The organism is Echinicola strongylocentroti (genome assembly GCF_003260975.1).
Taxonomy (GTDB): Bacteria; Bacteroidota; Bacteroidia; order Cytophagales; family Cyclobacteriaceae; genus Echinicola; species Echinicola strongylocentroti.
Genome location: NZ_CP030041.1, coordinates 807,400 through 865,070 on the forward strand (window position 1 = coordinate 807,400; position 57,671 = coordinate 865,070).

The following is a 57,671-nucleotide window of genomic DNA, read 5'->3' on the forward strand; positions in this document are numbered from 1 at the left end:
AGCGGCTTTTTTTTATGGGTATCAAGATCAAAGTTCCTTAATACTAATATTACGAAACTTCACCACTGACCCATGTCCAAGGAAACCAATATGACCTTTGGTACGCCTAAGCCCTGGATGGTCCTTACCGTCCAAGGCACCCTCTTCATTGGCTTTTGCTATATTTCCTTTGAGAATGGTGCGTCCATTTAGGACCACCTTTACTTTATCTCCTTTAACAATTACCTCCTCACTGTTCCACTCTCCCACAGGCTTCTGAAAACCCCTCTTGGCAGGAATAACACCATAAACGGATCCATGGTACTGATACGCGTGCAAATCAGCGTATTTCTCGGCAGAATTGTCCAAAATCTGAAGTTCCATGCCCACATAAGCAGCATCACCTTCCAATGGCGCCCTTATCCCCAAGCCATTGTTGGCCCCTGGTGTAAGCAAAAACTCAAACTTTAAGTGAAAATCCTGATACTCCTCTTCTGTGTATAGGTTTCCCTTCCCTCCTCTGTCAGGCCTAATGACCAGCACACCATCTTCCACGATATAATCGGTCTTATTCCCCACCCAACCACTTAGGTCCTTTCCATTGAAAAGGCTTTTAAAAGTGCTCTTTGGGATAATACCAGCCGTTAAAATTAGTGCGCTGCAAATTAATCCTACGATCAGGTATCCTTTGCTGTGATTTGATTTACTGTTCATTGTTATTGGTTTATGTATAAAACATCAGGAACAATATTACCATAAAGTGCAATCATTACTAGCATAGCGAGCAATTATTCCAATGTAGGATCGAATGTACCTCCCCAGCCTTCATTTTGCTCCAAGCTTGGATTTCGATCCAGTACGGCTTTTTGAATAGGGAAGAAATAATAGGTCTCAGGCAAGACACTTTCTTTCACACCAGATCTCGGCACCTGTAAGACAGAATATTTAAAGTCCTCCTCTACCAATTCATAGTCATTAGCCAATGCCCTGGCCTCTACCAAAGGCATCTCAGCACCACCTTCTTCCACCGCAATGGATTCTACCCCATGTTTAGTAGTCCCGTCTAATCTGTCCAACAACCGGAGCCTTCTCAAATCCCAAAACCGGTGGCCTTCAAAACAAAGCTCAATATTACGCTCTGCCAAGATCACTTCGCGCAGCTCATCCCTATTGGTAGCCTGAATACCGAAATTGCCATCTGTACCCGCCTCGATTCCGGCCCTCTCGCGGATCTGGCGCAAGATCTCCATCGCAGTGGTCATATCACCCGTCTCATTAGCAGTCTCTGCATAGTTCAGCATCACCTCCGCAAAACGCATCAGCACATAATCAAGATCGTACTGCTGTACTTCGGCTTGGGTAAGGTCCAACAGGCTGTTTTTAAGGATAAAAAAGCCTGTATACCGGTCCAAATTAGTGGAGTTCGTTTGAGCTGCAGGGTTGACGCCAAAATCATCCAGCTCATGAGCTATACCCAATGCCGTATATTGGCGCTTATCGACTTTCCCAGACACTCCATACGGCTTTCCGGCCCATACGATGGACTTATCAAATCTTGGATCCCGGTTTTCCCAGTAATTTTGTAAAAATGCTTCATCGGACATATAGTATGCTCCGCTAGGATCATTGTATAATTTTCCATCTTTCATCGGAAACTCCTTGATGAACTCCCAGGTAGGACAGGCAGAAGCCGGCCCCCTGCTTTCGGATCCCGGACGGACACCATGATCCCAAGCAGCTGTTTTATTGGGGTAGCTATTGATCACTGAAAATACCACTTCACTGTTTCTTTCCTCCAGTGCCACATTACTATAATCATCCACCAACATGTACCCCTGCTCCATCATCGTTTCATACGCCAGCTTATTGGCCTCGTGAGCCTCCTGCCAGTAAGTATTATCAAAGGGATTGGAAGGATTGAACTGCGGTGAGGCTTTGTACAGAAGCACTTTTGCCTTAAAGGCCAAGGCAAAGTTTCCGTCTATTTTACCGTAGTCTGAACTGGAAGACGCTATGTGCGCTGGAAGCAGGTCGATCGCTTGGTCCAGGTCCTCCACCATGAAATCAAAGCACTCCGCAGAACTATTTCTCGCCACGTACAAATCATCCTCATATCGATCCTGTGGCACTTTGATATACGGGACACCTCCATGGTACATGACCATTTCGAAATAAGCATAGGCACGCATAAAAAGCGCTTGCCCCATCACCTCGTCTTTAATTTCCTGTGGCAATGTCCCCGTTTGCACATCTTGGATGGCCTGATTGATCAGCCGAACCTGCTCATAATCCCAGCTCTTGAAGTTTCCATTGGAGATGGTGATCTGATCCTCGTACCAAACGATTCCTGCTATTTGCTGACTGGTACGGTCGGCACCGGTATTCCAGTTTCCAAACATCCCGTACAAATTGGCCAAATAAGCATTGGCCAACCTCTCGTCATTCCACACTTGCTCGGGATCATAATTATTGATGTTCTCTATCTCCAGCACATCAGCGCATCCCGTCATCCATACCAGTATTGTCAGTGTATATATGATCTTCTTCATCGTATTGCTCATTAAAATTTAACATTCAAACCAACTGTAAGCGATTTCATGAGAGGGAAAGAATCATAGTTCTTCTGCTCGGGATCATGAAACTCCTTCATATCAGAAATAGAAAACAAATTGGTCCCATTAAAGAACACTTGGGCACTGGCCACGTTTACGCTATTCACCCAAGATTGAGGGAGATTATAGGCCACGTTGAGGTTTTTGAGCCTTAAATAGGCGCCATTTCTGATCCAAAAGGAAGTGGAGCCTGTTCCGGACTCATACCAGTTGTAGCCAACGGGTCGGGGGTATTGTGCGTCTGGATTATCGGGTGTCCATACGTCATCTGCCCAGATGGGGTAATAAGGACGAATGGTACCACCATGCTGCCTCATTCCGGCACCTTCTTGGTTACTGATGATCCTATCGTAGACACCTACTCCCTGAAAGTGCGCATTGACAGAAAAGTTGTTCCAATCGACATTAAACCCAAACCCATAATTTAACCTTGGCGCAGCATTATTGGAAAGCAACTGGAAATCGTTGCCATCGATTTTGCCGTCAGGCCCTTCCGAAAAACCATCTCCACGCACATCCTCAAAATACAATCCTCCCAAATAAGGATCACGACCATATTGCTTAAAGCCCGCTTCCATCAACTCATCCAACTGCTCTTGACTACGGATGATCCCCAAGGCCTTCAGGCCAAAAATCCGATCGGCAGGCTGCCCAATCTGGGATTCCGATGCTCGGTTACCGCCATCTTGGAAGATCGGGTTCTGATCGAGGACATCCCACTGGTCCCTTGAATACCCTAAGTTGCCGTAAAATGAATAATCCAGTTTTCCTTCCGCTGCCACGTCTCTCCACATAAGGGAAAGTTCGCCTCCCTTCCAGGAGCGGGCAGCATAGTTCTCTGGCGCGAGGGATTGGCCATAATTGTCCGGCAAGGTCACCAATCGGGAGCCAAGAATATTTTCTTCTTTCTTGTAAAAAACATCTAACGATCCCGAAAGTCTGGTATCGATCAGCTCAAAATCCACCCCAACATTATACGTCGTCGAGGTAGCCCAGGTCAAGTAAGGGTTCGGCGTATCCCCAGGTGCAATGCCTCGGTACAGGTCATCTCCAAAAATATAGCTGCCGCTATTTCCGTACGTTTGGAGATAAGAGAATGGGGTGATCCTATTGCCGTTTACATCCAGGTCATTTCCTGTCGTTCCCACGGAAGCACGTAATTTCAAATCACTTAACCAATCGGCTTTGTTCATAAATGGCTCGTCTATGATCCGCCAAGCTGCCGATACGGAAGGGAAAAAACCCCACCTCTTGTCATCGGGAAAGAGCGTATTGCCATCGTACCGAAAACTAAACTCCGCAATGTACTTCTCCGAAAAGTTATAGTTTACCCTTCCTATAAACGATTGACGGGCCACCGCATTTTCATTGATATAGCCATTGCCATCATTTTCGTAGCCTGATCCATACCGCATCTGGGCATCCGTAGAATACACAAAATCCTGGTCATAATCCGTCACAGGGTCCTCTGCTTTAGCATACGCACCATATAGCCCCCGTTCAGCCTGTTCAAAAACAGCCATCGCATCGATGCTATGCTTTCCAAAGACCTTGGAGTAATTCAAGAACCAATCAAACTGATAGCTCCATGCAGTATTGATGTCATAACTTAAAAACTCCTGGTTTTGGCTGAAGGTAAACACATTGGTTTTATTGGGATCTGGAGGCGCTGGAAGGAACCTGTTTCCATCTGGATCTGCCTGATTAAATACATAATTGGTCTGGAAGGTGAGGAACTTCTTACGCATGAAATCCTCCGCCAAATAATTCCCCACCACCTTGGTAGTAAGTCCCGGTACCAAATCTTCCAAATCAATGTCCAAAGTAAGGATATTGTTCAGCTGCCGCTTTCGTGTCTTGATATACCTATTGCCTACGATTTGGTCAATCACACTCCAGGCCAGCCAACTGCCCATGGGAGTCTGTACGGGATAGTCGGTCACATAATTGGCGGGTGTACCATCCTCTTCCAAATAATAAGGATATACCTTCGGCCAGTTAAAGGTCACCCGATACAAGTCCGACACATCATAATCATCATCTCCGGAAAATGGCCAGTAAAAGCGATCGTGGTTTTGCTGGTTAGCAGATATATTGACTCCTAATTTTATTCGGTCCGAAATCTGTGCCGTGACATTAGTCCTAAGATTAAACTTACCATGCTCAAGGCTTTTATAAGCCCCTTCCTCTCCCCGATAGCTCAAAAGGGAATAATAAGTCAGTTTATCACTTCCTCCAGCCACACTCAGGGAGTAGTTTTGGCTCCAAGGGTTTTGCCAGATGAAGTCGTTTACGTTATAGCTCCGGTCACTAAAGTAAGCAAACTCTTCTTCGCCGTTGGGCGGGGCTGTTCCCCTATATTCCGCTACCCTGTTTTGATAGATCAGCTCATCCGTGGCCGTAGTCTGGTCCGAAAGCAGTTCCATGGTAGGCGAAAAGAACGCATAGGAAGTCTGGAAATTGAACATGGGCTTTTGTTTCGTACCACTTTTGGTAGTTACCAGCACCACACCATTGCCCGCGCGGGAACCATAAATAGAAGCCGTAGCGGCATCTTTCAAAAAGCTGATTTGATCCACCTCTTGTGCTTCCAAAGCATCAAAAGCAGTCTTATCACGTACTATCCCATCGATCACATACAACGGATCACCAAAACTCCCTCTGATCCTGATAGAAGAAGTCGAGCCGGAAAGCCCCGAGGTCCCCGTCACATTCACCCCCGGAGCACGCCCTGCCAAGGTATTGGAAAGGTTATTGGTGGGTATCTGGGTGAGGTTATCGGTTTCCACTGCGGTGATGGCACCGGTAATATTTACCTTCTTCTGACGGCCATAGCCCACGACCACAAATTCTTCCAGTGACTTGGTGTCCTCTGCTAGCGTGATATCAATTACGCTTTTGCCTCCTATGGAAACGGTCTGTGTAGCGTATCCTATAAATGAAAAGATTAGCGACCCGCCTTCGGGTGCCATGATGGTGTAGTTACCGTCTATGTCCGTCACGGTCCCTGTGGTCGATCCCTGAACGGTGACGGTCACACCGGGAATGGGCAACCCACTTTCGTCCACGATGGTACCGGTAACTTTTACATCGGCTACATTCACTTCTTCCAGCGCCACAGTGGTGTCCACCCCCTTCTTTCCTACATAGATTACATTATTGATTCTTTTGAACTTCAGGTCGACGTCCATCGAGATTTGTCTCAGCACATTTCCCAGGGACACTTCTTCTTGGACTGAATGGTGGAGCTGACGCTTGCGCACGTCCCCCCGCCTATAGTTAAAACGGAAATCTGTTTCTTTCTCTATGAGCTTAAAAATCTCTTCTACCGAGACTTCGCTCCCATTGAGGGATACATATACCTCTTCCAGGCTGGTCTGTCCACTGGTCTCGCCAGCCAACAAACTGCTCAGGAAAAGGCACTGAATGAGCATACCGAAAAAGGCGTACTTTCCCACGGTCACAATTTTTTTTAGTAACTTTGATTTCATACTTAAGTTGTTTTATGGATAAATAATTGTCTGTGAAACAAGCGGATCATTGGGCTAGCTGGACGACCAAATACAGCTATGCCCGATGGTCTTTTTGTTTGTGGTAAAGGTGATTTTCTATTTCATTGGCAGTTATTTTTGCTTAATAGATAATTACATTATTGTTTTCTATCCGAAACTTGAACTCGAAAGTAAAGCCCAGTCCCTCTAGGATTTGTTCTAACGATTGCTGCTCAAATTTTCCTGTGAAATCTTTCCGGCTTGTAAAGCCCTTACGTATCTCAAACTCTACTCCAAACCACTTGGTCAATACTTCCACTACCTCCTTAAAACCCGCTGCCTTAAAACTGATGACGTTGTCCTTCCAGGCAAACATTTCGTCATATTGAACCCTGTTTTTTTTCATGCTTCCTTCGATGGAAGAATAGCTGACAGCTTCCATAGGCAGCAGTAAGTAACTTAGCTCCTCTCCACTATTTTGGGCTGACACTTTTACCTTTCCTGTCAATACCCCTACCTTGGTTTGGTCCGAATTGGTAAGCTCCTTTATCACAAAGGATGTCCCTAGCACCTTGGTCACTGTACGGGGAGTTTTGACGACAAAGGGCCTATTCTCATCCCTTTCCACATCAAAAAATGCCTCGCCTTCCAAGTAAACCTCCCGTACAGTATCCCCAAAGTGATTCGGGAAAATCAACTTACTGCCTGCGTTCAGGTGCACATGACTTCCATCTGCAAGGGTGAGCTTTAGTTTTTGACCGTATTCGGTGGTTTTGGTCACCATTTTTGGAGTCACCTGCTGTTTCTTCTCTCTCTCTTTCGGACTACCGTGTTGGAGAATAAAGAAAGAAACTGCGGCCACCATGCTGATCATCGCTGCCACCACATACCACATCTTTTTCTTTTTATCCTTAGCCCTACGATCTGTTCTCACCTGGGCAATATTTATATTTTTAAGTGCTTGCTCCTCTTTGCTAATTTGAGCTGCTATTTTTTCAAATAGCTTTTTGCTATCCACCATCTCCTCCGCTCCTGCCTCTGGTTCGAAATCATCCAGCTCAGCTTCCAATTGCTGCTTACCTGTTTCTGAATTTATCCAAACCAAGACCATATGCACCTCTTCTGGAGAACACTTTCCTGCAAAAAATTTCCTTAACAATGATGAATCCATTGACTATTCTTTCTTAGTAATACGCCATGCACTTGACTTCCCCCTAATGAAGATGACATTATTTTAAAAATTTCCCTTCACCAATGTTCATTAATAATATAATTTATTTTTCCTTAGTTTACTCAAAAAAATAACTTTCAATACCTATATTACAGTATATTTTAAAACTATAGCCACTTTCATTTACTATAAAATTAGGTAGAATTGATGGACACCCTTATCAATGATATAGCACTTAAAATCAAGGACAATGACAAAAATGCTTTTTATGAGCTCTATCAATTATTCCATGAAAGGATCTACCTTTTTTGTATCCATTATGGTCTAAAGGCCGTGGATGCAGAAGAAATCACACAGGATGTATTCGTAAAACTATGGACCGCTAGGCAGAAAATTGATCCTACAAAATGCCTTAAAGCCTATTTGTTTACCATTGCAAAAAATACCATGCTGGATATGTTCAAAAAACAAATCAGGCAAAAAGCTACCAGAACTTACCAAATGCAACTTATACTCCCGGTAAACACCACCCAAAACACCTTGGAATACAATGAATTGATGGGATTGGTAGAAAAAACCCTTACCTGCCTGCCCGAAAGGCGGAGGAGGGTATTCGAAATGTCCCGGTTACAGGGACTTTCCCATAAAGAAATTGCTGCCCAATTGGGCATCTCCACCAAAACGGTCGAAAATCACCTGACCCTGGCACTACAAAACTTCCGAGAGGTATTTCAAGATGCCCAAATTATGTCATTGGCCCTACTGACCCTTTCCCTATCCTATTCTTGAGCTCAAAAAACAACGATAAAATAAACCTTTTCCATTTTCCAAACATGCATTCTGACTGATAACCAAAACGGGAAATTGATTGGTAGTTTTTTGTCGTTTTCAAACCATTTGGGGGCAATTCCTCGTATTAAACTGTGGACAGGTGATAACAACCTGCCGTTTTAATCATTCACCCAAAACTACAATGAAATACTTCCTATTCTCCATAATTGCACTAATGACAGCATTTGGTTCTTTACGGGCGGCGCCTGACATGACTGCTTCATCCGATACAGCTACCTTTGCTGCGGGATGTTTCTGGTGCGTCGAGGCGCAGTTTTTACAACTTGAAGGCGTATCCAAGGTAGTCTCAGGCTATACGGGTGGTCATGTGGCCAACCCAACCTACAAGGCGGTATGCACGGGCAAAACCGGACATGCCGAAGCCATTTCTATCGTTTATGACCCTGAAGTGATCACGTACGATGAGCTATTGGAAGCGTTCTTTGTAGCGCATGACCCCACGCAACTAAACCGACAGGGAAATGATGTGGGCACCCAGTATAGAAGTGCGATATTCTACCATTCTGCCGCACAAAAAGAAAAGGCCGAATACTATATCAATAAACTCGATGAAGAAAACATCTATCCCAAAAAAATTGTTACGGAAGTAGCTCCCATGGAAAAATTCTATGTAGCGGAGGATTACCACCAGAATTATTACAACCTCAACAAAGAGCAAGGCTATTGCCGCTATGTCATTACTCCTAAGTTGGAAAAATTCCAAAAGGTGTTTAAAGATAAACTGAAGGAAGGAAAATAATATGAAACGAATACTGATGATCGGTGTCCTGCTGACAGCCATTATTGGGTGTAGCAAAGGCCAAAGTAACCAAACCCAAGGCACCCAAAAAGAGAAAGCCGACAACCCCTACTACTCCCGGACAGACACCACTTCACTGGATGTTTCGGACGCGGAATGGAAAAAAATCCTGCCGCCGTTCCTTTACGCAGTTGCAAGGGAAGCGGCAACAGAAAGGGCTTTTACGGGCCAATATTGGGACGCTGACACCAAAGGCACTTATTACTGCGCAGTATGTGGCAATAAATTGTTTCTCTCAGAGGCCAAATTTGAAAGTGACTGTGGATGGCCAAGCTTCTTTGAGGCTGTACGCAAAAACAGCGTGATCTACAAAGAAGACAACTCCCACGGCATGAACAGAATAGAAGTACTCTGTGGCAGGTGCGACTCCCACTTGGGACACATCTTTAACGATGGCCCACCTCCCACCCATAAGCGATTCTGTATGAATTCTATCTCCCTGGATTTTGAACCATTGGGGACGGTGGGGCTGAACTAGCGCTATGAATAATTACTTCTTTATAATCAGGCTGTCGATATCCCTCCTCTCGTTGTAACAGTCTTTTCTGGCCCATTTCGGAGACACCTGATTTCGACTATTGGGACAGCCTGATTTTATTGTTTTTCAACTGGCATTTTTGCATCTGTTTTTTCCAGCCAAACGGTTAACTTTTGCTTCAATTCATCCGCTAGCTCATTTCGTTCAGCGATAAGATTATATTTTTCAGATAAATCAGCAGAAAGATCATATAATTCATCCTCGGTACCATCATAATAGTGGATCAGCTTAAAGTCTCCCGACCGGATAATGGAATAAGGAACTACGTCCACTCCGCGATAGTGGGGAAAATGCCAGAACAGATCGCGGCTATACGTTTTTCCAGGGTGATTGATCATTTCCAGTAGGTTTACACCATCCCAGTTATCTTCAGCCACTTCGCCATCCACATAATTTAGAATCGTAGGAATAATATCCATGGTAATCATAGGAGATGCCGTTTCTTTTCCTTGGGGTATTTTACCAGGCCATCTCATGATGGTGGGCACCCTTATCCCTCCTTCGTAGGGGTATCCTTTTTGGGACCTCAGCGGTGTATTATTAGTGATAAGGTGGGATGGATTACCCATAAGCCCTCCATTGTCAGAAGTAAAAATCACTAGTGTATTTCCACTGATCCCTAAACTATCCAAGGTCGCCACTACTTTTCCCACATTTTCGTCGAGGCTTTTGACCATGGCTGCATAAACAGGGTTTTGCTGATCTCCTGGCTCTTTGGATTCATAATCACTGACCAAATCAGCTTTTCCCATTAATGGGGTATGCACGGTATAGCTGGCCCACTGTACGAAAAATGGCTTGTCTTTATTTTCTTGGATAAAACCCACCAATTCATCTCCTTCTCTATCAGTAAGGTACTCACCTTCTTTTCTCGGAGCCAAATTAGGAATGATATATTCCTCATTTCCATTGAATGGCTTATAGGGATCAAAGTAACTTGGCGGTTGTCCTAGATCACAGCCTCCTATATTCACATCGAACCCTTGATGTTCAGGAAAGTATTCATCAGGCCCCAAATGCCACTTACCAATATGAGCGGTCTTATAACCTCTGTCTTTTAAAAGCTCTGCAATCGTCACTTCTGACAATGGCATATAAAGGTAGTTTTTGGGTGTTTTCAAGGGTTTATCGCCATTTTCATCATAGCCTTGGGGATTTTGGCCATCCGGTGGTATGATTCCTCCTTGAAACCTAGCCCTAATCCAGTCCGTAATACCTGTCCTCGAAGGGTATTTACCAGTCATCATTGCAGCCCTAGTAGGCGAACAAATGGCTGCAGCAGCATACGAATTGGTAAATCTCAGTCCCTCACGTGCCAGTGCATCGATATGTGGGGTATCGTAAAAATCACTCCCAAACGCTCCCACATCCGTCCAGCCAAGGTCATCGACATGAATCAAAACGATATTGGGAAGGGAATCGCTAGCTCCAGTTTCCTCAGTTGTAGCTGATTGTTTGGAACATGACGATCCGACCATCAGCAATACGATAACAATAATATAGTTCTTCATAGTATTTTATAGTCAAAGGTGGGTGATATGCCCACCTTTGATTGATTATTTAGTAGCCAGGGTTTTGTTCTAAGTTTGGATTGGTATCTATTTGCTGTAGTGGAATGGGATAGAGAACTTGGTGTGGTTTGGCATCATAACCTCTGCCTTGGGCACTTAAAATAAATTTGCCATGACGGATCAAATCCTCTCTTCTCAGCCCTTCGCTGTAAAATTCCCTACCTCTTTCTTCAAGAATAAAATCCCTCAAAGCCTCTTTGGAAGGAAAATCGGACGGGGAAATTTCCCTGGCATTTACACGGTTACGAATTTCATTGATCAGGCCGATGCTTTCCTGGTTTGGCCCACTAACCTCATTTAACGCTTCTGCCCTTGACAAAAGCACATCTGCATACCGGATATACACAATATCGTTTCCATGGGATTCTCCTATGGCATCCGGATCCGGCCAATACTTAAAGCTCCTTACATTGTCCAAAGCTGTCCCGTCCTCTCGCTCTACAAGCTCTACGGGATCACCGGAAATGTTGGTATATTCCGTCACGAAAAGATCCCTCCTTAGGTCTTCTTCGCCAAAGGTTTTGTAGAAAGCGGTGTAGGTCCTGAACTGCGCACCATAATTGGCCCAAGAGTCCAAAACAGGATATCCAGGAGGAAATGCATGTGCCATATAGTTGTTTTGGTAGCCCGACTGTGGTAGGCATGGAGCCCTGAAAACGTATTCTTTGTTTTGCTCTCCATCCACAGAGAACAATTCTTCATAATCATCATACAATGCATAATACCCTAAATCAATCACTTCCTGAGCGGTAGCGGCTGCCATCTCCCAATTTTTGTCGTTCAGGTACAGCTTCATCAGGTATCCTAGTGCGGCTCCTTTGGTGGCCCTACCTATCAAGGTTTCTTCCGTAGGCAAGTTAGCTGCTGCAAATTCCAAATCAGCTATTACATAATTAAAAAATGCTTCTTTTGTAGCCCTCGGAGTGCTTTGGCCGATTTCCTCAATCTCTTCAGGGCTGGCACCTTCGGGAATTTCGATAATCGGTGTAGGGCCAAATAGGTTGTAGAGATAATAATATGCCGATGCACGGATAAACCTGGCTTCTCCAATAATGGCATTCAATTCTGCCTCAGGTAAGTCCGTCAGGTCATTGGCCACGATCAGTACCGTGTTGGCACTGGCTATGGCTGCGTACATTTTGTTCCATTGGCCATTTAGGATGCCATTGTTTACCGGCCAAGAAAACTGTATAAACGGAGCGGCCACTGCTTCTAGCCCCCCGCCAGTTTCGAATGAGACATCCGTACAAAACTCATTGAGCAAATAGGTATAGTTCCTATGATCATAGGAGATAATCCTCGACCTAGCATAAGCACCGGTAAGCAGTGCATCCACCCCTGATGGGTCCTGAAGGAAGCTATCAGGATCATACTGGGTATACACTTCTTCTTCCAAAAATCCCATGCACCCTGTAAAGCCCGCAAGCAATATAAGTGCTATCATTCGATTGATATATTTTCTATTTAGCGTTTTCATTAGTTGCGTTTTTTTAAAAGGTTACATTCACTCCGAACCGTACTGTTCTGCTGAGCGGGTAGCTATTATAACTCACCTTGGAAACATTACTTGCTCCCGAGGCACTGGCATCTGGGTCAAACCCTTCAAAATCGGTTATGGTCAATAAATTGTCCCCAGCCACATAAGCATTAACGTTGCTAAACACCTTGTTTCCTTTGAGTGGAAAATTATACCCCAATGTTACCGTCTTCAGTCGGAAAAACGATGCATCTTTTACTGTCATCGAATTGATCACAAAGTCCCCTCCATAGGCAGTAGGGTTTACACCACTTGGATACTCATTAGTGGGGTTTTCTGGTGTCCATCTGTTAAGAAGGTATTCGGAGATACGGTTTCTGTATTCGTTAGTGGGATATAATGATTCGGTTACATTGGCATCCAGTGTCTGTATCCCATTCACCCATTGCATAAAAACATCCAGTGACCAGTTTTTATAATTCAAGGTATTGCTAAACCCTAACGTAAAGTCAGGAAAAGGATCCCCCAGCACTACCCTATCCTCTAAATCTATCGCTCCATCATTGTTTTGGTCCTTGAACTTTATATGTCCAGGAGCTGCATTTGGCTGGGCAGAGTTTTCTATATCATCATCTAACTGGAAAATCCCTTCCGTCTCAAAACCGTAAAATGAGCGCATTGCCACTCCTTCACGAACTAGTAAAAAGTTATTAATGAAGGTCCCTATATTACCTGAAATGATTTCAGGAATAAAATCGGGCAACTCGGTCACCTCATTCTTCAACAGTGAAAAATTAAGCGTAGAACTCCATTTGAAATCATTGTTTTGGATATTGACTGAATTCAGCATAAAATCAATTCCTGAATTTTTGGCAGATCCGAAGTTCACCAAAATATTGGTAAAGCCTACCACCGACGGAATGGGCTTACTGAAAATCTGGTCTTTGGTCGTTCGGATATAATAATCGATGGACCCGTGTACCCGGTCATTGGCGAAACCAAAATCAAGGCCAAAATTAATCTCTTCGGTAGTTTCCCATTTTAAGTTTGGATTGGGCAACCGTGCCGGAACTACCCCTTGATAAATAGCATCTCCAAAAACGGCACTTCCACCAGCTACCAATGTCTGGATCGTACTGAAATTGGGCACTCCCTGATTCCCAAGCTGACCATACCCTAGCCGCAACTTTGCCGTACTCATCGTGTTGGCTATTGGCTTAAAGAAGGGTTCGTCAGTAATCCTCCAAGCAAAAGCCCCTGAAGGGAATATTCCGTACTTATTAGTGTCAGAAAACCTGGATGTACCATCTGCCCTGATGGAAGCTGTAAACAAATATTTACCTTTCAAATCATAATTTACACGCCCCAAAAAGCCATTGAGACGGTTCCTGTTTCGAGACGAGCTCACATCGTCTCCATTGTCTCCATCTCCACTTTGGAGTAAGTCAGCAAAGGTCACATCGGACAAGAAATCCCTTGAACTGGCATTGACCCCTACCGTTAGAAATTCTTCAAAAGTGGCCCCTGCCATTAAGTTCAAATGATGGTCTTCATTGAATTGCTTATCGTATTTCACCAAAAACTCGGCTAGCCACTGCACATAATCGGATGAATTTCTGGACCCGATCCCTCCATTGCTCCGACCGTTTAAGGTGGATCGATCTCTGTAATTGGAAGTCATTCCTGTGGCATTTGTCCCACCCAGTCTTACTGAACCAACTAAGCCTTTTATCGGCTCAAATTCCGTAGAAAATGTCCCATAAAACCGACTATCTAGGTTTTCCTGTGTTACACCATTGATCAGTGCCTGTGGATTGTCCAATGCGATAAAGTCATTGAGGTAATACCGGCCACTTCCATCAAGTCCTGCTGGTAAAGTAGGATCAAATTGAATGGCAGAATTAATGGGACCCGCATTTTCGTTTGCAGCATTTGAAAACAGAATGGCATTTTGAGTCGACCTAGTATAGTTGATATTGAACTTGAACCTCAAAAACTCCTTTGGCCTAAAGTCCAAATTGGTCCGTAAGTTCAGCTTTTTAAAGTTGGAGTTTTTCACTAACCCCTCTTGGTTAAAGTAGTTTAATCCAGCATAATAGGTGCTTTTCTCAGAACCTCCAGACATGCTGATTTGGTGGTTTTGCACTGGTGCGCGATCATTGAAAATCACATCCTGCCAGTTGGTTCCCTCTCCCATTTGTGAGACTTCGTCTTGTGTATAGATCGGGTCTCCTCCACCTTCTTCACGAATGGCATTTAATGTCTCCATGTATTGCCGGCCGTTGAGTACATCTATCCTTTTTGCCACCGACTGCACACCATAATAGGCATTGTATTTAAGGACAGGATCACCTTTTTTGCCACTCTTGGTGGTGATCAGCACCACTCCATTTGCAGCTCTGGTACCATAGATGGCAGCAGAGGATGCATCCTTGAGCACTTCAATAGAAGCGATATCATCTGGTGATAGGTCAGACGGATTGATTCCCGGGAGACCATCCACTACGATCAGCGCATCGTTATCTCCGTTGATTGATCCTGCCCCTCTTATTTGGATTTTTGTTTGGGCGCCGGGAGCAGAATTTGGTTGACTGATATTGACACCTGCTGCTCTACCATTGAGCAATTGTAGGGCATTGGAATTGGCCCCTTGGGTAAAATTATCTTCGCTCAAAGACACTACCGCCCCAGTGAGGTCACTCTTTTTTTGCACGCCATATCCCACGACCACCACCTCATTCAGTCCACTTAGGATTTCTTGCATGACCACATTGACCTCTGTCCGGTTTCCCACGGTTTCACGCGCTGTTTCATAGCCTATAAATGAAAACTCCAGCACAGCATCTCCATTTTCTACTTCTATCTGATAGCCTCCGTCAATGTCCGTAACGGTACCTTTTTGGGTGCCGATTATGCGTACATTGACCCCTGGAACTCCTGCAGGCTCTGCTGGTGAAGTTACTTTCCCCCTCACCATTATCGCTGCATCATCAGGAGATATGGGCCTCTGTTTCTTTGACGCCGTTGTTTTTATTTTTGGGGTAATGACAATACTGTTATCTATCTTCTGGTACTGCAAATCGGTGTTTTCCAATAGAAGATCCAAGGTCTTCTTGAGTGTCCTTCTTTCTGTAGAAATACTGACCTTATCGTATTCTTTTACATATTCCAATTTGTAAGAAAATCGATAAGGGGTATTGTCTTCTATTTTTTTAAAAGCCGCTATCAGTGGTTCATCCTCCAGCTCGATGGTTACAAACACATCATTCAGCCCCGGAATTTGATTACTAGCTTTGACAGGTTCGATGAGGAATACCGAAAGCATCAGCAACATCCAAAATGTCCAAATCTGCTTGTTTGAAACTGGCCAAACACTGTCTCGTTGGTCCATTTCGGGTACATAATTCGTCCCATGTAAAGTTAATTTCATAATTTTAGGTAGGTTTTTGTTAATAATATAATTGACAAATTCAACTCCATTTGGAGTCAGCTGTCCCGGCGGCATCCGGGGCGGCTTTTTCATTTAATTTTCGGTTATTTTTAAACTTAGAGGCACTTTTTTCCATCAAAATACACGGTACCGTCCTCTACTTTATAAGTGACTCCATTCAGCTTTGAGAGGACTTCAAGTACATGATCCAGGGATTCTTTTCCAGAGAACTTGGATGTAAACCGACAGGTTTTCAGTCGTTCATTCTCAAATTTGAATTGCTTACCAAAGTGCTTTTCTAAAATGACTACAGCATCCTGAAAGGTGGAGTTTTCGAATATCAAATCTCCATTTCGCCAAGAACATAATGATGAGGCATCCACTTCGCTAAATGCAAATGCATCATTTTCCAAACTATATGAAATCTGCTGATTTGGTGTGATTGTCGCCATTCCTTCCTGTCTTTTCCCCACTCCTACTTTTCCAGTCCTCACTGTTACCTGTATATTTTGATCCTCTTTATAAGCTCGAACGTTGAATGAGGTACCCAAAACACGTGTCGTAACGCTTCCTGTCTTGACAGTAAAAGGACGGCCCTTATCTTCTTCTACCTCAAAATAAGCCTCTCCCGTTATCTCCACATTTCTTATGGAAAAAGTTTCTAAATACCTTATCTCGGAAGCAGCATTAAGCCATACCTTACTTCCATCTGGCAAAACCACCGGCACTACCTCTCCTATTTCAGCACGCCTGTATTGCCATTTCTCCTGTTCTTCTTTGTTGATTTCATTCCAGAACCAACCACCTCCCAATAATGACAACACCAAAATAGCCGCAATACTGCTCCACACCTTCCATTGCTTATTCCTTTTTCTCTTCGTTACCCTAAGATGACTCGTTTTGGTTTGATTGATTCTTTCTAAAAGTACAGCTGTATCATAAGGAGGCTTGGATATCCCCTCTTGGCTCCACGTCTCGGACATATCCTTCCCTATCAATTCCGAAATCTCAGGATCTTCCAATGATTCAAACAATTCGTCCATCTCTTCCGAGGAACACTTACCTGCTACGTAACTGCGCCACAGGGATAAAAACCGTTCTTTCTTATTCAACTTTTTACTGGTTGCTTTTAGGTAGGACGTCTCTCAACCGACAAGAGGACTAGTGACCTGTCCATTTATTTTTAAAAAAATTTAAGTCCCCTCCTTTCTACCAAAATAATATCGCAAAAACCAACAATCCTAAAGCCACATTTCAGGCTAAACAAAAATACAGGGGGATGAATTGGTTATACAAAAATCATGTATCCACGATGTTACACTTACCAAATCAGAACAAATACAAATTCCTTTTCAGGGCTTTTTTCAACACTTTAAGCGCTTCCACCATGTGGTTTCGAACAGTGTTTTTGGATATATTTAACTTGTAAGCTATATCCTCGTAAGTGAGTCCCTGATTTCTGCTCATATCAAATACCAACCGCTGCTGGGCAGATAGGTTTTCCTTTATTTTGGACAGATACCCTGTATTATCATCTTCCATATGGGGATTGGAAGTAGGTATCAAATTCATTTTAATAGTCTCAGCCAATTTTTTATCCCTTGCTACCTTTCGAAGTACGTCAATGGATTTTCTCTTGACCATTGTAAAAAGATAACTATCAAAATTATCTATCTCTTTTAGCTTCCCCTTTTCTTGCCAGATTTTAATGAAAATTTCTTGCACCAGATCTTCCGAAAGTGCCTTGTCTTTTAAATAAGTCTTTGCAAAATGATAGATCCTTGTATGGTACATTTCAAATAAGATACTGAAGGCTTCTTCATCACCATCGGCAACTGCTAAAAAGAAATCCTCCCTGTTATTCGAAAGACAAAACATACTATTTCATTTACAAACAAACTAAACACGAAACAAAATAACAACTTTTTATTTCAAAACCATATTTTTTTATCCGTAATAATTTACTTCATCATTAACCTAGTCCAGCACCACCTCATCCACAAATACCCACGCCTTGTCTCCTGCTCCACGGTGCCATGGAGGCAGTTTGTTCAAGGGGATAAGCTGCAGCCTGATCTTCTGGTACCGTCCATCGGGCAATGCATAGATTTTTTGGTCCATTCTGCTTTTGCCAAGTCCAGTGGGCATCGTTGGCCTATCGGTAAGGAGGGTTTTCCATGAACCTCCACCTTCTGTTATTGCCGAAATCTTCACGTTGGCAGGTGGAAAAATATAGGCATCCTCTTGGTACAGTAGGCTGATCGCCAGATTATTCACTTCTTGACCACCCATCTCCATGATCAAGTCGAGTGGTTCGTCCTTGAAGCCCAACCAGCCTCCAGAAGTGTACGTTTCGCCGCCTTTTTCTTGGTCAAAGAGTGACTCCTTTCCTTTTCCTGCATACTTTTTTGCAGGACTGGTCTTTAACGTCACGCCTTCGGGAAGGACACCTACACTATAAAAAGTCCCTAAAGCCGACTCACTGCTCTTCCACCCTTCGGCCAGGGCAATTGCCTTGATCTGCCCCGTTTGGTTCATGGTGATGGGGCCTTCATAAAGGGGACTGGAAGCACTGTCCGGCTCCGAACCATCCAAGGTATACCGCAATTTCACAGAACCAATGGCGTGCTTCAAGGTGATTTGCTGTGGTCCTTCGGCAATGGGCTTATCCAAGAGTACTTCTGGTGGATTCAACTGATACACTGCTCCATCTCCCACAAATCCCCATTCCAAGATCACACCTGTCCACTCTTCCTTATAAACCGACGCAGCTTCTCTGCCCAAGCCGGTGTTCCAGAGATTTACCAACTCCAAGGAGGGGAAGCTATCAATTACTTCAAACATTTTCGGATCGAGGGAATTTCCCGCAAGGGACAACCGCTTTAAACTGGGCAGTGCAAGGCCTTCCAGTTGTTCTGCCGTGACACCGGTAAAATTAAGTTTGAGATCTTCCAAATGCTCAAAATCCTTTAACCATGTCAAGGGGACATTTTCCAGTGGCATTTGATTTAAATTGATGCTCACCACTTGCTGGCTGATGGTCGCTAGTTCCTTCAGGGATGCAGGGTCGAAGGCTCCCGCTCCAAAATAAGCCACCTCCAAAGCAGCTGCGCCCGGAAACAAAGGCGCCACCAACCTGTAGTGATTGTTCAGTGCTGCAATGTCCTTCGCATCTGCCTCTGGGAAATCATAAGGATTCTCCTTTTTTAGCTGTAAGCTGGCCAGCTCATAAAGCGGGTCTTCTTCTCCCTTATCCACCACCTTTTGCTCAAAATCGGCCCCACCTTTTACCCATAACCGCAAAATTTCCAGTTCTTCTGACGTCAGCTGTGCTTTGCCTTTTGGGGGCATGTGTTTTTTCTCCTCTTTTGGCAACATGATGCGGTGGACCAGCAAGGATTTTTCCCAGTTGGTGGTGTCAAACAAGGCCCCTGACTCCCCTCCTTTATTGATGAACGCTATTTCATCCAGCCTTAGCTCTCCTTTGCTTTTACTGGCCTGGTGGCAATTGAGGCATTTTTGCTCAAGTATGGGCATGACCAAATGCTGGAATACTTCGGCATCTTTCAGGCCCACTTGGGAGGTTTCTTCTGTACGGAGAGGAGCCATCAGGAAGTCGCTTCCATGGGTAAGGTCAGCCCCCAAATGTCCCGCCCCTATCAGTAGAAACAGCAATATCAACCCAATTGGCTTGACAGTTTTTGGCCACTGGTCCATCGTAAAGTACATCAGTATGCCCAAAAAATAAACCGCTACACCCAGCCATTTGTGCAAGGTCAAATTGTCCCCTTCATAGCCCTCTTCCTGGCTAAGCACCCAGCCACTGAGCACCGCTATTCCAGCAAAAAACAGCGCAAACAACAGTGCCCACTTGGTGATCTTTTTTTGATATGCTTCCGGCATGATCCCCGGCACAAGCATAAACGCCAAGGCTACCAACATCAACACGATAGGAAAATGCAGCACCAAGGGGTGGCTCCTCCCCAGTACTTGCAGCAAGGCCGGCACCATCAACCGGTCACCAGCCAAAAGAAAAATGAGAATAAAGCCAGTGAAAACGATCAACGCATTTTCGATCCAGCCCCGTAGCTTACTTTTTATGTTCATGAACGTTTATTTCATCTTTTTTGCAACATCGGATTACAAACCCCGAACATGTCTCATATCTCACATCTCAAGTCTCATATCTCCATACTCACATCTCAATCGCTCATACCAAAATATCCTTCACTACCTTGCCGTGCACATCGGTCAGGCGGTACCTTCTGCCGAGGTGCTTGTAGGTGAGACGCTCGTGGTCGATGCCCATCAAATGCAGGACAGTGGCCTGAAAATCGTGGACATGGACGGGGTCCTTGGTGATGTTATAGCCAAAATCATCCGTTTCGCCATAGACCATTCCAGACTTCACGCCACCACCGGCCATCCAAATGGAAAATGCCCTTGGGTGATGGTCACGGCCATAGTTGTCGGCAGACATTTTGCCTTGGCAGTAGTTGGTGCGGCCAAACTCCCCTCCCCAGATCACCAAGGTTTCGTCCAACAGTCCCCGCTGTTTCAAATCCGTAATCAAAGCAGCCGAAGCTTGATCGACATCTTTGGCCTGTCCGGCCATTTCATTGGGCAGATTGCCATGCTGGTCCCAGCCCTGATGATAGAGCTGCACGAAGCGGACTCCATTTTCAGAGAGCTTCCTCGCTAAGAGGCAGTTGGCAGCGTAGGTGCCTGGCACGAGACATTCCGGCCCGTATAGTTTCACCACGCTATCGGGTTCTTTGGACACATCGGTCACTTCCGGCACAGCGGTTTGCATCCGAAAGGCCATTTCATATTGCTGGATCTTCGCTTGGATCTCAGGATCGCCAAACTGCTCAAAATTCATCTGGTTAAGGGCAGCGATCTGGTCAAGCATGCGCCTCCTGTCAGTCCTTTTCATGCCATCAGGATCGCCAAGGTACAGCACCGGATCTTCCGAATTGGAAAACTGCACCCCTTGGTGGACGGCATCGAGGAAGCCATTGGACCAAAGCTTGGAGTAGACGCCTTGCCCGTTGCCTTTTCCTCTGCTGAGCAGCACACAAAATGCCGGGAGGTTGTTGTTTTCACTGCCCAGGCCATAGCTCATCCACGACCCCATGCTTGGCCTGTTGCCCACCTGCGCTCCTGTTTGGAAAAATGTCAAGGCCGGATCATGGTTGATGGCTTCGGTATGCATGGATTTGACGATACAGATATCATCCACCACTTTGGCAGTATGGGGAAACAGGTCACTTACCCAGGCCCTGGCTTCACCGTACTGCTGAAAACCATAATACGAGCCCACTAGCGGAAAAGTACTTTGGCCTGCGGTCATCCCGGTGAGCCGCTGGCCCTTGCGGATGCTTTCTGGCAGGTCCTCTCCCATTCGCTCCCTCAGCATGGGCTTATAATCAAACGACTCCAGCTGACTCGGGGCACCATTTTGAAATAGGTAAATGACCCGCTTCGCCTTTGGTGCAAAATGGGGCAAGGCCGCCATGATTTCTTCTTCAGCGGAAGATTTACCAGAAAAAAGGTCGGGGATCAACAGTGACCCCAAAGCCATACTTCCTACGCCCAAACTCAGCTTGGAAAGGAATTTTCTCCGGTTTTGATTTAGTCCATGCTCTAACAGTTCCTTTTCCATCTTATATTTTCGTAATCGTTTCTTCCAAATTATATAAGGTCACGATGACCTGCATCATGGCGGCTGCTTTGGCCGTCAATGCCGTTTCATTCAGGGGTTTTTCACCCACTTCAAGGGTAATGTCTATTTGCTCAGGCTGAGCTTCAAACCGGGCTTTTTCCTCCTCAAAATAGGCCATTAACAACGCCGATTCATTCGGTTTGGCATCCCGGCAAACCACCTTCTTGAAGGCCCAGTTGATTGCTTCTTCGGCTTCCATCCCTTGGCGCTCGATCGTTGTGGCCATGACACGGGATGCTTCCAGCACGAATGGATCATTCAACATCACCAACGCCTGCAAAGGTGTATTGGTGCGGCCACGGGTAACTTCGCAGCGGTCCCGGTTGCTGGCATCAAAAATGATGGACTTAGGCGGCGGCACAGTCAACTTGATAAAATGGTACAAGCCCCTGCGATAAAGGTCTTTTCCATTGTCCTGTTCATATTTTGCCAATGATCCCCTGCCGGAGGTCGCTGCTTCCCACAGTCCATCTGGCTGATAAGGTTTGATGCTCGGCCCACCAATCTCCGTATTGAGCAGTCCACTGCTCGCCAGCACCAAATCCTGGATGCTCTCGGCAGTCAATCTCAATCGCGGCGCACGTGCCAAATAGAGGTTTACGGGGTCTTTGGAGCGCTCTTTTTCTTTTACTTCAGCACTTTGCCGGTAGGTGGCAGACAGGAAGATTTGCTTCAGCAGCCGCTTGATGTCCCAGTCGTTTTCCATAAAATCCACCGCCAGCCAATCCAACAGTTCCGGATGGGTAGGAAGGTCTCCCTGCATGCCAAAATCTCCGGCGGACTTCACGATCCCCTGCCCAAAAATCTCCTGCCATAGCAAATTGACAAAAACCCGGGCAGTCAGTGGGTTTTCGGGACTTGTCGTCCATTCCGCTAAGCCTAGCCTGTCTTTCGAATAATCCTCTCCAAAGGCCATGACCGACGGGGGCGTATTTGGCTGTACCTCTTTGGTGGGCGCATCATACACCCCCCTATCCAATATGTAGGTCTTTCGCAAAGTATCCAGTTCATCCATCACCGATACCATCACCGTGCTGGTATCCTGGTGATTGATATAGCTCAGCACCCCATCGGCACTTATATCTTCGTGCTCAATCCACAATATGGGCGTTTTGGCAGGGACACTCCTGGCCACATCTCCCTCAAAGCCTTTTTCGGGGGTATTGTTAAAAAAGGCATATAGCTGAAAGTAATTTTCTTGCGAAAAGGGATCGTACTTATGATCGTGGCACTGGGCACATTCCATGGTGATACCCAAGATGCCTTTGGAAAAAGTATTGGTCTTGTCGAGGACATACTCCACTCGATATTCTTCATGGATCACCCCTCCCTCTTCGGTATATTTGTGGTTTCTGTTAAAAGCCGTGGCCAAGATCTGCTCTTTGGTGGCATTGGGCAGCATGTCACCTGCAAGCTGCCAAGTGATGAACTGGTCATAGGGCATATTATCGTTCAATACATGGATCACCCAATCCCGATAAGGCCATTGAGAGCGGTATTCATCGTCTTGATAGCCGTAGCTATCGGAATAGCGAGACACATCCATCCAAAGCACGGCCAACTTCTCACCATAAGTATCTTTTGCCAATAGCTCGTCGATCAGGCGCTCATAGCCCTGCTCGTCCATATCTGCATACCGCTCCATCAAGTCGATAGATGGAGGCAAACCGGTAATGTCCAAGCTCAGCCGTTTGATCAATGTCTGGGCATCGGCTGCCGCATTGGGCGAAAGGCCCTTCTCCTCCATTTTGGCCAAGGTAAACTGATCGATAGCATTGTTCGTCCAGTCAGTAGCAGGGGGTAAATCGGCTTTTTGGGGTGGCACAAAGGCCCAATGCGGTTCGTATTTTGCTCCTTGCTCAATCCACTGCTTGATAATCGCGATCTCAGAAGGCTCCAATTTCAGGTTGGAAGCCGGAGGAGGCATCAGTTCAGCGGGGTCTTCGGAAGTGATTTTTTGGAAAACCAAGGATGTTTCGGGCTCACCGGGTACGATCACATGCTGTAAAGGATCATCCTTTAATGCCGCATAAGCACCTTCCTCGGTGTCCAGCCGCAATCCCGCTTCCCGTTTATTGGCATCGGGGCCATGACAGGCAAAGCACTTGTCCGAAAGGATCGGACGCACATGAAAATTATAGCTGATCTGGTCGGATGCCCTGAGCTGTTTTTCTTCGGTGTCGGCAGGTTGACAGGATATCAGTACTCCCATCAGTACCGAAAAGAGGATAGTAAAAGAAGAGTATAGGCGCATCAACGAATAATTTGGGTTTCTGGCCTAATTTAGCAAAAAAAATAGCGAAACACCAAACTAAATAACAAAGAATTAATACTTACCGATCCTTATTATTATAAAATAGGATTACGTGCTTTAGCCTCACGCAATACATTAACAAACTGGAAGTAACCAAAAGGCAGGTAATTCTTTTTCCCGCTCCCTTCGGCTACGCTCAGGGAACGGGAAAAAAAGATCGGTTACAATTAATCCGTCATCGCGAACGCAGTGACAGCGGAGTGAAGCGATCTCGTATTCCAAATAGGAGATCAATTCGTTATCCTTCTTTACCTTGCGGCCGACTAACCAGCTTGGTCCCAGACAAGCCTGCCTGGCTTCAGACAGGCCTGCCGTATGATGGGGCTTTGCTAATTCTTAGTCATAGTGAGCCACAGGCTCAACTTTAACCGTCCCTCAGTATAACTGAAGGGACAACCAACGATATGCCATAACGTCATCGCGAACGCAGTGACAGCGGATTGAAGCGATCTCGTATTCCAAATAGGAGATCGCTTCGTACTCACTTTTACCTAGCAAAAATCAATTAACAGGGGCTTGCTGTCCCTATATCTTTCCAAGGGCATCCGCAATGGAATCATCACCGCTGACAAGGTCAAAGGATTTATTAATGGTATGCCCTGTCTTGAGCACTTCAAGGACGGTTTCTGCGACATCTGCGCGGGGAATGGTGCTGCGGTCAAGTTTTCCACCAGCACTCACTTTGCCGTTTCCGGGTTCATTCAATAGGCCGCCAGGGCGTATGATGGTATAATCCAGGGAACTCATCTCCAACATCCGATCGGCATAGTGCTTGGCCACGTAATAGGGTCGTAGGGAATCATTCCAGTTCTCGCGATTATTTGCCTGAAGGGCACTGATCATCACAAAACGCTTGACGCCGGTCTTTTCGGCCGCTTCGATACACTTCACGGCTCCGTCCAAGTCGATCAACAACGTCTTATCATCCCCTGTCTTGCCACCGGATCCGGCCGTAAACACCACCGCATCAACTCCTTCCATGGCGCTGGCCAAGCCTTCCACAGGGCCTTCCAAGTCTGCCAATACACTGTCAAGGCCTTTTTCCTTAAAAGCTGCCACTTGCTCTTCCTTACGGACCATCGCTATGGGCGAGAAATCACCGGCCGCTTGAAGGCTGTCTACGATCAACTGACCTATTTGTCCATTTGCTCCTATCACCAGTACTTTCATTATATGCTTATTTTTTGGTTTAGCTTAAAGTTAAAAAGATCAGGGAGACTTCGAAAGGTTGGAAGGTTGGAAAGCTGAAAAGTTGTAAGGTTGAAGCGTTTTGGAGTGGCATATTAATGATAGGGGTACCCATTTGTTCCAAACTCTCCGTTGTATTCGGCTTCTCTTCTCTTCGAATTTGTTCCTCTTCGGCTTCGCTCAGGGGGCGAGGGGGACGGTGAGGAAAGGAGACCGATTACACTCTATACGTCATCGCGAACGCAGTGGCACCTGGGGTGAACCTGGTTTTTCTTTTCTTGGGAGTATTTTTCTTATTTGGAACTATTGTTCCAGTATTATTTGTTTCATTTTGGAACGATCGTTCTAGTATATTTTTAACCCAAAAAAATTATTTTATGAGTTATTTAAATGGAAAAGTAGCTGTGGTCACTGGAGGCAACAGCGGTATTGGTTATTCAACTGCCCGGAAGTTGAAAGAAGATGGTGCGACAGTCATCATTACGGGACGCTCTGCCGAGAAGGTTGGTGCGGCAGCGCTCGAGCTTGGTGTAGAGGGAATCGTGGCGGATGTATTGGACCTGTCTGCCATTGATGCAGCTGTCAGCCAAATAAAAAATGGTTTTGGACAGATTGATATCTTGTTTGTCAATGCGGGTGTCTTTCTGCCTGCGCCGATAGGCCAGACCAGTGAAGCGATGTTTGACCAACAAATGGGCATCAACCTCAAGGGCGCGGTGTTTACCATTGAGAAGTTTTTACCGATTCTGAAGGATGGAGGTAGTATTATCAACCTGTCCTCCATCAATGCCTACACGGGAATGCCCAATACAGGAATCTATGGTGCATCTAAAGCAGCCCTGAATTCCTATACCCGAACAGCGGCCACCGAACTGGCACCGAGGAAGATAAGGGTAAATGCCGTAAATCCCGGCCCGATCTATACGCCGATTTTTAGCAAAACCGGTATGCCTGAAGACCAACTCACTGGAATGGCCGAGGCCATGCAAAACAGGATTCCCCTCAAACGATATGGACAACCGGAGGATATTGCCGAACTGGTAGCTTTCTTGGCTTCTGATAGGGCTTCCTTTATTACCGGAGCCGAATACAATATCGATGGCGGCACCAATGTCAATCCGCTATTGGCGGGGTAATATTTTTTTGCATTCATTTGGAATGACAATTCCAATATCGGAACTTTATGGGTGCTGGCTTCGCTTGTACCTGTAAAGTTCCGATCTAATTTACCATGCCAAGAGTTAAACTATTTGATGAAAAAGAAGTGCTGGAGAAAGCCATGAACTTGTTCTGGAAAAATGGCTACTATGCCACTTCCATCCAAGACTTGGTCGCCTTTCTGGGCATCAACAGGGCAAGCCTGTACGCTACTTTTGGCGGCAAAAAGGAGTTGTTCGAAAAGGCATTTGCCCACTATACCACCACCACTGCCAACGCCCAAAAGGAATTCCTGAATGCCCAAACTGACATTCGGGTCGGATTCAAGAAACTATTTGAGAACGCCATCCAACAGTCCACGTTGGATACGGACAAAAAAGGTTGCTTTACCGTCAACTGCACCATTGAGTTTATCCCCAACGAATCGGAGCTTGCTGACTTGGTCTGCCAAAACAAACTACAATGCGAAAAAATGCTCCTCCACTATTTGAAACTGGGTGTCGAGCGCAACCAAATCTCCAAAGACAAGGACCTGCAAGCCATTGCCACGCTGCTTTTTACTTTTTATAGCGGCCTAAAAGTCATCACCAAAGTGGATTTTGACCCCGCCGAATTTTCACGATCCGTGGACGCACTGCTTAAGGTGCTGGATTAGTATTTTCTACAGTCGATAGTCAGCACATTTTGAAAATCAGAGGTACTTCGAGATAATCTAAACGATAAGCCTACTACGATAAAGAAGGTCACTGCGAAGCATAATGAATAAATTATCGGATGTAATGCCACGCATCTTTCCATTTAAATATTATTTTAGCACTTCATTATAATCATATTTATACTCCTCTACTCAATGAAAAAGATCTTTTTCTTAACCCTCCTATGCCTTGGCCTACACCTTTTTGCATTCGGCCAGCAATCCCTCGATGAAGCCAATGGCCTGAACGGTATCAAACTCAACCATACGCTACAGCATTATCAAGAAAGCCTCCAACTGATCACCGGAGACGAGACCATCTATCGGCGGAATGAATGGCTCCAAAAAAGCGTCAAGCGCAACATCAAAAACGGCATCCAAGAAGGGGTCTACAAAGAACACAGCCACCTTTTCGTGGCCGGCAAACAAGCCTCCAAACTGAACCTGATCTTTTACAAAGAGGAGCTCTACAAAATCCGGTGGACATACAGAAAGGAAGATTTCAAAGACTTGGAATCCCTGGCAAAATTCTTCAACCAGTATTTCACCGAGCAGTTTGGCAGACCCGATGAGGTCATCCTAGGCGATACCTTTATTTGGGAGGAAGACAAAAACTACCTCCAAGCCTTCCTCGACCAAAACGTCTATCAGATCGAATTAAGAGATAAAGAGATCGAGAAAATTGTCAATAACCTTTAGGGTTAAATGAAGAGGATTTAACCCCATTTAAAGCCTCAATTCGTTCTACATTGCCTTTACGCTTGGCCGGAACAGCCAAACATAAAGGCAATGTTATTGTGGTTCGTTATTCTAGTTTTGGAGAATTCTCAATTGCATCTTTTACAACTTGAGCCACTGAATCTCCCGTATTTTTTTTCTTTTACAATAGTCACTTTTGAGCCAATCATATAAAAGTTTCTGATTATACGTTTTATTGCCAGTAGGTTTTATTTCTCACGGAACACACAGAACTCCCAGAATGAAGTAAGGCTTTTCTGAGATTTCTATGTTTTCTTGACTTAGGATTATCTAGGATCAAGCCATATTTCTGGGGGAATAAATTTCGCCACACTTCCTTGAAATCGTTCCCTATCGATTATTGGAATATTTGATTATACGCTTTCTTGCCAGTAGTTTTTATTTCTCGCGGAACGCACAGAAAACCCAGAATAAAACAACGCTTTTCTGAGATTTCCGTGGTTTCTGTGAGCACCTATTTCATATCGCTGTGATTACTGGTATCATTGCGGATATACGTTTTGGAATAAATCGCTATTGGTGTGTAATGGGTTTTAGCGTGAATTTATAAGCGCTAGGAAGATAATTGCCGCTAAAACAATAAGGTTATTTTTGATGTTTACCACGGGCGTTGCCCATGGCTAAGAATGTTACGCCCTTTCAGGGCTTTTTGATGCTACTTGGCTTTTCCAATTTAACCCGGATTATGCGTTAGGAATCGTAGTGAGAGCTGAAATTGCAAGAAAATCAGTTAGTTTGGAGGCATTAGCGTATTACCGCTACTGTTATGCCGAAAACTAAAGTGAAACGGCTGATTTTGAAGCAGTTTCAGGTCGCAACAGATAGGCTAATGCATATTCCGGGTTTAAGAAAAAAAATCAGCGCAAATCAGAATCATCTGCGTCATCAGCGTTCCATCAGCCCCCATCTTTTCCGCTTGATTCAATAATTGCTAAAATTTGATTGTTATCGAAATATCAAATGGCATTTGGTTATTCCCATCTCATCAATCGGTGGTAATTTTTCGGTAATTAGTGGTCGGTGAATCAGTAGTCCTTTGTGTCCTTCTGCCGTAGGCAGTAAAACTTGGTAAGGGTAAGCGACCCCGGCTCTCTGCTGGCCAAAAAAATAGGAAGACCGTATACAGTCGGCTGCATACGGTCTTCCCCAATATTTTGTTCCGGTTATTCGGCGATATATGCTTCCAGGGCTTCTACACTCGGGAAGGTTTTTATCCATTCCACTTCATAGGAAGGATCTCCGGTGGTCATATCGGCTATTTTTAACTGCATATAGTCGAAGGTGGTCAATTGCGTAAATTTTGTCGTCAGGTCCCAGTAATAAACGTCCATGTCACCTGTTCCCTCCAGCACTGTTCCCCTGCTGGCATATGATCCTCGGTTGGTGTCCAAGGTCAGCCGACTGTTACCGGGCTTACTGAACTGGATCGCCCAAATGGGGTATTTGGTGGGGTCGAGGATAACACTATTTACCCTGATATCAGCACGATAGACCGGTTCTTCAGCCGCCCCTACATTGGTCATATCTACTTTCAGGCGTCCATCGACCACGGTGAAGGAGCTGCCATTTTGGACGGTAGTCCATCCTTCACTGTCCCCATCTGTTGCAAACTGATAATCCCACGCTCCCAAAGCTGGTGCATCTTGATTGGTTTCGCCAAGGTAAAACAACAGTGTTCCGAAGCCTGGATTGTCATTGTGAAATGGAGCCAGCTCGGGACGGGTTTCTTCGAGCACCTGCTGGGTCCAGGGCATTTCCATTCCTTTTCTATTGACATAATGGTTATAGGCAATTTCAAATACTGCCCTGAACTGTCCTCTGCCATCTGGTGATATCTCTGACCAATTGGAATACTTGCCTGTCACATCACTCCACTGCACATAGGGAACCTCATGTCCCAAATTATATTTGGCCGTATATTCATATCCTTTCAGCAGGCGGTTGTCCAAGGCCCCGTACATATCCAGCCCCTGGTGGTATCCCACTTCACAGGCCTCTGCCAAGCTCCCGATGCCAAACATCACATGCGGTTGGTCTCGTCCACTTTCTTGGCTCTGGCCGGTTTCATTGATGATGTAGTTTGCTAGACTTCCATTGTCTTCGCCCTCGGAATAAAAGAAATCCACTGCTTGTTGAAACATCTCCGTATCTTCCAGAAAAATACCAAAAGCCATTAGTGCCTTTGTGGCCGCCGTACCCCAGTTGCCATTGGTATAGGCTGGACGGTTAAAGAAGCTATCCATTAAATCCCTGTAAAAAATATCTCGAAACATGCTTTCGGCCCTTTCGATATCCGTACGCTTCCAGGCAGGATAGGTATACCGCAAAATCTCTGCAGCATTGACAAAGGTGAACCCTTGCAGTGAAGCAATGAGGGCATTGTCATTCGTTCCTGTAATGCCCTTCAAGGTTTCGGAATAGGCATTAATGATTTCGACGGCCTTTTCAGCATGGGTAGAATCCCCAGTAATGGCCCACAAGAGGGCATTCTGGTAAGCGGCATTGGAGTCTTCCATGCTCGGGATTTTGGTATGGCTGTTTTCCCCGTCCCTAGCGATGTACTCAAATGGCCCTTGCATCTGATACATCGACGAGGCCGTTTTTTGGGATCTCAACGCGACATATGATCCCATAGGGGGATAGTCATTGCCATTTACATAGCCCTTGATGCGCTCTAAATCATCTGCAGTATGCAAAATTCCGGGGTGAGCAAACTCCCCTCCTAGCTCTCCATCAATATCGCCTGCCTTAAAATACTCGCATCCTTGTACCATGATACCAGTAAAAGCACAAAGCAATAAAATGATCGATCGGGACAGATTTCTGGTCTGTATTTTTCTCATAATAAATGGTTATTTGGTTTGTTTAGTGTTAATCTTCAATAGCTCAAATTACTTCATCACCATAAAAGGATCGGATCCCCCGTTAATCACTTGGCAAATCAAAGCAATTGTATTCACAAAATGTCACAATTAAATTACACTATAGTTCTAATTTAAAAACATATACATGGCAAAAAACCCTTACTACCAAAATCAGCCAAAAAAGTACGTGGATCCGCAAAAATAATCCTATTTCTCCCTATCATTATGTCGGCTATACTACTTCCTTCGACTACGCTCCCTTCATCCATCCCCTTCGGCTACGCTCAGGGGACGGATGAAGGGAGCGGGTGAAGGGAGATGGCGAGGAATACAGACCGACTACACACCATCACGTCTTCGCAAACGGAATGGCTACGGAGTGAAGCGATCTCATATCCCAAAACAGGAGATTTTAGCTGTTCGGGATTTGTAATTCCTAACTGGAATAATGGGGATTTGTAATCCCCCTAGACCATTTGTGAGGAGCACAAACATCAATAGGGATCTAGACTTTCAGCAACAACATGGGTTAGCCTGACGGCTATGAGCGGCAGACAAGCTTGCATGGCGGACTTACCACCTTACTCCACATTGGTCATGCGAAAACTCCAGGCGTGGGCGCAAGGCATTTGATTGGAGGCCAGGTGGGGCATTTTTACCAAAAGGTCATTTCCCCGTTGCTCAAAATCAAGCGGGCCACCGTATCCAAGCAAGGTTACTTCGGTCTCTTCGGAAGCTTGGATGCCTTTGATCAGCAGGTCCTCGGCAGGGTAAATGGGACTGATAGCATATACATTCCCTTCTTTTTGGGTGAAGAAAAGCTCTTTGACGGCCTTGCCGGGCGCAGGGTCTACCGTTTGCTTGAGGATATAGTCACCGCCAAGATAGCCCTTTTCGTGGTCGATCTTGCGGTCGCCATCTGACCACTGGGCAGCTTGCGACCACTTTCTGGTGCCATAAATCGCCTCACCGTTTACCTGTAGCCATTCCCCGATTTCCAATAACCGTTGCTGCATGATCGGCGGGATATTTCCCCTTGCATCGGGACCGATGTCCAGCAGCAGGTTACCGCCGTTGCTGACGATGTCCACGAGCATCAGGATCAGCGCTTGGGTGCTGTTATAGTCCTGTGCATCCTCATTTTGGTTATAGCCAAAGGAAAAGCCCATGCCGCGGCATTCTTCCCAAGGCTTGTCAAAGGTCTTTCCTACTTCATATTCGGTGGTGTAATAACCGCCGTGTTGTTGGCGCAGCCCTTTGCCCCAGCGGTCGTTGACGAGGATATCTTCCTTGGCAGCGGATTCGTTGTAGAGCCAGGCCAGAAATTCCTCGCTTTTCCATTGCTCACCCTCCATTTCCCACTCGCCATCTGTCCAGAGGATGTCTGGCTGGTAGCGTTGGACCAAGTCTTTGATCTGGGGCAAATAATGTTCGTCGACAAATCGTGCTTTATCATTTTGCCACCAAGGGTGGTACCATTCATACAGGGAATAATACACGCCCATCTTCACCGGTGTCTTCTTGACCGCAGCGGTCAACTCCCCTACTAGGTCACGCTTTGCCCCTACTTCCATGCTGTTCCAGGCAAACCCTCGGTCATTGGCCTGCTCATTGGGCCAAAGGGTAAATCCATCGTGGTGCTTGGAGGTCAGGACAATGTACTTGGCACCGGCTTCCTCGAAAAGCTCCGCCCATTCCTCGGGGTCAAAAAGGTCCGCGGTAAACATTTCCCCAAAGTTGTAATAAGGAAAATCCTCCCCATAGGTCTTTTTATGGTACTGATACACCTCATCTCCCTCAAAATCCCCATTGCCAAACAGCTTTTTGCTCTGTAGCCAATACTGGTACCATTCAGTATAGGTGCCTTTTGGCGACCAAGCGGGCACCGAATACGGTCCCCAATGGATAAAAATCCCGAATTTGGCATCTTCAAACCAAGCAGGTACCGGCCGCTGGTCCAGCGAGGCCCAATTGGCTTCGTATTCCTGCGCCCGAAGCGAAACGGTCGCCACCATCAGGCATATGAGGGTCAATATTCTTTTCATTTTCATAGGTTTAGGGTGTTACTATTTTTGTTCTAATTGATTTACCTTGAGTAATTATTAGTAGTATTCGTATCATCTCAGCATTGTCTCCTACTCTTCCTTAGTTACTTTTTGCCCATCTGCCGTAGGACAACCGACGACATCTCATGCGTCATCGCGAACGCAGTGGCAGCGAAGTGAAGCGATCTCGTCTTCCAATCATGGGGTCAATTCGTTATTCTTCCTAATAATGACCCGTTTTCATTAGTTCTTTTTCATAGTGAGCCACAGGCTCAACTTTAATCGTCCCTCAGTAAAACTGAAGGGACAACCAGCTACATCTCGTCTTCCAAAATAGGAGAACGCTATATGAGCTCGCCCGCTCCCTTCGGCTACGCTCAGGGAACGGGTGAAGGGAACTGTAGACTGTGGACTGTCATCTTTCAACTTTCGCTCCTCCCTTTTAGGGATTAGTATTGTCCTTCCAACTCATTCACCTTGTCAAACATCATGCGGAAGGTATGCCAAGCGGTTTCGTTACCGCCTTCCCTGTCTGGTCTGTCCGCATAAAAACCCTCTATAAAACCACCTGCACTGGACCAAACCGTCTGCATCATGCCATAGAAGCGTGGCTTTAGTTCCTCGGTAGCCGAGGCCCGGAAGCGGTACATGTCCTCCACTTGCTTCTCGGACACCTCTGGTTTCCGCCAATTGCAAGTGAGTACGCGGAGTCCTTTCATGGCGAAGTAAACGGCCGTCTGGTCCGCTCTTTCATAGTGCCAGTCTCCGATGACCACATCCTTGGGGATCATGTCGATGGCACGATAGGTATTGTTCATGCTGGCTTCCCACATGCCCAGGCCAGTGGTCTTGCCGTCCAGTAGGCGGTCTCCCCAGATCCACAGCTCCCGGTTACTCTCGGCCAGGTGATTGCGGATCCTCCATACTTCATCAGCAAAAAGTTTGGCCTTATCCCTGCCACCACACCTAGGACATTTGTCGTCTCCGATGTAAAACACTTCGTCCATCCCTGCATGGAAGGCGTCTGCCTCGAACACCTCACAGATCTCACCCACCAGATCAAAGACCACATCATGCACCCCTGGATGCAAGGGACAGTAACTCTTGCAATAAAGCCCGTCTTCATTGGGCCATTCGTATTTTTCGGGCAGCTGAACGTGTGGTGTCTCATCAAATTCCGGATATACCTCAAGCAATTTTCCCAGTTCACTATGCCAAGATTGGTGCCCCAGCAAATTGACCTGTGGAATGATGCGGATGTCATTTTCTTTGCACACAGCGACCAATTGCTTCACCTGGGCTTGTGTAAGTGGATTAGCTGAGCGCAGCTCCGGATGGCTGAGGTATTCATAATTGTATTCCACTCTAAGGATTAGCACATTGATCCGCCTAGGCCCCAACTCCTCATCGATAAATTTCACGAACTGTTCCACTTTTTCGGGAGCAGGAGCAGCTATCGCAAAAGCCCTTACGGGCAAAACATCGGGAGCAGTTTCCTGTGCCTGCAACGGAAATATGCTGGTCAATACAAATACGAAAATGCCACACCATTTTATCAAATGCTTCATTGTTATAGTTTTTTGAATATGTTTTTCCACCATATCGGAAATAGGCTAGCGATGAACGGTGGTACTTGATGAATTTAATACATTATTTTATCAAAAACTAAGCAATAAATAGTAAAAATTATAAACCAACCCATATATACTTATTTATTTTTTTAAGAAAACAAAAACAAGTTGGTCATTGAAGGAAAACCTACTTCGGTGAATCCAATCTGCTAAAATTATGCCCTTCCCTCTTTTCAATAATCACTAGGGCAAACATATTTAGTGTTTTGAAGGAAAACAATTTTTCGTATAGGCATAGCTATCATCCGTGCCGCTGGCACTCCTTCGGGAGGTTGAGGAGACCTTAAGCTCCTGCGGATGAATCCGCAGGTTACAAAATTTATCGTGCCGCTGGCACTTTGCCCCGATTTGTACATTGGAAACCGCAGTAGCCTAGGGTCAAGTCAACGCTTAAATGACGGGTAAGGCGGTAGTGGGTTTTGGACGAGATCAAGGCGCAAAAAATGCCCCTAGCCGTAGCTAAGGAAGTCTTTTTGCAACGTAGAGATAGGCCAAAAGACACACCGGATTACACGTAGGTTTAGGTTTGGCTTGACACTTGATTGCCGAATGGAGGGATAGGCTGAAAGAATGATTAGTTGATTTGGATCGTACAAGCCATCGCAGCTATCTGCTCATGTATAGTGGTTGGCTTTGTTAAGGTTAAACCCCGAATATGCGTTAGCAACTGAGCATCCTGCCTAATCCGCCTTTGGCGGAGGGTCATATAGAAGGTGCAGGTGACAACAAAAAATGATTACACACAAAAGGGTAAGTTCCATAGGAACGGCAGATATAAATGCAAATAGGAATATTTTTTTTAACTGCGTTTACCATGCAATAATCACTTGAAATTTTCAATAACCACCATTAATAATTAAATTATCACTTATCTTTTGGGAGGGCCAAAAATAATTTTTGGCCCAGCTAGAGGAAAGATTTTGGTGGTTGGTCAGAGAAATGATCCCAGCAACTACTGCCTTGCGCTGACAGCTTACTTTACATTATATATATACCCGCAGCAATGACACCAGTAATCACAGCAATAGTAAATAGGTCCTCGCAGAAACCACTGAAATCTCAGAAAAGCCTTATTTCATTCTGGGTATTCTGTTCGGTCTGTGAGCAATAAAATCTACGGGCACGAAAGCGTATAATCAAATTGCATTAAATGGAACAAGAACATAAGAAGACAGCTTTCAAAAAATGGCTGGACAACCTCCAACAAGAGAGCTGGCAGTTAGAATTGATCATTTCGGGGTTTTTGATCTACGCCCTGTTCAGTGCTTTTGGGACCTTATTGGAAAACTCCACCTTGGCTGTAGCCCAAGAAAACCTGTATCGCAGCATCGTAGCTCTTTTCAGTGTATTCTCGGTCTTTATCCTGATGCTCAATCTTTGTATCCACTTAATACTAAGAGGAATATGGATTGCTGCCATTGGCTTACGATCTGTTTCGGGAGAGATCGATTATGAGAAATTGAAGCTGAAAGGGAAATTTCACGCTTTTCTGACGGAGAAAGTGGGGCCATTTGATAAATACATCGCTTTTTTAGAAAAATATAGTAGTATCATCTTTGCCAACACCTTCTTGATGATCTTCTTTTTATTTTCTGTTTTTGTGATTTTGGGTGTTTTGCTGATCATAAAAACTCTTTTTATTCTTTTACCTACCAATACCTTCACCTCCATCCTGGAATATTCGGTCACCTTCCTTTATTTGTTGGGCGTCTTACTGACCTTCATTGACTTTATGACCATTAGCGGACTAAAAAGAAGTAGGATAATTGCTAAGGTATATTACCCATTCTATCGGTTTTTCAGCATTATTACCTTGTCCATATTTTATCGCCCCATGATCTATAACCTGATCGACAATAAGTTTGGGAGGAGAATGATTCGGGTGATTATTCCCGCATACCTGTTGATCCTTTTTGTGGCGAGCCTGGATTATCATTACTCTGCTTATTTGCCCTTTGAATCCCTTGAATCTCCCAAAAAAAACCAAATTGGTGCTTCCCTGGCGAGTCCTGACCATTACCTTGATGAACTTAATTCGGAGATTTATGTCCTCAATGCGGCCATTCAGTCAAAAACCATCTCCGAAAACCACTTACAGGTCTTTGTTTCCTTTCACCAAGAAATCGAAGACATCATCTTGGCAAACTGTAACGGACTGGCTGAAAGCAAAATACGAAAGGGGTTGTTTTCCAAAATTCTGCCGCACAGCACACAAGATGATACTACTGTCAAGCAGAACTTAATGACTTATCTCAATTGCTTCCAACAGCAATTCAAGGTGTACATCGATGGCCAGCGCATCAATTCGGACTTTGTCATCAGCAGTATTCATAATGGTCAGGTAGGGTTTGAGAGCAACTTACCTTTGCAGCAATGTACTCCAGGAAAACATGTCTTCCGCATAGAACACCCTTCCGAGTCGGTGGATAGTTTTGCAAGCATCGTTTTCTGGTATTATCCCTGACAAAACCATCTTTATTCACTATAATTTCGCATAAATAGCACTGATATCCAGTGGATCTCCCATCTGTTGCTGCAGTTGCATCAACTCCTCAAAGAGGCTTTTCACCCGTTCCTGTTGTTCGGGTGCATCCGCCAGGTCATGCATTTCCTGCGGATCATTCTCCATGTCAAACAGCAGCACTTTATCCATCTTTGGGTACACCAGTAGCTTGTACCCGTCTTTTCGGATCATCCGCTGGTACCCCACATAAGCACCATAGATCCCCTCCTGATAATAGCCTTCATGTTCTCCTTTTGCCAATCCAAAAAGACTGTTAAAATCCACATAGGGAGGTTTTTGGATCTCCGCCAGCTCCAGTGCCGTGGCCATGATATCCTGTAGATAAACATCAGCATTCACCTGCTTGCCCTTGGGGACTCCCGGCCCTGCCATCATAAGCGGCACACGAACACTGTGGTCAAACATACTCTGCTTTCCCAGCAATCCATGATGTCCCACGGCCAAGCCATGGTCACCGGTAAAAAAGATATAGGTATTCTCCAATTCCCCCGATGTTTCCAAGGCAGCAAGGATTTCGCCAATCTGCGCATCCATATGGCTAATGATCGCATAATATTCTTGCAAATGGGTCTTTATGGCCAAGGGCGTCCGTGGAAATGGCGCCAAAGCCTCATCACGAAGTCCAACCGAATTGCCGATGGCATCTTTAAAGGGATATTCCGGAAGAAAATTGGCAGGTATCGCTAAATCTTCCAGCGGGTATTTGTCCAAATATTCCTGCGGGGATTGTCTCGGGTCATGGGAGGCATTGAAAGCCAAGTACATAAAAAACGGCTTATCAACGTCCTTGGAGGTATCCAAAAAGCCTTTAGCGTCATCTTTGACTACCTCGCTCCAGTGCTTACCCCCTTCCCAAAAACCACCGTTTGACTTATCAGTAGGATCCCAGAGGGTATCATTTTTGTCAAGGGGTCTATAATAACCTTTTGGACGCATGTTCCGGATATCCTCTCCCCGCTCTACTGCCGCAAAGAGGGACTTTTTATCTTTTACTGTAGACCAATAATCATTGGGCATTCCTGGCCGAACGTTTTTAGCTTCTTGAAAAACCACATCAGCTGGTGCCTCTACGTGCCATTTTCCAGTCATATACGTTTGGTATCCGGCATCTTCCATCAGCTGCCCCCAAGTGTTTCCCAACGCCAGCGAGTCTCCCTCGCTCCAATCCTTGGAGATACGCTTCGCATGCCAAATACTCCTTCCCGATATCATCATCGCCCTGGAGGCCGCACAGATGGCGCCATTCCATCCGCCCATATTATAAGCATGGGTAAAAGAGGTGCCCCTACTGACCAACCTGTCCAAATTGGGCGTTTCGATTGCTTCATTGCCCAGTGCATGAATGGCCTCATAGGTCAAGTCATCGGCAAACAGAAACAGTATATTCGGCTTTTTGGCGACTTCTTTTTCAGCTCGCTGACAAGAAGATAGTCCCAGCCCGAACAATAAGACCATTAAGAAAAGTAGTTTTTTCATTTATTTTAAGTTAAATGCAATTGTTTTTACACTTCTTCCTAATCCAATAATCAATCCTTCGTCACCTTACTTCCCCACCAATCGGCATTGGGTTGCCAGCCTGGTGTAAGCATGTCTTCCCTCTCTGTTTCTAACCTTCTCAACCGCTCCGTCCGGGACCGTTTCAGTACTTCGGCTTCTTTAGTCGCGGTATAATCAGGATCCGGATAGGGGTAATTGGCCTGATGGCTTTCCAAATAACCCAAGAGTTTTTGGGTAAGTTTTTTTACCAATTTCCTTTGAGATGGGGCCATATCCTGCTGCTCATAAGGGTCTGTGGATAAATTGTACAGTTCGGCCTGTTTATTTTCCCAATAATAAATCAGCTTCCACTCACCACTTCTGATGATGGCGCTGGGGTCTCCCCCCTGATTTCCATAATGGGGATAATGCCAGTAAAAATCCCGTGATTTCACCCGCTTTCCTTCCATTGCAGGAACCAAGCTCACTCCTTCCACCCCTTGCAAACTGTCCATATCACCACCTGTCAGCTCCACCAAGGTAGGCAAAAAGTCGATATTGGAGGCCGGGTCTTCGATCGTTCCACCTGCGGTGCCCGGCACTTTGATAAAGAACGGCACACGAAGCCCTCCTTCCCATTGGTAGCCTTTGCCTCCTCTTAGGGGCAAATTGGAAGTGGAGAAGTTATCACCGGAAGCTACTCCCCCATGATCAGAGGTAAAGATCACAATCGTATTTTCATCGAGGCCCTGTGCCTCTAAGGCCTTCGTCACGATCCCAACCGCCTCGTCCATGGTTTCCACTAAGCCGCCATACACTGGATTATCCTGGACCTGTCTAATGGGCAACCTGCGCTCCATGGCATAGCCATGATCGGCGATCCCTGCTGATTCGGCTTTGTTGCGGTATTTGGCCCACTTCTCTGAAGTAGTCTGTATCGGGCCATGGACAGCATAGAAAGAAAGCATGGCAAAAAACGGCCGTTCATGTGCTTGTTCAATAAACGTAGCCGTTTCTTCTGCCAGTCGAATGCTGAGGTTTTCACCATTGGGGCCTTGGCTGAGCTTGGGATTGTCATAAGGCGCATAGTAACCGCCCTTTGGGCTTCCCGATTCATAGCCGCCGACATTGGTATCAAAGCCATGATCCTCTGGATACGAACCCGCTCCTCCTAAATGCCACTTCCCTGCAAAAAACGTTTCATATCCATTGGCTTTCATCGCTTCTGGAAGCGTCACCATATCTGCGGGCAGTGAATGGACATAGCTGGGTGGAAGCAACTGGGTGTGCCTGCCATATTTTCTCCATGACGCTCCTTCCGGCGCACCTATCCAGTCGGTAATGCCGTGTACCGCCGGTGTCACACCGGTCATCAGGCCAGCCCTAGAAGGACTACAAACACGTGAAGAGGCATATCCTTGCTCAAAACGGAATGATTGCTCGCCAAGCTTGTCAATATTGGGCGTCTCATAAAAATCACTTCCTGTAATGCTTAGATCATGGTATCCCAGATCATCCACCAATATCAATAATACGTTGGGCTTGGAGTTTTCTTGCCCATGAGCCGGGGCAACTCTGCCCACCCAAAAAAAAGAAATAACCAACACATAAAAGAGTAACCGTTTTTTAAAATCCAAATCGATCATAACATCAAAATTATCTACTTTTTATATAAGCCGACAACATACAAACTTTACACTTTCGAAACACAAGAAAACATAAGATTTTAAAGAAATCGAAAAAAATAGGATTAAGGTGTTTACCATGGGCGTTGTCCATGACTAAGGATGTTACACTCTTTCAGAGCTTTTGTTATACAAATTGGCTTTTCCATTTAAAGAAAAAAAAATCAGCGCAGATCTTAATCATCTGCGTCATCAGCGTTCTATTAAAACGAACCACTATCCCCCAATTTTCCTGCTTTATCCCCAACTTTCCCTTTTTCATCCAAGAAATGTACAAGATGCGGCAATAAAAAAGTCCCCGATTTGCAAATCGGGGACCTTAAACTGAATGTTAACCTTCAGTAATTGGGTATGTCGTTACTTAAATTAAGACTCTTTAGGAAGTACGGCATCTTTTTGTGCCTTTACCTTTTTGCTCAGATCAGAAATCGAACCTTTCAGTTCATCGAATTTCTTGTCCATTTTTCCGTTAAGGGAATGTGCCATGTCTTCGCCTTGTTTTTGCATTTTCTTTCTTGTCTTTCCTCCTTCATCAGGAGCAAACATAATACCCAATGCAACTCCGGCTGCAAGTCCGGCTACGACTCCTAATAAAACTTTTCCTTCACCCATAATTTTACAATTTTTAGTAATTAAAACTAGTTTTTATTAAAATATACAAGATCACGTACCAAGGTTAAAAACTTATGTACCAAATGGATACGCATCACTAAAATTCAAACAACAACCATGCTAGAAACACCCTTGAACAAGAAATTATTCATTATCCGTTCCTTTTTGGAATTCTCTCAGCCCCTCTTCTGTCAATGAAAAAACCTGTTTTTTGAGTTTTCTAAAATCCTTTGCAAAAAGCGCTACCAAGTCTTCCAGCTCTCCTTGACGGACCATCACCTCTCTCCATTCTTGGTCCCCGTTATAGAGATGTTGGCTGATCTCATGGAGTTGACGATTGATTTTATCAGCTATTGCCTCCCCCCTTCGGTCCAACATCGCCAACCTGTTCTCTATTCTTCTGGAAAAACTCAAATCCAAACTGTCCAGAAAATGATGAAAATAATTGGCCATCAAGTCAGTTAAAAAACGAATTTCATCCTGATAAAATGCCAAATCAGACCTCCAATGTTCACCAAGAGCATAAAACTCCATGAACACATCACCATTTTGGTGATCCGTTTGTTTTGCGCTATGTACTTTGTATCCGGCGTCCATGATTTATTCTGCTCATGATCTACACAACATGTCCACTTGTCAAAAACGGGTCAGTTTTCATCAAAACTGCCCGGTATTCACTAAGCATTCTAAACCTAAAATAGGCATTGGCCTATCTGCTGGCGATAAGGAAGCTATACTATTAGGTCAAACTTGAAAAAACGGCAATAATCCGTCTACTTATTTTGCTCCTTTTTTCTTGTAATGGCTAGCATGGTATAATTTAACCAAATCAACGCCCATTGGCAACAAAAAGCCCAAAAATAATCCATCCGCTCAGCAGGCAATAGGTGCAGGTATCCTCCTTCAGCTCCTCAATCAACCTGGCTTTAGTTCATTGGGACTGGACTGTTTTTTTTCCCAGCAGTTGATATTATAGGCAGTGACTGTAGCAATTTTGGTGAGTGCCTCATTGGTCAAAAAAGCTTGGTGGCTGGTGATCATGACATTTTGGAAAGTCAATAAACGAGCGATCACGTCGTCCTGCAAAATATCCTCAGAATGGTCCTCAAAAAACAACGCTTCCTCTTCTTCATAAACATCCATCCCAAAGCTTCCTATCTGTCCGCTCTTCAAGGCTTCGTTAACCTCCCTGGTATTGACGAGTGCCCCCCTGCTGGTATTGACCAACATGGTACCATGTTTCATTTCCTGAAGGCTGTCCTTATTGATCATGTACTGGGAGTCTTTGGACAGGGGAAGGTGCAGCGTGATGATGTCTGATTGAGCACAGAGGGTCTTGAAATCCACATAGGTGATATCGACGGCTTTTTTTAAGTCCTCATTTTCATAAGGATCATAGGCCAAAAGCCGACACCCAAAACCAGAAAGGATCTTGGCCACCTTACTTCCTATTTTGCCAGTCCCGGCCACACCGACGGTCTTTCCGTCCATATCAAATCCGACCAGGCCATCCAGGGAAAAATTCAAATCCCTGACCCTATTATGGGCTTTGACCAGTTTTCTATTGAGGGCAAGCATCAGGGCCACCGTATGTTCGGCAATGGCTGCTGGAGAATACTCCGGTACACGGGCCACTTTGATGCCTAGCTCTTGGGCTGCTTGTAAGTCCACATGGTTAAAACCAGCCGATCTAAGCGCCAGTAACTGAATCCCCATTTTTTTCAGCCTTTCCAAAACAGGGCGGGACCCATCATCGGTCACAAAAATGGCTACGACGTCACTGCCAGATGCCAAATCTACCGAATCGACAGTCAACCTCATCTCAAAAAGCTTTAGCTCATGCTCAGGAATGGCTTCTTCCAAATATTTATGTTCGTATTTGTGGGCACTAAAGGCTGTGATTTTCATAGTAAATGCAGGTATCAATGGTTGAAAGTAATGGTGAGGAGCACGTTTTGTCTAAAGCTGACCGTTAGCCACGTCCAAAAGTTACCTAATAAAAATAACTTAACTTTGGTATACTTCAAAAAGCTTAGGCCAAACACATAGCAATAAAAAACACAACAATCGGCCTCTTAATTTTTCGATTTTTCCACCAAAATATTTTAAAAACGTCTACAATATTCGTTCATTTACAAAAAAATTAAGTACAATTACTTAAATTTGAAAATCACCCCTAATACTTTAATCAACATGAAAAGGTGGTCGGCTGCTTAAAAGGAAGCTTTCCTGTTCACACCAACCAACAGGGAAGAACAAATCAGGCATTGAAATTGCAGTTTTGCATCCAATCACCTTCTGCTTTATTTATGGCAAAAATTATAATTGTAGAAAAAGACATCGACTTGGCCGACAATATATGTGAGATGCTGAAATACGGCAACTTTCACCCTGTCGCCATTTCATCGATATCGGATGGATTTGATTTGCCCAATACCAAGCCTTCCCTGTTTATTATCGGGATCGACGATGAAGTTGACAAAGCTTATGTGGACAGGATAAACAACCTGTGCCAAAAGTTCAACTGCCCCATCATATTCCTGTCGCCAGGGATCCAGCATGGCTGCACAAAGGAAAGCTGTCAATGTATTTCCAAAACAGCAATCATCGATAAACCCTTTACTTTTAGGTCACTGCACACAGCAGTCCATAAGCTCCTCAATGAACAACGTACCAAAACGAACATGTGTATTAACTGATGGGTAAACCGATTACTTTTTATCAAAAGTGAAAGAAGGCTGAAGCGTAACCACTCCAACCTTCTTTTCATGCAATCCTTGCCCACAGGGAAAGAACTGGCATCAATTAACAAAAACCCAAATAACGAATTAATGATCTTTAACGAAGACGTTTACCCATCTTGTCATGGTGTGGTCTTCCATATCTTCTACCTTGACTTTTACGGCAGCCAGTCCAGCTTCCTCAGCAGTAAATGTCAAGTGATCCTTCTGAACGGAGAAAGATTTGCCGGTGGATTGGCCTTCCAGTGAAAAGCGGAGCCCATCCTCAAATCCCTTGAACAATGGTTTGAGGTCCAGGTTCAGCGCATCGCCTTTCTCTATAAAATAATGCGGTCTGGACATCCAGTCCAAATACTCATCTAGCTGTGTGAACCCATCACGATCTTCATCCTTGTTGGCGTCGGAAAAGTCATCAGGCTTACTGTTCGGGTTCAGTCCCTTGGCTTCCTCCCACCAATCAGGCAAGCCATCTTGATCAGTATCCCAGTTTTCGGGACGCTTTACCTCGGGATAATCTTCCCAGCCCCCTACATCCTGCTCTGTATCCGGCATGCCGGGGATGCCACTTAAGCTGCCTTTATAAGTATAGGTACTGTCCAAGGTTTCTTGGATGATCCTTTGGTCATGATCATCCAGTACGGGCTGGTTGGCTCCGACATCTGATAGTACTATTTTGTAAGCTTCCCGGGCAGGCTGTGTAGTGATATGGGCAGGAAAAAACGGCTCGTCCACGAACCCTTCGTACTTTTTATAATCTCCATTATGGTAGCGCTCCCTTCTCCCTTCTTCCTGATTGTCTTCGTCAAAATAGCCCGGCATCACATTCCCGGAGAAATAGCCCCGCTGTGTCCCCAGTCCTACGCCTTCATGGTCGATGGTCAAGGCGATAAAATGTTCTGTACCCGGTCCTGGTTTATAATAATTATTGACAAAATTCACCTCGTGGGATCCTCCATCAGTGGTTCTCCCACCCCAATTGTAGACCACGTTGTTCCTGATGTCCAGTTTGCCTTTATAATAAGCATTGCCATCCAGTCCACTGCCCATGCTCCAGTTTCTACCGTAGTTATGGGCCAACAAATTGTGGTGGAAGCTTCCGATATCACCACCGATCGTGGCGGCATATCCGTGCATTTTTCCTTGTTCGTACTTGCTGTGATCTGCCACGTTGAGCGCCTCGGCGATCAAGGTTTTCTGTAAGGTAATGTGATGCGCACCCCTTGAGCTAAAGGATTCATCAATCGTCCACCGGATAGAGCAATGATCAATAATGCTGTAGTTGGCACCTGTAAGTCCCATTCCGTCAAAGGTACGGCCAGCACCGATGCCTACCCGAAGAAAACGGGCCACCCCATCATCCCCGGTTATGCCCACAGGAGCCCTTTCGATCATGATGCCTTTCCCGGGGGCGGTCTGCCCCGCTATGGTCACATACCGCTGGTTAGAAACCAATCTGGACTTTAGCTCAATGGTCCCTCCCACTGCAAAAACAATGGTCCTTGGCCCTATATCATTGGTCACCGCTTCTCTCAAACTCCCCGGACCACTGTCGTTGAGATTGGTCACGGTGACTACTTTGCCACCTCTGCCGCCCCGTGCGTAACGACCATAGCCCTCCGCTCCTCGAAAAGCCAGCTGGGCAGGACGGAAATACCACACATTTCCTTTGGTAATCTCCCCATTTTGATCTACTTCGTCCACCCTCCAGTAGTAGGTGTCCATACTGTAGAGGTCATTGACCTGATAGTGGTTGGCCGTAAGTTCTCCTCGGTAGGCGTCATCTTGGGAAGTGGCCTCCGCTACGGCTGCTTTTGAAGTACCAAAATACACTTGGTGTTTTACGCCTGTTTTGGCAGGCTCCCATTTCAGGGTCACGCCGCTGTCCGCTTCCACGTGCTCATCACCGTCCTCGGGCAAAGGGCTTTTTGCTTGTTTTTTAATATCAGGCCTATTCAGCTCAAATCCATTCCAGACCAATGCCGCTGCATTGGATTCATTTTTGGGATCGTTCACCATCCTGATGGTCACCGCTTCGCCTGCTGCTACCTCAAATATCAAATACCCTGTCTCAGTCACCGCTCTGCTTTCGGCCCTATTACTGGGCATCAAGTCATCAATCTGCAATTCATCATTGACATAAATATCAATAGGGGAAAATGTATTGTTTTCTGGGTTGTCAAAGGTATTGTAAAAATTCATCAAGGAATGCTTACCGGCCGGAAGCCCCTCAATGGTCAAGGTTATTTCCTCATTGGCCACCACGCCGTCATTGCTCAAACGAGCATAAAACGGGGCTTGGATTCCTGCCTTGTACCAACTGGAATGTAGCCCATCACCGCTGACGGTAAAGGCCACATTGGAAAAGGTAGCTTCCGCTTTACTTCCTTCTTCTACGACCCAAGAGGTATAGCCTGGCTCGTTTACCTCCCCTAGCTTCCTTCCTCCAAAATCAAAATCAACTTTTAATGTTGGAGACTGGGCATGGCCAAGAGTAGCGGTAAGCCCTAAAACGGCCAAGCAGATCAATTTATAAAAGTACCGTGGTAAAGATGTAATCGTAAGCTTCATCATCATGCTATTGGTTATTTGTGGTGTTGGACACCGCCTGATTCAGGCAATAATGGGCGTCCACTAGCTTTTTGGATAGCATGAAAGTACTCTCCTTTTTTCCCTTAAATGGATGAATTTCTACCAAGATGGATATTTATCTACTGAATCGGGAAATAAAGTGCCCGAATGATTCTCCAGAAGGCAACATTATTCATCCTTCAATCCGATTTATGCCTTAGGAATCGCTATAGCCTGTCCTAACGAGTATCCCGAATGACTGAAAGCTCTAAACAAGCAGCTTCAGGTCGCAACGGATAGGCTAATGTTTATTTGATGGTTTATTTCAACCTACCGACATCCCGGTTCAGCAAGCCCTTGTCCCTTTTAGCAGATTCCGAATTGGCCGTAGTGATATTTTTTTCCTTATTTCATACATTCGTTAATCCAAAATGTACATCCACTTGATCCATATTCGGTCTTTTTTACTATGTATCGCTTCTTTATTCCTCAGTGCCCAGCTTTCGGCGCAACAGGAAGCTTTTATCTATGGGGAAGTAGAACTCCGGGATGAAACGAAACTGGAAGGAAAAATCACTTGGAGTGCTGGCCAAAGTCTATGGGTAGATCTCTTGGTAGCAGAAAAAAAGGACAATAACATCCTCGACCATCTTGCCAAAGACGACATCATACACCTTAGTGAAGGCAAGAAAAAGACAGAATGGGGCTTTATGGCTTTATGGAAAAACCAGTACCCCTCTCGTAAACTTACTTTCCGAACTCAGTTTGGCAACTTGCTGGAAATTATGGTCACTGGTGACAGTGACGCCACCATAGTACTCAAAAACCATGAAAACATCCGTATTTTTATAAATGGAGACAAAGAATATGCCCGGCAATTGGGTGAAACCATTACCGTGCAACTCAGCGACGGAGAGAAAAAAAAGCTCCCATGGAAGGCCATAGAACGCATTCGTTTCAGCAATACGCCCACTGACCTGGCCAATTTCAAAAGTCTGCCTCTCTATGGGCACATTACTACTCGAATGGGCTATGCCTATCAAGGTCTGATCAAGTGGGACTTGGAGGAGCACCTGTCTGACCAGTATTTGGACGGTACGACCATCGATGACCGTAGGGCGCGCTACCACTTTTATGAAGTGAAATCCATTCGCCCCAAAAACAAGGGTTCCCTCATCCAGCTTCAATCCAACAAGGAAATATACCTCCACGAATTGACCAATGTGACCAATGAGAATGCAGGCATTCAAGTACGCAACCCCCATTGGGGACAGATAGCCCTGCAATGGGGGGACTTTAAAACGGCTGAGTTTACGCCCTATTCCGAGATAGCAGGGTTCGGCTACAACGACTTTGGGGCTCCCTCTGCCCTTCAGGGCACCGTCGTTCTCAAAGATGATCGGCACATTTCCGGTTCTATTTACTATGATCTCGACGAACACTGGAATATCGAAACACTGGACGGATGGGCCCAAGGTGGTGGTTTACGCCAAATCCCTTTCAGCCTCATTAAGACCCTATACCCTGTCAGTGAAACCCACACAGCCGTCATCTTAATGGATGGAGAAAAAATCATCCTCGGAGAAAGGAGTGACGTGGATCAAACCAACTGGGGGACGATGATAAAGGCTCCAAATGGTCAATTCACCTATATCCCTTGGCAAAAACTGCAAAGTATAACCTTTGAACACTAAATGAACATTTGGTACTTTTCCGATGCAAAGACTTAAATTGCACCATATAGCGCTAAAACCTTCTTCAACCTGAATGGATATCAAGGAGTATTTCAACCAAAAAAAATGGCTAATTTTGATCGCCGCCGCCACTACCATACCCGTATTGGTACTCTTTACTGTTGGTGAGAATAATTATGCCGCTGCCCTGTTATGGATCATTGCTGTACTGGGACTCTTGGTTTGGGGAAATATCCAAGTCCATCAATTGTTGGAAAAATGGCATCCTTGGGGGCGACTACCGCTACGTCGCTTTTTGATCCAGTTTTTGATCAGCGGCCTCTATTCCTTGGCCTGTATCAACCTTTGCTATTATCTCCTCAAAACACTTTTTATCGGATTACCTCCTGATGCGGAGCAAATGCTCCTTTTGAACATCTATGGTTTGTTGTTTTACATCCCAGTAATGTCCATCAATTTTGGCGTTTATTTTATGCAGCGTTGGAAAAAGGCTGCACTCCGATCCGAACAGCTACAGGCCGAAAACCTCAAAAGCCGCTTAGAATCCTTAAAAGTACACGTGGATCCGCACTTCCTCTTCAACAACCTAAATGTGCTGTCTTCTTTGATCGACATCGACACAGAAGATGCGCACCGTTTTTTGAACAAATTTGCTGAAGTGTATCGCTATGTCCTCCAACATCGGGATGAAGAACTGGTAGAACTGGATACGGAGATCGAATTTATCCACTCCTACATCTATCTTTTTCAAAAACGGCTCAACAGGCAGTTGAAAATCACCATCGATTACCCCCCTTCCAGCACCATTTTCCACATCCCCACCTTGGCGGTGCAAATGCTGTTGGAAAACGCCATCAAACACAATATCGCCACGGTATCAAAGCCCTTGACCATTTTGATATTTATGGAAGATGCACGGTACATCGTGGTCCAAAACACCTACCAACCCAAAAACCAGCAATACTCCTCATTGCCCAAAACCGGCTTGGACAACATCATGAAAAGACTCGCCTATTTCTCCGATGAAGAAATGGTCATCGAGCAGACCACAGATAAGTTTACCGTTAAACTGCCACTATTGGTGGTCGATTCTAAAAGGAAAGACATACAGCACAACTGACAAGGAAAAAAAGACCATTATGAAGGTACTGATCGTAGAAGACGAAATCTTGGCTGCCGAAAAGCTGAGCAACATGCTCAAAAAATACGACAGCTCTATCCAAATCCTGGACAACCTCACTGCAGTGGAAGAAACCGTCAAATGGCTTCAGCAGCACCCTGCTCCTGACTTGATCATGATGGACATCCAGATAGATGATGGTGTCTGCTTCGAGATTTTCCAACAAGTGGAAGTCAGCAGCCCAGTGATCTTTACCACTGCTTATGATCAGTACGCCATCAAGGCCTTTCAGGTCCACAGTATCGATTACCTCCTAAAACCATTTTCTTTTGAAAAACTGGAAAAAAGCTTGGAGAAACTAAAAAAGATCACCTCACCAACAGCCCCACCTTCTTCTTCGATAATCAATGTAGACGAACTTCTTCAGGCCCTCCAGCAGAAGGACCTCTCCTACAAGTCACGCTTTTTGGTAAAAGCAGGGACCAAAATCCGATCCATCAAAACCGAGGACATCGCCTACATCTACACTGACAGAAAGCTTAACCTCCTCGTGACCAACGAAGGTGACCGTTACCCGCTTGACCAATCCCTGGACGAGCTCACCCAAGTACTCGATCCCGAAACGTTCTTCAGGGCCAACAGACAGCTTATCCTTCAAATCGATTCCGTTTCGGCCATCCACCCCTATTTCAAAGGCCGCGTAAAGCTAGACCTCACCCCTCCGCTGGACGCCGAAATCATCATCAGCAGCGAAAAGACCCCTGACTTCAAAGCCTGGCTGGACAGGTAGTCGTTTTGTGAGTCTTGAGTCCTGAGTCCTGAGACTTGAGACTTGAGACAAATGGCGATTGTATTGGGTATTGGGCAACACGGTTGTGCCGGGTCTCTGCCCCTGCACTCGCAAACATTGAGTCGCTGACTCAATTAGGCTGTTTCTAGTTCCCGTCCTCATTGTTTCGAAGGCCTAGTCAAAACTCGTGAGAGGAAGGACCTGTAACCTTGCTGGACAGGCAGTGTTTTTTGAGTCTTGAGTCTTGAGTCTTGAGTCTTGAGTCCTGAGACTTGAGACAAATGGCGATTGTATTGGGTATTGGGCAATACGGTTGTGCTGGGTCTCTGCCCCTGCACTCGCAAACATTGAGTCTCTGACTCAATTAGGCTGTTTCTAGTTCCCGTCCTCACTGTTTCGAAGGCCTAGTCAAAACTCGTGAGAGGAAGGACCTGTAACCTTGCTGGACAGGCAGTGTTTTTTGAGTCTTGGGTCTTGAGACTTGAGACTTGAGACAAATGGCGATTGTATTTGGTATTGGGCAATACGGTTGTGCCGGGTCTCTGCCCCTGCACTCGCAAACATTGAGTCTCTGACTCAATTAGGCAACTTATTTAACCCGGTTTATGCATTAGGAATCGTGATGAGGTTTGAAACTGCAAGAAAATCAGGCTGTTTGGAGATTGAGGCATAGCACCGCTATGGTGAAATCGAAAACAGCAGCGAAGCGACTGATTTTGAAGTAGGTTCATACCGCAATAGATAGGCTAATGCATATTCCGGGTTTAAGCATAAAACGATCAATGGCTCCAACGCAGAAATATCCCAATTCGAGGCGAGATTTTCCCTTTTGAAAGACGATTGGTTATTGGCTTCTTTTAATTAAAGTAAGTTAGCATTACTAAAACAGGCAAAAAGATCATCTTCCTATTGCCAAATTATAAAGAAAACAATAAACCAAATTGCAATGCTAAAGAACCGAATCAGCTTTTTATGCTTGGTGATCACCCTTGTATCTTTTTCGAGAGTGCTTGCCCAGTATCCGGACGTTTCTTCAAAGGACAGGGCAAAAGCGGACTCCATCAAGTCTGCCGCATTAGCGCACTCTGATGAGGCCTGGGAAAAAGCGCGAATAGCCGTTTATCGTGAAGAAATGCAAGGTAAGCCTTATATTCCATGGGCAGCACGCCCCACAGACCTACCACAAGCAACCATCCCAGCATTCCCTGGGGCTGAAGGAGGTGGAATGTACAGTTTTGGTGGCCGAGGAGGCCAAGTCATCACCGTCACTAGCTTGGAAGACCATGGCCCCGGCACCCTCCGGGAGGCTTGTGAAACCGGTGGTGCCAGGATCATCGTGTTTAATGTGGCGGGTATCATCAAACTGGAAACACCCTTGATCATCAGGGCACCCTATGTGACCATCGCCGGCCAAACTGCACCCGGCGACGGGGTTTGTGTGGCGGGTGAAACGGTCTGGGTGGACACCCATGATGTGGTGATCAGGCACATGAGGTTTCGCAGAGGTGAAACCTTCGTGGGCAGAAGGGACGATGCCATCGGCGGCAATCCCGTCGGAAACATCATGATCGACCACGTTTCTGCCAGCTGGGGACTGGATGAAAACATGTCCATCTATCGTCACATGTACGATCCCGGAGGAGGCTACAAAACAGAAAAACTTCCCACTGTCAACATCACGATCCAAAACAGCATCTTCTCCGAAGACCTCGACACCTATAACCACTCCCTTGGCAGCACCTTGGGTGGCGAAAACTGCTCTTTTATGAGAAACCTATGGGCCAGCAATGCCGGCAGGAATCCTTCCATTGGCTGGAATGGCATCTTCAATTTCGTCAATAACATAGTCTTCAACTGGTCCCATAGAACCACTGACGGTGGAGACTACAAGGCCAAATACAACATCATCAACAACTATTACAAACCAGGGCCTGTGACAGACCTCAGCAAAACAATAAGCTACCGAATTCTCAAGCCAGAAGCTGGCAGGAGTGACTTGGACTCCGTGGTTTTCGGAAGGGCTTATGTGGAAGGTAATATTGTGGAAGGCAATGAAAAAGTCACTGCCGACAACTGGAATGGTGGCGTACAGATGGAAGGAAAAGATGGCCAACTAATGACCTATCAGGAAGCAACGCATTACTTCTCTAGAATGAAATCAGACAAGCCTTTTCCTATGCCTCACCTGACTATTATGCCTACAGAAAAGGCCGTGGAATATGTCATGGAAAATGTCGGCGCTACATTTCCTAAGCGAGACCCAGTAGACCAACGAATCATCAGAACCGTCAAAACCGGTAAGCCTGAATATGTGGAAGGCCTTGATCCTGAATCCTTTTATCAGTTTGAGCACAGAAGGCTTCCGAACGATGCCTATAAGAAGGGAATTATCACCGATATCAGTCAAGTAGGTGGCTATCCTGAGTACAATGGCAGCCCCTACCAGGACACGGACAAAGACGGTATGCCCGACGAGTGGGAAAATAAATATGGCTTAGACCCTAATGACCCCTCCGATGCCCATGACGATCTCAATGGGGATGGCTATACCAATATCGAAAAATACATCAACGGAATTGACCCTAAACTAACCGTTGATTGGACCAATCTGTCAAACAACGAAGATACCTTGGCCAAAAATGGACTTTCAGTGGATAAATAAAGGTTAATAAATTCGACAAGTCCAAAGGAGCCCGGCAATGCCGGGTTCTTTGCATTTCAGCCCGTCTTATCCGCTAGTTTAGTAGCTCCTCTTGCTCACTACAAACCATCACGGCTATTTTATGCATTAGCCTATCTGTTGCGACCTTAAACTGCTTCAAAATCAGCCGTTTCACTTTAGTTTTCGGCATAACCGTAGCGGTGCTACGCTAATGCCTCCAAACTAACTGATTTTCTTGCAATTTCAGCTCTCACTACGATTCCTAATGCATAATCCGGGTTTAACCAGCATCCAATGCCGTAGGTATTGGGCACGGGCAAAGAATGCTAATATGCATTACCTAATCCAGGGAAATCGCTTTTAAACTATTAGTAAAGAGATGTCAGCCTGAGCGGAGTCGAAGGCTAGACGTTGGACCTCGACTCTATCTGGAGGATAGACCATAGCCGTCAGGCTAACGCACGTAAGCTGCTGAAAATCTATATCCTTATTGATGTTTGTGCTCTTCACAAATGGCCTAGGGGGATTATAAATCCCTATTATTCCGGTTCGGGATTCCAAATCCCGAACAGCTAAATGGCTGTTACCAAGCTTTCAGGCCTACGGCATGAGGCCCTTGAGCTATGGTAAAAGTTTGGTGATACTCCGTGCCAAACTCCCCATCAAATCACCGAACAGGTGCTTTTGAGTTAAAAACTCAATACTAATGGTTCCGCAGCATAGCTGTCGGAGCATCGGTCACTTCCACTGTAGTGATTTTTTCTATCCGCCTATACGGAAAAATACACAACTACTTAAGAAACAGTCATTTATAAACCTATTTCAATTTCAATGGTTAACATTCACTAATTACTTATTACCGAAAGATTATCACCAAATACTGATTATCAAACACCTGCTACCAACCACTTATCACTGAATTAAAACAATTACCAAACTCTTTTTCATTTTAAGAAGCGAATTATCTAATTTGCCATATGATCAACTATTTTTACCTAGGAACTACGGCATTGTTTTTTCTTTTTATTTGTTTTTCAGGCCATGCTCAAGATGTGCCTACTGAAAATCCATTGCTGCTCCAAGCCTACAAAAGTAAAATCCCCCATCCACAGGAAACATCCACCGGAGGACAGTATGAAGTGGGAAGTTTATTTTATGTCGATGGAACACCCTTTTTGGTTTCTTCGGAATTTGGGGCGGGGCAAGTCACCATCAATGGCGAGCGATTTGACCAAGTCCTGCTTAATTTTGACGTGGTCAGGGATCAGCTGATCACCTATCATCCACGGCACTACCAGCAGCTTATTTTGGATCACCGGAAGGTACAGGCCTTTCAGCTCAAAGGTGACAGGAAATTTATCCAGGTCAAGGAAAACCCAGGGTACCCTTGGCACTACAACGGATACTATGAAGTGCTTTGGGATGACGGGATCACCATCTTATCAAAACATTATAAAGAAGAAGAGATCAAAAAAGACCCTATCTCATCAAACAAGTCTTTTGAATTTGAAATCCATGAAGATTTCTTCGTAAAGACACCCCAAGGCTATCATCGCATCAAACGTAAAAAGGACATCGAGGAAGCCATGGGGATTCCAAAAAAACAGGTAAAAAAACTCATGCGTAGTGAGGGATTACGCTTCAAAAAACAACTGAGAGAAGTCCTGATAGCGCTCGGCGCCTTTTATTCCTCTCAAACTTCCAATAACTAGCCTATGCGAAACCATCTACTACGGTTAATTTTGTGCGGTATGTTGGCCTTGGTGACCCAACATACCTTTGGCCAAGATCAAGGTAAAGAGACCATTTCCGGGCTATTCCCTGGTGTCCGTTTCTCTCAGTTTGTTAGTGCTGTAGAAAGCAAGACCAGTTACCGCTTCTTTTACAAAGACGAAGATGTGGACAGTCTATCCATAAATGTAAGTGCCAAAGACAATGAACTGGAAGATGTCTTGGACCTGATTTTTGAGCAGACGGCTCTCCGTTACACCATTGACGGCCAACAGCGTGTATTTATACACACAGAAGAAAAATTCCCTACTTCTTTGGCAAGTGGTTATTTTGAGAGGGACATACCTGGGGACAGCATGCAGGACATGCAAGATGAGCGGTACCTCGACAGGGCCTATACGTCAAATAAGCTCTGGACCATTGGCCATGAAGATGAAGCAAGCCGTCAGGGGACTGCCACGCTGAGAGGCAAGGTCATCAGCCTTAAAAACGGCGAACCCATCATTGGAGCGGTTTTGTTTGAAAAACAGAACTATACCCGGGCGGTAACGGATGAAAAGGGGCAATTTAGCATCACCTTGCCAAAGGGACGACACACCATCCACATCCAGCACTTGGGCCAATTTCAAGAACAACGGCAGGTAGAACTTCTGGGAGATGGCAGCTTGCTTATGCAAATCGACGAGAGCATCGTTTCCTTGGACGAAATCATTGTAAGCTCTGATCGCCTGTCCAATATCAACCGCACTGAAATGGGCGTAGAGACCATGTCCATAGCGTCCATGAAAAGACTCCCTTCTGTCATGGGGGAAGTGGATGTCATCAAGAGCATCCTTACACTTCCTGGTGTCAAGACCGTCGGTGAATCCAGTGTAGGCTTTAATGTCCGAGGGGGTGCGGCGGACCAAAACCTGATTTTGCTCAACGATGCCACCATATATAACCCATCCCATCTCTTTGGGTTCTTTTCTTCGTTTAATGGGGACATGGTCGATGAAGTAGCTCTTCATAAAGCCGGCATGCCTGCCCAATATGGCGATAGGTTATCATCAGTGCTGGACGTAAAGGGCAAATATGGTAATCGTGAAAAATTTCACGGACAAGGAGGCATCGGCCTATTGACCAGCAGGTTGACATTTGATGGACCCATCGGTGATAAAACGACCTTCTTGGTAAGTGGCCGGGCTACCTACAGCGATTGGCTTCTGGACTTGGTCAACGAAAAATCCGACCTCAATGCTGCAGGCGCTTCCTTCTATGACCTTAATCTCAATCTCAAGCATTATTTTGACGATCAAAATGAGCTGAGCTTTTCCTCTTACTGGAGCCAAGACGACTTCAATTTTGTGGAAGACACTGTATTCAATTATAGTAATCGAAATGCTAACCTCAAGTGGAAGCATTATTTCAACGACCGGTTGGAAAGTGAGTTCATTGTGGGAGTAGATCAGTATAAATTTGGCATTGAAGGATATGAGAATGAGCTGAATGCCTATAGATTTGATTTTGATATCGAGCAGTATAATCTCAAAGCACGCTTTACGTATGATTATAATGACCAACACTCCCTGTATTTTGGCATGGAAAACATCTATTACAAGATGAATCCCGGCAACAAACAACCGCTCACCGGTCAGTCCATTATACTCCCCGAAACGGTGAATGAGGAACGTGCCATGGAAACCGCCTTTTATCTTGGAGACCGATTTGAAATCAACGATAAGCTGACTACAGACATTGGTGTCAGGTACGTATTTTACCATTTCTTAGGACCCAACCAACTGTACACCTATGCGGATGGTCTGGCCAAAAGTGAATCGACGATCACCGGGGAAGAAACCTATGATAACAACGAAGTTATTTCTTCTTATTCCGCCCCTGAAATCCGGATTTCGGGCAGGTACATCATTGATAATTTCACCTCTATCAAGGCAGGATACCACACCACCCGCCAGTATATCCACCTTCTTTCCAACACGTCCTCTGCCACTCCTACTGATACCTGGAAGCTCAGCGACCCCTATATCAGGCCTCAGCAGGGAAACCAGTTTTCACTCGGGTTCTACAAGGACTTGATTTGGAAAGAGGACAAAATCGAGGCTTCAGTGGAGGTTTACTACCGGGGGCTCAAAAACCTCATTGATTATAGAAGTGGTGCAGAACTACTGCTCAACAACGACATCGAGCAAGATGTCCTCAACACAGATGGAAGAGCTTATGGGGTAGAATTCCAAGTAAAAAAATCCATGGGCAAGCTGAATGGTTGGCTGAGCTATACCTATTCGAAGTCGGAATTACAGACTTCGTCTGATGAACTTGCCGAAAAAATCAATGGCGGCAGTTGGTATCCCAGCAATTTTGACCAACCACATGCGGTTATGTTGGCGGTGAATTATGAGCTTTCCAAACGTGCCAATGTATCATTAAACACGAATTACAGCACGGGCCGGCCCATCACGCTGCCTGTGGCCAAATTCTATTATAATGGTGCCGAACAAGTGTATTTCTCAGACAGGAATGCCTATAGGATTCCTGATTACTTCAGGATAGACCTGGCCATGAACTTAGAAGGCAGCCACAAAGTCAATAAGCCTGCCCATGCTTCTTGGTCTTTGGGAGTGTATAATCTACTGGGGAGAAGCAACCCCTATTCGGTGTACTTCACACCTGTCAACGGCACCCTCAGAGGCTATCAGCTGTCCATTTATGCCCAGCCTATTCCTTACATTACTTACAACTTCAAATTCTGACCGGACATGAAGCCAAAGCCTATCTTATATTCATTGATCATTAACTGCCTTTTCTTCCTAGGCTGCAGGGAGCCGTACGATCCCGAGATCAACACCGAAGACATTGGTATTTTGGTCGTGGAAGGCCATATCGAAACCAATGGCATCCCTACCAAGGTCAACCTCAGCACCACAGGATCACTTAACGATTACCTGAGTCCATTCCTCGCCGTCTCCCATGCGCAGGTATCCATCGAAAGCCAGTCGGGAGATACTTACCCTCTTCCGCACATTGAAGCGGGCACCTATTCGGCTACCTACTCCCTCTCCAACGACGACCAATACCGCCTGAACATCGAAGTGCCCGGACAAGGGGTTTACCAAAGTGAATGGCTGACGCCTCTTATTAGCCCCGCCATCGAGGATGTAGGCATCAAAAGGAAAGGAGAAGATCGGTCAGATGCGGAGGTTTACATCTCCACCCACGGCAATGAGGAAGTAAGGTTTTTTACTTGGGAATATGAAGAGACATGGATTTTCAATCCCGAATTGATCACTTACCTTAAATTTGATCAAGCACTAGATTCTGTGGTTTACCGCGACCTTAGCACGGAGCGGATTGATCGGTGCTGGCGGACAGAACTTTCCAATACCATAAATGTAGCTTCTTCGGCAGAGTTTCAGGATGAGTATATCTATGAAAAAGTCATTCAGACGGTGCCTTTTGGCTCCGAAAAGTTCACCCAACAATACTCTATTATCGTGCATCAAAGGGCAATTACCCAAGAAGCTTTTACCTTTTACGAAACATTGGATAAAAACACCAATGACATGGGAGATATTTTCAGCCCGCTTCCGTCTAACCTCAACACCAATATTCACTACCAAGGAACTGGTAACCAAAAAGCCATTGGGATGGTCACCGCAGGTGCATCTACCTCCAAAAGGATCTTCCTCGACAGGCTGGATATTGGGTATTGGGTCGTGTCCAATCCCTTTTATGCCGGCTGTGCCCTGACCAATGACACCATTAGTGTAGCC

Annotated in this window: 37 protein-coding genes (1 of these 37 running past the window's edge); 15 read left to right on the forward strand and 22 right to left on the reverse strand. The window is 45.4% G+C overall.

The window, feature by feature from the left end; translation table 11 throughout:
• Positions 1 to 27: 27 nt before the first annotated feature.
• The 4 genes from DN752_RS03080 to DN752_RS03095 all read right to left on the reverse strand — a co-directional run bounded on the left by DN752_RS03080 (position 28) and on the right by DN752_RS03095 (position 7,253).
• Positions 28 to 693, reverse strand: coding sequence for a 3-keto-disaccharide hydrolase (locus DN752_RS03080; RefSeq protein WP_112782621.1), 666 nt, complete (start codon positions 691 to 693; stop codon positions 28 to 30).
• A gap of 74 nt (positions 694 to 767) precedes the next feature.
• On the reverse strand, positions 768 to 2,528 hold the full coding sequence (locus DN752_RS03085) for a RagB/SusD family nutrient uptake outer membrane protein (RefSeq protein WP_112786401.1): 1,761 nt from the start codon (positions 2,526 to 2,528) through the stop codon (positions 768 to 770).
• An 11-nt stretch (positions 2,529 to 2,539) separates the two neighbouring features.
• Complete coding sequence (locus tag DN752_RS03090) at positions 2,540 to 6,082, reverse strand: SusC/RagA family TonB-linked outer membrane protein (RefSeq protein ID WP_112782622.1); 3,543 nt, start codon at positions 6,080 to 6,082, stop codon at positions 2,540 to 2,542.
• A gap of 142 nt (positions 6,083 to 6,224) precedes the next feature.
• Entirely contained in the window at positions 6,225 to 7,253 is a 1,029-nt protein-coding gene (locus tag DN752_RS03095) for a FecR family protein (protein ID WP_112782623.1), read from the reverse strand.
• 207 nt (positions 7,254 to 7,460) lie between these two features.
• Between DN752_RS03095 and DN752_RS03100 the strand changes: the two genes are divergently transcribed.
• The 3 genes from DN752_RS03100 to msrB all read left to right on the forward strand — a co-directional run bounded on the left by DN752_RS03100 (position 7,461) and on the right by msrB (position 9,382).
• A complete protein-coding gene (locus tag DN752_RS03100) occupies positions 7,461 to 8,042 on the forward strand; it encodes an RNA polymerase sigma-70 factor (protein WP_112782624.1) in 582 nt (193 codons plus the stop codon).
• Between the two features lie 217 nt (positions 8,043 to 8,259).
• Positions 8,260 to 8,844, forward strand: coding sequence for a peptide-methionine (S)-S-oxide reductase MsrA (gene msrA / locus DN752_RS03105; RefSeq protein ID WP_211324218.1), 585 nt, complete (start codon positions 8,260 to 8,262; stop codon positions 8,842 to 8,844).
• Between the two features lies 1 nt (position 8,845).
• Complete coding sequence (gene msrB / locus DN752_RS03110) at positions 8,846 to 9,382, forward strand: peptide-methionine (R)-S-oxide reductase MsrB (RefSeq protein ID WP_112782626.1); 537 nt, start codon at positions 8,846 to 8,848, stop codon at positions 9,380 to 9,382.
• 116 nt (positions 9,383 to 9,498) lie between these two features.
• On the opposite strand, the gene DN752_RS03115 is transcribed toward msrB, so the two are convergent.
• From DN752_RS03115 to DN752_RS03155, 9 genes are all read right to left on the reverse strand, one after another.
• Entirely contained in the window at positions 9,499 to 10,953 is a 1,455-nt protein-coding gene (locus DN752_RS03115; protein ID WP_112782627.1) for a sulfatase, read from the reverse strand.
• Between the two features lie 49 nt (positions 10,954 to 11,002).
• Positions 11,003 to 12,490, reverse strand: coding sequence for a RagB/SusD family nutrient uptake outer membrane protein (locus DN752_RS03120; RefSeq protein ID WP_112782628.1), 1,488 nt, complete (start codon positions 12,488 to 12,490; stop codon positions 11,003 to 11,005).
• A 13-nt stretch (positions 12,491 to 12,503) separates the two neighbouring features.
• A complete protein-coding gene (locus tag DN752_RS03125; RefSeq protein ID WP_112786402.1) occupies positions 12,504 to 15,920 on the reverse strand; it encodes a SusC/RagA family TonB-linked outer membrane protein in 3,417 nt (1,138 codons plus the stop codon).
• Positions 15,921 to 16,036: 116 nt separating this feature from the next.
• Positions 16,037 to 17,032 carry a FecR family protein gene (locus tag DN752_RS03130; protein ID WP_162633085.1) on the reverse strand — a complete coding sequence of 332 codons (996 nt, stop codon included), beginning with the start codon at positions 17,030 to 17,032 and terminating at the stop codon, positions 16,037 to 16,039.
• A gap of 217 nt (positions 17,033 to 17,249) precedes the next feature.
• Positions 17,250 to 17,798 carry an RNA polymerase sigma factor gene (locus DN752_RS03135; RefSeq protein WP_112782630.1) on the reverse strand — a complete coding sequence of 183 codons (549 nt, stop codon included), beginning with the start codon at positions 17,796 to 17,798 and terminating at the stop codon, positions 17,250 to 17,252.
• A gap of 99 nt (positions 17,799 to 17,897) precedes the next feature.
• The gene (locus DN752_RS03140; protein ID WP_112782631.1) at positions 17,898 to 20,027 is read right to left on the reverse strand and encodes a chitobiase/beta-hexosaminidase C-terminal domain-containing protein; all 2,130 of its coding nucleotides are present in this window, start codon (positions 20,025 to 20,027) and stop codon (positions 17,898 to 17,900) included.
• A gap of 103 nt (positions 20,028 to 20,130) precedes the next feature.
• Positions 20,131 to 21,585, reverse strand: coding sequence for a DUF1501 domain-containing protein (locus tag DN752_RS03145; protein ID WP_112782632.1), 1,455 nt, complete (start codon positions 21,583 to 21,585; stop codon positions 20,131 to 20,133).
• 1 nt (position 21,586) lies between these two features.
• Entirely contained in the window at positions 21,587 to 23,899 is a 2,313-nt protein-coding gene (locus tag DN752_RS03150) for a PSD1 and planctomycete cytochrome C domain-containing protein (protein WP_112782633.1), read from the reverse strand.
• Positions 23,900 to 24,484: 585 nt separating this feature from the next.
• Entirely contained in the window at positions 24,485 to 25,129 is a 645-nt protein-coding gene (locus DN752_RS03155; RefSeq protein ID WP_112782634.1) for an SDR family oxidoreductase, read from the reverse strand.
• A gap of 395 nt (positions 25,130 to 25,524) precedes the next feature.
• Between DN752_RS03155 and DN752_RS03160 the strand changes: the two genes are divergently transcribed.
• The 3 genes from DN752_RS03160 to DN752_RS03170 all read left to right on the forward strand — a co-directional run bounded on the left by DN752_RS03160 (position 25,525) and on the right by DN752_RS03170 (position 27,698).
• The gene (locus DN752_RS03160) at positions 25,525 to 26,283 is read left to right on the forward strand and encodes an SDR family NAD(P)-dependent oxidoreductase (protein WP_112782635.1); all 759 of its coding nucleotides are present in this window, start codon (positions 25,525 to 25,527) and stop codon (positions 26,281 to 26,283) included.
• Positions 26,284 to 26,378: 95 nt separating this feature from the next.
• A complete protein-coding gene (locus tag DN752_RS03165; protein ID WP_112782636.1) occupies positions 26,379 to 26,960 on the forward strand; it encodes a TetR/AcrR family transcriptional regulator in 582 nt (193 codons plus the stop codon).
• 195 nt (positions 26,961 to 27,155) lie between these two features.
• A complete protein-coding gene (locus tag DN752_RS03170) occupies positions 27,156 to 27,698 on the forward strand; it encodes a hypothetical protein (RefSeq protein WP_112782637.1) in 543 nt (180 codons plus the stop codon).
• Positions 27,699 to 28,921: 1,223 nt separating this feature from the next.
• Here the strand turns inward: DN752_RS03170 and DN752_RS03175 are convergent.
• From DN752_RS03175 to DN752_RS03185, 3 genes are all read right to left on the reverse strand, one after another.
• Positions 28,922 to 30,601, reverse strand: a complete 1,680-nt coding sequence (locus DN752_RS03175) for a DUF4979 domain-containing protein (protein WP_211324124.1) — start codon at positions 30,599 to 30,601, stop codon at positions 28,922 to 28,924.
• Between the two features lie 602 nt (positions 30,602 to 31,203).
• Positions 31,204 to 32,667, reverse strand: coding sequence for an alpha-L-fucosidase (locus DN752_RS03180; RefSeq protein WP_245949442.1), 1,464 nt, complete (start codon positions 32,665 to 32,667; stop codon positions 31,204 to 31,206).
• A gap of 449 nt (positions 32,668 to 33,116) precedes the next feature.
• On the reverse strand, positions 33,117 to 34,235 hold the full coding sequence (locus DN752_RS03185) for a family 20 glycosylhydrolase (RefSeq protein WP_112786403.1): 1,119 nt from the start codon (positions 34,233 to 34,235) through the stop codon (positions 33,117 to 33,119).
• A 1,213-nt stretch (positions 34,236 to 35,448) separates the two neighbouring features.
• Between DN752_RS03185 and DN752_RS03190 the strand changes: the two genes are divergently transcribed.
• The gene (locus tag DN752_RS03190) at positions 35,449 to 36,762 is read left to right on the forward strand and encodes a hypothetical protein (RefSeq protein WP_112782640.1); all 1,314 of its coding nucleotides are present in this window, start codon (positions 35,449 to 35,451) and stop codon (positions 36,760 to 36,762) included.
• 18 nt (positions 36,763 to 36,780) lie between these two features.
• Here the strand turns inward: DN752_RS03190 and DN752_RS03195 are convergent, their stop codons facing one another.
• The 5 genes from DN752_RS03195 to DN752_RS03215 form a co-directional block, all read right to left on the reverse strand.
• Positions 36,781 to 38,298 (reverse strand): sulfatase-like hydrolase/transferase, encoded by a 1,518-nt coding sequence (locus tag DN752_RS03195; protein ID WP_112782641.1) that lies wholly within the window; start codon positions 38,296 to 38,298, stop codon positions 36,781 to 36,783.
• A gap of 50 nt (positions 38,299 to 38,348) precedes the next feature.
• Positions 38,349 to 39,944, reverse strand: a complete 1,596-nt coding sequence (locus tag DN752_RS03200) for a sulfatase (RefSeq protein WP_112782642.1) — start codon at positions 39,942 to 39,944, stop codon at positions 38,349 to 38,351.
• Between the two features lie 405 nt (positions 39,945 to 40,349).
• A complete protein-coding gene (locus tag DN752_RS03205; protein WP_112782643.1) occupies positions 40,350 to 40,595 on the reverse strand; it encodes a YtxH domain-containing protein in 246 nt (81 codons plus the stop codon).
• Between the two features lie 144 nt (positions 40,596 to 40,739).
• Positions 40,740 to 41,192 carry a hypothetical protein gene (locus tag DN752_RS03210; protein ID WP_112782644.1) on the reverse strand — a complete coding sequence of 151 codons (453 nt, stop codon included), beginning with the start codon at positions 41,190 to 41,192 and terminating at the stop codon, positions 40,740 to 40,742.
• Between the two features lie 318 nt (positions 41,193 to 41,510).
• A complete protein-coding gene (locus tag DN752_RS03215) occupies positions 41,511 to 42,503 on the reverse strand; it encodes a 2-hydroxyacid dehydrogenase (RefSeq protein WP_112782645.1) in 993 nt (330 codons plus the stop codon).
• 401 nt (positions 42,504 to 42,904) lie between these two features.
• On the opposite strand from DN752_RS03215, the gene DN752_RS03220 reads away from it, so the two are divergent.
• A complete protein-coding gene (locus DN752_RS03220; RefSeq protein ID WP_162633086.1) occupies positions 42,905 to 43,294 on the forward strand; it encodes a response regulator in 390 nt (129 codons plus the stop codon).
• A 129-nt stretch (positions 43,295 to 43,423) separates the two neighbouring features.
• On the opposite strand, the gene DN752_RS03225 is transcribed toward DN752_RS03220, so the two are convergent.
• On the reverse strand, positions 43,424 to 45,910 hold the full coding sequence (locus tag DN752_RS03225; RefSeq protein ID WP_245949443.1) for a T9SS C-terminal target domain-containing protein: 2,487 nt from the start codon (positions 45,908 to 45,910) through the stop codon (positions 43,424 to 43,426).
• A 425-nt stretch (positions 45,911 to 46,335) separates the two neighbouring features.
• Between DN752_RS03225 and DN752_RS03230 the strand changes: the two genes are divergently transcribed.
• From DN752_RS03230 to DN752_RS03260, 7 genes are all read left to right on the forward strand, one after another.
• Positions 46,336 to 47,598 carry a hypothetical protein gene (locus DN752_RS03230; protein ID WP_112782647.1) on the forward strand — a complete coding sequence of 421 codons (1,263 nt, stop codon included), beginning with the start codon at positions 46,336 to 46,338 and terminating at the stop codon, positions 47,596 to 47,598.
• A 73-nt stretch (positions 47,599 to 47,671) separates the two neighbouring features.
• A complete protein-coding gene (locus tag DN752_RS03235; protein WP_112782648.1) occupies positions 47,672 to 48,718 on the forward strand; it encodes a sensor histidine kinase in 1,047 nt (348 codons plus the stop codon).
• Positions 48,719 to 48,737: 19 nt separating this feature from the next.
• The gene (locus tag DN752_RS03240) at positions 48,738 to 49,508 is read left to right on the forward strand and encodes a LytR/AlgR family response regulator transcription factor (protein WP_112782649.1); all 771 of its coding nucleotides are present in this window, start codon (positions 48,738 to 48,740) and stop codon (positions 49,506 to 49,508) included.
• A 946-nt stretch (positions 49,509 to 50,454) separates the two neighbouring features.
• Positions 50,455 to 52,170: a polysaccharide lyase gene (locus tag DN752_RS03245; protein WP_112782650.1), complete on the forward strand. Its 1,716-nt coding sequence runs from the start codon at positions 50,455 to 50,457 to the stop codon at positions 52,168 to 52,170.
• Between the two features lie 977 nt (positions 52,171 to 53,147).
• Entirely contained in the window at positions 53,148 to 53,882 is a 735-nt protein-coding gene (locus tag DN752_RS03250) for a hypothetical protein (protein ID WP_112782651.1), read from the forward strand.
• 3 nt (positions 53,883 to 53,885) lie between these two features.
• The gene (locus DN752_RS03255; RefSeq protein ID WP_112782652.1) at positions 53,886 to 56,651 is read left to right on the forward strand and encodes a TonB-dependent receptor; all 2,766 of its coding nucleotides are present in this window, start codon (positions 53,886 to 53,888) and stop codon (positions 56,649 to 56,651) included.
• 6 nt (positions 56,652 to 56,657) lie between these two features.
• On the forward strand, positions 56,658 to 57,671 hold the 5' portion of the coding sequence (locus tag DN752_RS03260) for a DUF4249 domain-containing protein (RefSeq protein WP_112782653.1). Its footprint extends 156 nt past the window's final position; the window shows 1,014 of its 1,170 coding nt (coding positions 1–1,014); its start codon is at positions 56,658 to 56,660; the stop codon falls past the right edge of the window.

Coding starts and splice junctions, on each gene's coding strand:
- DN752_RS03080 (WP_112782621.1), bottom strand. CDS start 693: ATGAACAGTAAATCAAATCACAGCAAAGGATACCTGATCGTAGGATTA.
- DN752_RS03085 (WP_112786401.1), bottom strand. CDS start 2,528: ATGAAGAAGATCATATATACACTGACAATACTGGTATGGATGACGGGA.
- DN752_RS03090 (WP_112782622.1), bottom strand. CDS start 6,082: ATGAAATCAAAGTTACTAAAAAAAATTGTGACCGTGGGAAAGTACGCC.
- DN752_RS03095 (WP_112782623.1), bottom strand. CDS start 7,253: ATGGATTCATCATTGTTAAGGAAATTTTTTGCAGGAAAGTGTTCTCCA.
- DN752_RS03100 (WP_112782624.1), top strand. CDS start 7,461: ATGGACACCCTTATCAATGATATAGCACTTAAAATCAAGGACAATGAC.
- msrA (WP_211324218.1), top strand. CDS start 8,260: ATGACAGCATTTGGTTCTTTACGGGCGGCGCCTGACATGACTGCTTCA.
- msrB (WP_112782626.1), top strand. CDS start 8,846: ATGAAACGAATACTGATGATCGGTGTCCTGCTGACAGCCATTATTGGG.
- DN752_RS03115 (WP_112782627.1), bottom strand. CDS start 10,953: ATGAAGAACTATATTATTGTTATCGTATTGCTGATGGTCGGATCGTCA.
- DN752_RS03120 (WP_112782628.1), bottom strand. CDS start 12,490: ATGAAAACGCTAAATAGAAAATATATCAATCGAATGATAGCACTTATA.
- DN752_RS03125 (WP_112786402.1), bottom strand. CDS start 15,920: ATGAAATTAACTTTACATGGGACGAATTATGTACCCGAAATGGACCAA.
- DN752_RS03135 (WP_112782630.1), bottom strand. CDS start 17,798: ATGTTTTGTCTTTCGAATAACAGGGAGGATTTCTTTTTAGCAGTTGCC.
- DN752_RS03140 (WP_112782631.1), bottom strand. CDS start 20,027: ATGAACATAAAAAGTAAGCTACGGGGCTGGATCGAAAATGCGTTGATC.
- DN752_RS03145 (WP_112782632.1), bottom strand. CDS start 21,585: ATGGAAAAGGAACTGTTAGAGCATGGACTAAATCAAAACCGGAGAAAA.
- DN752_RS03150 (WP_112782633.1), bottom strand. CDS start 23,899: ATGCGCCTATACTCTTCTTTTACTATCCTCTTTTCGGTACTGATGGGA.
- DN752_RS03155 (WP_112782634.1), bottom strand. CDS start 25,129: ATGAAAGTACTGGTGATAGGAGCAAATGGACAAATAGGTCAGTTGATC.
- DN752_RS03160 (WP_112782635.1), top strand. CDS start 25,525: ATGAGTTATTTAAATGGAAAAGTAGCTGTGGTCACTGGAGGCAACAGC.
- DN752_RS03165 (WP_112782636.1), top strand. CDS start 26,379: ATGCCAAGAGTTAAACTATTTGATGAAAAAGAAGTGCTGGAGAAAGCC.
- DN752_RS03170 (WP_112782637.1), top strand. CDS start 27,156: ATGAAAAAGATCTTTTTCTTAACCCTCCTATGCCTTGGCCTACACCTT.
- DN752_RS03175 (WP_211324124.1), bottom strand. CDS start 30,601: ATGAGAAAAATACAGACCAGAAATCTGTCCCGATCGATCATTTTATTG.
- DN752_RS03180 (WP_245949442.1), bottom strand. CDS start 32,667: ATGAAAAGAATATTGACCCTCATATGCCTGATGGTGGCGACCGTTTCG.
- DN752_RS03185 (WP_112786403.1), bottom strand. CDS start 34,235: ATGAAGCATTTGATAAAATGGTGTGGCATTTTCGTATTTGTATTGACC.
- DN752_RS03190 (WP_112782640.1), top strand. CDS start 35,449: ATGGAACAAGAACATAAGAAGACAGCTTTCAAAAAATGGCTGGACAAC.
- DN752_RS03195 (WP_112782641.1), bottom strand. CDS start 38,298: ATGAAAAAACTACTTTTCTTAATGGTCTTATTGTTCGGGCTGGGACTA.
- DN752_RS03200 (WP_112782642.1), bottom strand. CDS start 39,944: ATGATCGATTTGGATTTTAAAAAACGGTTACTCTTTTATGTGTTGGTT.
- DN752_RS03205 (WP_112782643.1), bottom strand. CDS start 40,595: ATGGGTGAAGGAAAAGTTTTATTAGGAGTCGTAGCCGGACTTGCAGCC.
- DN752_RS03210 (WP_112782644.1), bottom strand. CDS start 41,192: ATGGACGCCGGATACAAAGTACATAGCGCAAAACAAACGGATCACCAA.
- DN752_RS03215 (WP_112782645.1), bottom strand. CDS start 42,503: ATGAAAATCACAGCCTTTAGTGCCCACAAATACGAACATAAATATTTG.
- DN752_RS03220 (WP_162633086.1), top strand. CDS start 42,905: ATGGCAAAAATTATAATTGTAGAAAAAGACATCGACTTGGCCGACAAT.
- DN752_RS03225 (WP_245949443.1), bottom strand. CDS start 45,910: ATGATGATGAAGCTTACGATTACATCTTTACCACGGTACTTTTATAAA.
- DN752_RS03230 (WP_112782647.1), top strand. CDS start 46,336: ATGTACATCCACTTGATCCATATTCGGTCTTTTTTACTATGTATCGCT.
- DN752_RS03235 (WP_112782648.1), top strand. CDS start 47,672: ATGGATATCAAGGAGTATTTCAACCAAAAAAAATGGCTAATTTTGATC.
- DN752_RS03240 (WP_112782649.1), top strand. CDS start 48,738: ATGAAGGTACTGATCGTAGAAGACGAAATCTTGGCTGCCGAAAAGCTG.
- DN752_RS03245 (WP_112782650.1), top strand. CDS start 50,455: ATGCTAAAGAACCGAATCAGCTTTTTATGCTTGGTGATCACCCTTGTA.
- DN752_RS03250 (WP_112782651.1), top strand. CDS start 53,148: ATGATCAACTATTTTTACCTAGGAACTACGGCATTGTTTTTTCTTTTT.
- DN752_RS03255 (WP_112782652.1), top strand. CDS start 53,886: ATGCGAAACCATCTACTACGGTTAATTTTGTGCGGTATGTTGGCCTTG.